Source organism: Streptococcaceae bacterium ESL0687, from assembly GCA_029392475.1.
GTDB lineage: Bacteria > Bacillota > Bacilli > Lactobacillales > Streptococcaceae > Floricoccus.
Genome location: CP113940.1, coordinates 748,176 through 805,846, shown reverse-complemented (window position 1 = coordinate 805,846; position 57,671 = coordinate 748,176). Strand labels below are relative to the sequence as shown.

Annotated in this window: 38 protein-coding genes, 1 riboswitch and 1 other annotated feature (1 of these 40 only partly in view); of the genes, 37 read left to right on the top strand and 1 reads right to left on the bottom strand. The window is 37.1% G+C overall.

Going from position 1 to position 57,671, the window contains the following annotated elements; translation table 11 throughout:
* The 7 genes from OZX60_03940 to OZX60_03910 form a co-directional block, all read left to right on the top strand.
* On the top strand, positions 1-138 hold the end of the coding sequence (locus tag OZX60_03940; GenBank protein WEV44599.1) for a PTS system mannose/fructose/sorbose family transporter subunit IID. The gene continues 696 nt to the left of window position 1, outside the view; 138 of the gene's 834 nt are visible here — the last part of the coding sequence; the start codon falls outside the window, past its left edge; the stop codon is at positions 136-138.
* Between the two features lie 21 nt (positions 139-159).
* Positions 160-453 carry a DUF202 domain-containing protein gene (locus OZX60_03935; protein ID WEV44598.1) on the top strand — a complete coding sequence of 98 codons (294 nt, stop codon included), beginning with the start codon at positions 160-162 and terminating at the stop codon, positions 451-453.
* Positions 454-533: 80 nt separating this feature from the next.
* Positions 534-719: a MerR family transcriptional regulator gene (locus OZX60_03930; GenBank protein WEV44597.1), complete on the top strand. Its 186-nt coding sequence runs from the start codon at positions 534-536 to the stop codon at positions 717-719.
* A 72-nt stretch (positions 720-791) separates the two neighbouring features.
* Entirely contained in the window at positions 792-1,274 is a 483-nt protein-coding gene (locus OZX60_03925; GenBank protein ID WEV44596.1) for a TipAS antibiotic-recognition domain-containing protein, read from the top strand.
* Positions 1,275-1,418: 144 nt separating this feature from the next.
* A complete protein-coding gene (gene uvrC, locus OZX60_03920) occupies positions 1,419-3,230 on the top strand; it encodes an excinuclease ABC subunit UvrC (GenBank protein ID WEV44595.1) in 1,812 nt (603 codons plus the stop codon).
* Positions 3,220-4,629, top strand: a complete 1,410-nt coding sequence (gene pepV, locus OZX60_03915; GenBank protein ID WEV44594.1) for a dipeptidase PepV — start codon at positions 3,220-3,222, stop codon at positions 4,627-4,629. Before uvrC ends, pepV begins: the two co-directional genes overlap by 11 nt.
* Before the next feature lie 359 nt (positions 4,630-4,988).
* Positions 4,989-29,657 (top strand): DUF1542 domain-containing protein, encoded by a 24,669-nt coding sequence (locus OZX60_03910; protein ID WEV44593.1) that lies wholly within the window; start codon positions 4,989-4,991, stop codon positions 29,655-29,657.
* An 85-nt stretch (positions 29,658-29,742) separates the two neighbouring features.
* Here OZX60_03910 and queA read toward each other — a convergent pair whose 3' ends face one another.
* Entirely contained in the window at positions 29,743-30,771 is a 1,029-nt protein-coding gene (gene queA, locus OZX60_03905; GenBank protein WEV44592.1) for a tRNA preQ1(34) S-adenosylmethionine ribosyltransferase-isomerase QueA, read from the bottom strand.
* Between the two features lie 145 nt (positions 30,772-30,916).
* Here queA and OZX60_03900 point away from each other — a divergent pair, with 145 nt between their 5' ends.
* The 30 genes from OZX60_03900 to OZX60_03755 all read left to right on the top strand — a co-directional run bounded on the left by OZX60_03900 (position 30,917) and on the right by OZX60_03755 (position 57,474).
* Complete coding sequence (locus tag OZX60_03900) at positions 30,917-31,618, top strand: glucosamine-6-phosphate deaminase (GenBank protein WEV45875.1); 702 nt, start codon at positions 30,917-30,919, stop codon at positions 31,616-31,618.
* 164 nt (positions 31,619-31,782) lie between these two features.
* Entirely contained in the window at positions 31,783-32,055 is a 273-nt protein-coding gene (gene rpsP, locus OZX60_03895) for a 30S ribosomal protein S16 (protein ID WEV44591.1), read from the top strand.
* A 17-nt stretch (positions 32,056-32,072) separates the two neighbouring features.
* Positions 32,073-32,312 (top strand): KH domain-containing protein, encoded by a 240-nt coding sequence (locus tag OZX60_03890; GenBank protein ID WEV44590.1) that lies wholly within the window; start codon positions 32,073-32,075, stop codon positions 32,310-32,312.
* Between the two features lie 143 nt (positions 32,313-32,455).
* The gene (gene rimM / locus OZX60_03885) at positions 32,456-32,968 is read left to right on the top strand and encodes a ribosome maturation factor RimM (GenBank protein ID WEV44589.1); all 513 of its coding nucleotides are present in this window, start codon (positions 32,456-32,458) and stop codon (positions 32,966-32,968) included.
* A 1-nt stretch (position 32,969) separates the two neighbouring features.
* A complete protein-coding gene (gene trmD / locus OZX60_03880; protein ID WEV44588.1) occupies positions 32,970-33,689 on the top strand; it encodes a tRNA (guanosine(37)-N1)-methyltransferase TrmD in 720 nt (239 codons plus the stop codon).
* A 95-nt stretch (positions 33,690-33,784) separates the two neighbouring features.
* Positions 33,785-34,165 (top strand): DUF1149 family protein, encoded by a 381-nt coding sequence (locus tag OZX60_03875; protein WEV44587.1) that lies wholly within the window; start codon positions 33,785-33,787, stop codon positions 34,163-34,165.
* 33 nt (positions 34,166-34,198) lie between these two features.
* On the top strand, positions 34,199-35,047 hold the full coding sequence (locus OZX60_03870) for a DegV family protein (GenBank protein WEV44586.1): 849 nt from the start codon (positions 34,199-34,201) through the stop codon (positions 35,045-35,047).
* Between the two features lie 9 nt (positions 35,048-35,056).
* Positions 35,057-35,821, top strand: coding sequence for a 4-hydroxy-tetrahydrodipicolinate reductase (gene dapB, locus OZX60_03865; protein ID WEV44585.1), 765 nt, complete (start codon positions 35,057-35,059; stop codon positions 35,819-35,821).
* Positions 35,818-37,041 (top strand): CCA tRNA nucleotidyltransferase, encoded by a 1,224-nt coding sequence (locus tag OZX60_03860; GenBank protein ID WEV44584.1) that lies wholly within the window; start codon positions 35,818-35,820, stop codon positions 37,039-37,041. The genes dapB and OZX60_03860 overlap by 4 nt, the downstream gene beginning before the upstream one ends.
* Complete coding sequence (locus tag OZX60_03855) at positions 37,034-38,908, top strand: ABC-F family ATP-binding cassette domain-containing protein (protein WEV44583.1); 1,875 nt, start codon at positions 37,034-37,036, stop codon at positions 38,906-38,908. The genes OZX60_03860 and OZX60_03855 overlap by 8 nt, the downstream gene beginning before the upstream one ends.
* A 53-nt stretch (positions 38,909-38,961) precedes the next feature.
* Positions 38,962-39,798 carry a thymidylate synthase gene (locus tag OZX60_03850; protein WEV44582.1) on the top strand — a complete coding sequence of 279 codons (837 nt, stop codon included), beginning with the start codon at positions 38,962-38,964 and terminating at the stop codon, positions 39,796-39,798.
* A gap of 421 nt (positions 39,799-40,219) precedes the next feature.
* Positions 40,220-40,723 carry a dihydrofolate reductase gene (locus tag OZX60_03845; GenBank protein WEV44581.1) on the top strand — a complete coding sequence of 168 codons (504 nt, stop codon included), beginning with the start codon at positions 40,220-40,222 and terminating at the stop codon, positions 40,721-40,723.
* Between the two features lie 28 nt (positions 40,724-40,751).
* Positions 40,752-41,987 carry an ATP-dependent Clp protease ATP-binding subunit ClpX gene (gene clpX, locus OZX60_03840; GenBank protein WEV44580.1) on the top strand — a complete coding sequence of 412 codons (1,236 nt, stop codon included), beginning with the start codon at positions 40,752-40,754 and terminating at the stop codon, positions 41,985-41,987.
* Between the two features lie 58 nt (positions 41,988-42,045).
* Complete coding sequence (yihA, locus tag OZX60_03835) at positions 42,046-42,636, top strand: ribosome biogenesis GTP-binding protein YihA/YsxC (GenBank protein ID WEV44579.1); 591 nt, start codon at positions 42,046-42,048, stop codon at positions 42,634-42,636.
* Between the two features lie 42 nt (positions 42,637-42,678).
* Positions 42,679-43,323, top strand: coding sequence for a hypothetical protein (locus OZX60_03830; GenBank protein WEV44578.1), 645 nt, complete (start codon positions 42,679-42,681; stop codon positions 43,321-43,323).
* Positions 43,324-43,394: 71 nt separating this feature from the next.
* On the top strand, positions 43,395-44,609 hold the full coding sequence (locus OZX60_03825) for an SH3 domain-containing protein (protein ID WEV44577.1): 1,215 nt from the start codon (positions 43,395-43,397) through the stop codon (positions 44,607-44,609).
* A gap of 133 nt (positions 44,610-44,742) precedes the next feature.
* Positions 44,743-45,663 carry a hypothetical protein gene (locus OZX60_03820; GenBank protein WEV44576.1) on the top strand — a complete coding sequence of 307 codons (921 nt, stop codon included), beginning with the start codon at positions 44,743-44,745 and terminating at the stop codon, positions 45,661-45,663.
* A gap of 55 nt (positions 45,664-45,718) precedes the next feature.
* Positions 45,719-45,848 (top strand) — a sequence feature (ribosomal protein L20 leader region).
* A 50-nt stretch (positions 45,849-45,898) separates the two neighbouring features.
* Positions 45,899-46,399, top strand: a complete 501-nt coding sequence (infC, locus tag OZX60_03815; protein WEV44575.1) for a translation initiation factor IF-3 — start codon at positions 45,899-45,901, stop codon at positions 46,397-46,399.
* Positions 46,400-46,417: 18 nt separating this feature from the next.
* Positions 46,418-46,618, top strand: coding sequence for a 50S ribosomal protein L35 (rpmI, locus tag OZX60_03810; protein ID WEV44574.1), 201 nt, complete (start codon positions 46,418-46,420; stop codon positions 46,616-46,618).
* Between the two features lie 54 nt (positions 46,619-46,672).
* On the top strand, positions 46,673-47,032 hold the full coding sequence (gene rplT, locus OZX60_03805) for a 50S ribosomal protein L20 (GenBank protein ID WEV44573.1): 360 nt from the start codon (positions 46,673-46,675) through the stop codon (positions 47,030-47,032).
* A 127-nt stretch (positions 47,033-47,159) separates the two neighbouring features.
* Positions 47,160-47,280: riboswitch (FMN riboswitch) on the top strand.
* Positions 47,281-47,340: 60 nt separating this feature from the next.
* Positions 47,341-47,913 carry an ECF transporter S component gene (locus OZX60_03800; GenBank protein WEV44572.1) on the top strand — a complete coding sequence of 191 codons (573 nt, stop codon included), beginning with the start codon at positions 47,341-47,343 and terminating at the stop codon, positions 47,911-47,913.
* Between the two features lie 245 nt (positions 47,914-48,158).
* Positions 48,159-49,229: an ABC transporter ATP-binding protein gene (locus OZX60_03795; protein ID WEV44571.1), complete on the top strand. Its 1,071-nt coding sequence runs from the start codon at positions 48,159-48,161 to the stop codon at positions 49,227-49,229.
* Positions 49,229-50,107 carry a sugar ABC transporter permease gene (locus tag OZX60_03790; protein ID WEV44570.1) on the top strand — a complete coding sequence of 293 codons (879 nt, stop codon included), beginning with the start codon at positions 49,229-49,231 and terminating at the stop codon, positions 50,105-50,107. The genes OZX60_03795 and OZX60_03790 overlap by 1 nt, the downstream gene beginning before the upstream one ends.
* Positions 50,108-50,926 (top strand): carbohydrate ABC transporter permease, encoded by an 819-nt coding sequence (locus tag OZX60_03785; protein WEV44569.1) that lies wholly within the window; start codon positions 50,108-50,110, stop codon positions 50,924-50,926.
* On the top strand, positions 50,910-52,211 hold the full coding sequence (locus OZX60_03780) for an MBL fold metallo-hydrolase (protein WEV44568.1): 1,302 nt from the start codon (positions 50,910-50,912) through the stop codon (positions 52,209-52,211). The genes OZX60_03785 and OZX60_03780 overlap by 17 nt, the downstream gene beginning before the upstream one ends.
* A gap of 10 nt (positions 52,212-52,221) precedes the next feature.
* Entirely contained in the window at positions 52,222-53,514 is a 1,293-nt protein-coding gene (locus OZX60_03775) for an ABC transporter substrate-binding protein (GenBank protein ID WEV44567.1), read from the top strand.
* 191 nt (positions 53,515-53,705) lie between these two features.
* Entirely contained in the window at positions 53,706-56,180 is a 2,475-nt protein-coding gene (locus OZX60_03770) for a heavy metal translocating P-type ATPase (GenBank protein ID WEV44566.1), read from the top strand.
* A gap of 29 nt (positions 56,181-56,209) precedes the next feature.
* Positions 56,210-56,404 carry a heavy metal-associated domain-containing protein gene (locus OZX60_03765; GenBank protein WEV44565.1) on the top strand — a complete coding sequence of 65 codons (195 nt, stop codon included), beginning with the start codon at positions 56,210-56,212 and terminating at the stop codon, positions 56,402-56,404.
* A 384-nt stretch (positions 56,405-56,788) separates the two neighbouring features.
* Positions 56,789-56,992, top strand: coding sequence for an XRE family transcriptional regulator (locus OZX60_03760; protein ID WEV44564.1), 204 nt, complete (start codon positions 56,789-56,791; stop codon positions 56,990-56,992).
* 305 nt (positions 56,993-57,297) lie between these two features.
* Positions 57,298-57,474 carry a hypothetical protein gene (locus tag OZX60_03755; GenBank protein WEV44563.1) on the top strand — a complete coding sequence of 59 codons (177 nt, stop codon included), beginning with the start codon at positions 57,298-57,300 and terminating at the stop codon, positions 57,472-57,474.
* Positions 57,475-57,671 lie beyond the last annotated feature (197 nt).

The window sequence follows — 57,671 nt, the reverse complement described above, 5'->3', positions numbered from 1 at the left end:
ACTGCCCTCTTCATTGTTGCATGCTGGTGGTTGATGGCTAAGAAAAACCTTTCACCAATCAAAGTCATGCTCCTTTTAGTGGTAGTTGCCTTTCTCGGTGTAATTGCAGGATTCTTCAATCCAGGCCTATCTTACTAAGATTAGATAGAGGTTTTAAAAGTGAACCAAGATGAATTAATTTCTGGTTACCAGAATGAAATAAATTATCAGAAACATATGATGAATAATCTAGGGAGATGGTTCTCCCTCCTCTTTGTTCTTGCAAGTATTGGACTTCTTCTGATTTATTTCTTTAGACAATCAAACATCTTTCTTTTCCTTATGGGTTGCATTCTAGCTATTATTGGCATCCTTGGCATGCTTCTCTTTGGCTACGGAATCTTTAAGGGTCGTAAAAATTTAAATCTTTTGATTGATGATTTTCAGGAAAAGATTACCACAAATAAAGGTTGATTAAGTTCAACCTTTATTGTTGACATTGACACTAGGTCAGGGTTTATACTTGCCATATAGAAAGCAAGAGGACAAATTTTATGAATATTAAAGAAATTTCTAAGATAACCCAGGTCAGCGAGCGTGGTTTGCGTTATTATGAAAAATTGGGCCTTTTAAATCCCAAGCGAAACGAAAAAAATGGCTACAGGGAATACGGCAAAAGTGACATTGACCAAATTTATCAAATAGCCCTTTACCGGGCCATGCACTTTTCCCTAGCTTAAATTAAGGGTTTAATTGGCGAAAAGAAAGTTTATGACCGCAGGGAAATTTTTTTAGAACAATATGAAGCACTTTTGAGAAAAAGGCAGGAGCTAGATCAGGTTCTTGCTAGCTTAAAAGAGAAGATAACAGGAGATACAATTATGAAAGAAGAAAATTTTGAACTAGTAAATAAATTAATCAGAGAAAATGAAGACCTTTATGGTCAAGAAATCAGAGCTACTTATGGGGATGAATTAGTAGATAGGGTGAATAATTATTTAAAAGAATCTTTGGACCTTACCCATGCAAGAGAAATTGAAGAAAAACTAGTCCGACAACTAGAAAATTTGATTCTTGCTTCTGAGTCGGACCAGCAAGCCCAACGAATAGAAGAGGAAGTTTTTAAGCTCCACAAGGAGTGGTTGACTCTTTTTTATCCCGCCTATGATAGCAAGTATCACCTGGCTATGGCTGATATGTATGAAAAGGATGAGCGTTTCCTTAAATATTATAATGATTTAGTGGAAGGTGGTAGTAAATATCTAATTAGTGCCATAAGAGCTCATGCCAAATAAAGGTTGATTAAGTTCAACCTTTTTATTATTTTATGAGAGAGCAATTTGTGGTAGAATAGACTGTATAACCTCAGGGTTATGGCTGTATTGGCTGATAGACGTATTAAAGAAATCAATGGTATTTAACCTCAGAGGTGGACTTTTATGAATTCAACTATAAAGGCAAAACTTGAATTATTACCTAATAGTCCGGGATGTTATATCCACAAGGACAAACATGGGCAGATAATTTATGTCGGTAAGGCAAAAAATTTAAGAAACCGTGTTCGTTCTTATTTTAGGGGAAGTCATGATACCAAAACTGAACGTCTGGTTTCTGAAATTGTAGATTTTGAGTTTATTGTAACTGAAAGTAATATTGAAGCCCTTCTTTTGGAAATCAATTTGATTCAGGAAAATAAACCTAAATACAATATAATGCTTAAGGATGACAAAAGTTATCCCTTTATCAAAATTACTAATGAAAAGTTCCCAAGACTTTTAATTACCAGGCAGGTTAAAAAGGACAATGCCAAATACTTTGGCCCCTATCCAGATGTCAAGGCAGCTAATGAAATAAAAGGACTGTTAGATAGGATTTTTCCTTTAAGAAAATGTAATACTTTACCCAATAAGGTATGTCTTTACTATCATATTAATCAGTGCCTTGCCCCCTGTGTTTTTGACATTGATCCTAATGCCTATAAGGATATGTCAGAGGAGATTAGCCAGTTCTTAAAAGGAGACGACGACAAAATAGTCGACGAGCTTCAAGAGAAGATGAATACCTTTGCTAGTCGGATGGAATTTGAGAAGGCTGCTGAATATAGGGATTTAATCAAATCAATTGGTGTTTTGAGAACCAAACAAAGGGTGATCAATCATGATCTCAAGGACCGGGATGTTTTTGGTTACGCTGTTTTAAATGGTTGGATGTGTGTCCAAGTATTTTTTATCAGGCAGGGTAAACTTATTGAGCGAAATGTAAATCTGTTTCCCTACTATAATGATCCTGACGAAGACTTTTTGACCTATATCGGTCAGTTTTATCAGGAGGAGGAGCATTTTGTACCCAAGGAAATTTTCATCCCGCATGATATTGACTTAGAAAGTGTTAAAGTTCTGACGCAAACTTCAGTAGTTCAACCTCAAAGGGGAGAAAAGAAGCGGCTGGTTAGTCTGGCCATTAAGAATGCTGAGGTAAGCCTCAAGCAAAAATTTGACCTTTTGGAAAGGCATGTTGAAAAAACGCAGGGTGCTATTGAAAATTTAGGAAATCTTTTGGAGATTCCGACACCTGTGCGAATTGAAGCCTTTGACAACTCAAATATTATGGGGACTAGTCCTGTTTCTGCTATGGTTGTTTTTGAAAACGGAAAGCCCAATAAAAAGGAGTACCGCAAGTATAAGATTAAGACGGTAACAGGTCCTGATGATTATGCCAGTATGAGGGAAGTTATTGAACGGCGTTATTCAAGGGTTATTAGAGAAAATCTTCCCTTGCCAGATCTTATTGTAATGGACGGGGGAGAAGGCCAGGTTAATGCGGCTAGAAGTATCCTCTATGATAAACTAGGGCTTGATATTCCAATTGCAGGCCTTGCTAAAAATGACCGCCACCAAACCCATGATATTTTATTTGGTGACCCTTTAGAGGTCATTCCCCTTAGCCGTAAAAGTGAGGAATTCTTTTTACTGCAAAGAATCCAGGACGAGGTCCACCGTTTTGCTATAACTTTTCACCGGGAGCTTCGTAGCAAGAATAGTTTTGCTTCAAAACTTGACGGTATAGCAGGTCTTGGACCCAAAAGGAAAAAACTTTTACTTAAAGAATTTAAAAGTATAAAAAACATACAAAGTGCTAGTGTTTATGAAATCCATGATATAGGAATTCCCATGAAAGTGGCTGAAGAAATATCTCATGTTTTAAATAATAAAAAAACTAATGACAAAAAGGAGACAAAAGATGACAATTAACTTCAATGAAGAAATTGCAAAACGTAAAGATGATATGCTTGAAGACTTATTTACACTTCTACGCATCAACTCTGAACGTGATGATTCAAAAGCAACTAAAGAGGCACCATTTGGACCTGGTCCAGTTGAGGCTCTAGATAAAATGCTTGAAATTGCTGAACGCGACGGTTTTGCTACTAAAAATGTGGACAACTACGCAGGTCACTTTGAATATGGTGACGGTGAAGAAGTTCTAGGAATCTTCGCTCACATGGACGTGGTTCCTGCTGGATTTGGTTGGGATTCAAACCCATACGAGCCAGAAATTCGCGATGGTAAAATCTATGCGCGTGGATCAAGTGATGATAAGGGTCCTACAGTAGCTTGTTACTATGCCCTTAAAACAATCAAAGAACTTGGTCTTCCTGTATCTAAAAAAGTTCGTTTCGTAATCGGAACTGACGAAGAATCAGGATGGGGCGACATGGATTACTACTTTGAACACGTTGGTGTGCCAAAACCTGACTTTGGATTCTCTCCAGATGCTGAGTTCCCAATCATCAATGGTGAAAAAGGAAACATCACTGAGTACCTACACTTCAACAACAGCCAAGGTGGAACATTCACACTTCATAGCTTCAAGGGTGGACTTCGTGAAAACATGGTTCCAGAAAGCGCAACTGCAGTCTTCTCAGGTGATACTTCCCTTGACAAACTAACAGCTGACTTCGACGCTTTTAAAGCAGCTAAGAAGGTAACTGGTGAAATCACTAATCTTGGCAACAATGAATACCAAATCACTGTTACAGGTAAATCAGCCCACGGTGCAAGCCCTCAAACTGGAGTAAATGGTGCAACTTACCTTGCTCACTTCCTAATGGATCTTGACTTTGGTGGAGCTGCAAAAGCTTATTTAGTTACAGCTGGTCAAATTCTTTTTGAAGATCACGCTGGTGAAAAACTTGGAGTTGCCCACACTGATGAGAAAATGGGTGCTCTTTCAATGAATGCTGGTGTCTTCAAGTTTGACGAAAACTCAGATGACAACACAATTGCTTTAAACTTCCGTTACCCTAAAGGAACTGATGAAGATACAATCAAGGCTGAACTTGAGAAGATTGAAGGAGTTGCAAGTGTAACTAAGGCTAGCCACGGACATCTACCTCACTATGTTCCTATGGATGATCCACTAGTTAAGACTCTTCTTGATGTCTACGAAAAACACACTGGTGAAAAAGGATACGAGCAAATCATCGGTGGTGGAACATTCGGTCGTCTTTTAGACCGCGGAGTTGCCTTCGGAGCACAATTCCCAGGCTATACTGACACAATGCACCAAGCCAACGAATTCATGCCAGTTGACTATGTTGAACGTGCCGCAGCTATTTATGCTGAAGCAATTTATGAATTAATTAAATAAGAATGAAGAAGAGAGCGTAAGCTCTCTTTTTTATTTTGTTTGGATATACGTAAAGATAATGATAGTTAAAATTAGAAATTATATTTTAAAGATCAGTGGTTTTTGTGGTATAACGAAAAAATTAATCAATAATTTATTAATTGGTATACCAATTATGTAGATATAATTAAATCACAAAAATTATATATTATAAAAAATAAATTATAATATTTTAGTTATACATTCTTTATGTATAACCAAATAGGGTAATAAAAATTAGAAAAAATACCTTTAAAAATTAGTGCTTTTTGTGATACAATGGAGAAATTAATTAATCATTTATTGATTGGTATATTAAACGAAAGGAAATAAATAAATCAATGAAAATAAATAAAATCGCAAGAAAAGAACGATATAAAGTGTACAAAGATGGGAAGAAGTGGGTTTTTATTGGACTCGCATCACTCGCACTAATGGATGCTGTCCAGGAAGCTAATGGTGAGACACCTTTATTTTTAGGACAAAGTATTAAAGCAAGTGCTGCTACTACCTCCAAAGAAGTAGTAACTATTTCAAAAGATGGAACCATTACGGGTGTAACCTTTGCAGACCAAGAGGAGGCCCTAGTCGGTAAATATGTGGATTTGGCTATGGTTAAAGATGTTGCCATAGATCCAAAGGATACAAAGCAAAGAATTGATTACTCCGTTGATAACGTTTATGTTCGTATTGACCAAGTGACAGGTCATTTGGTTCACGCTTATGTCGCTGGTCAAACTAAAGTCCATATTTATGCACGAGGTGTAAATAATTCAGTTTCACTTTTTATGGGTTCAGGAACAAATTATGAATTCACTAAAGCAACTAGTCCTTACCGCCGGATTCACGAATTCTATGTTGGTTCTACAAGTCTTACAGATATCGCTGCATGGACAGGTGAGGGTAAAGAAGTACCTTGGGGTACGACAGTGGCTGATATTAAAGCCGTAATTGAAAAAAAGAGTAGAACATTAGATAGAGATAACTCTTTTCTTTTGACTGATGCTATGTTAGAAAATGCACCGGAAGGTGCTGATACGATTTTAGTTTCTTATATATCAGATAGTTCTAAACCTAACTTTGGTACGGGAATTGACCAATTTTACGTTACCCCACCGATTCAGATTCGTTCAAGTGACCAGATTACCAGCGAGGTTAACGCTGCGATTCAACAAGCTAAGGAGTCAAAAGCAGCAAAGGAAACTCAAAAGAAAGCTATTGCTGATGCATCTCAGAGTGCTGCAGCATCAATCGATAGTAATAAGGCTTTTACTAGTGACCAAAAAAAAGCAGCAAAGGAAGCTATTGATAATATTGTTAAAGATACATTAAATACGATAGATAAACACTATCGTGCAACAGATGTTAATAATGCTGGAGCTAATGCTATTCAAGCTATTCAAGCGGCAGCTACGCCAGCTAAAACAATTGCTGAACAACAAAGCGAAGCTAAGCAGGCTTTAATAGATATGTTAAATAATACTAAAGCTCAAATTGATGCTGAACCAACATTAACAACAGCTGAAAAGACAGCTCAAAAGCAAGCTGCTGATAGTGCTGCAAGTCAAGCTATTGATAAAATCATAAATGATGACAATGCAGACGATATTCAAAATGATACTACAAATGCCTTATCAAGCATTAAAAATACATATGTTCCTTCTAATGTTTCATTAGACGATCAAAAAACAAATGCCTTATCAGCTTTTAAAGAAAAATATGAAATTGATGCCAAGAAGAATGCTATTGATAATGATGCATCTCTAACAACAGCTGAGAAAACAGCTCAAAAGCAAAAGATCACTGATGCTGTAGCGACAATAGAAAATCAATTACAAAATGCTGAGACAGCTGATGATATTGAAAGTATCGTTAACAATGACGATATAATTAATCAAATTAATAGTGCTCACCAAAAAGGTGCGAAAACACTTGAAGAACGCCGGACAGAGGCGAAGGAAAAGATAGATCAGGCAGTAGCAGCACTTAAAGAAAAAATTAAAAATGATGATTCCTTGACAAATGCTGAGCAGAACGAACAAAATAAAAAGATTGATGCAGCTGTAAAACAAGCAAAAGAAGCTATCGATAATGGAACAGCCCAGCAAATTGAAGACACGGTAACAGAGGTAAATAAAGAAATTGAAGGTCTATATATTCCTGGGGAACCACTTTCTGATCGTAAAAAGCATGCTATAGAAGCCATTAATGCTGCAGCGGCAAGTGAGAAAGATACTATTGAGAGCAGTACAACTGTGGCTGATGGTACTATTGATCAAGATGGTCAACCAACTGCTTCTAGTAAAACACTTCAAGAGGCAGCTATCGATAAGATTATCCAAGATTATCAGGAAAAAATTACCGATGCTACTGACCCGGATGATGTTAATGACTTTAGAGAAGAAGCCATTAATAAAATCCAAAGCCTAACAAAAACAAAGCAAGAAAATCGTGCAGCAGCAGCAAAGAAAACTCAAGCAGCTATCGATAAGATTACTCAAGATCCAACGATGACTAGCAGCGAGAAAGTATCGGTTATTGATAGATTTAAACAAGCTTATAATGACTATATTCAAGCTATTGATAAAGATACGGATACAGGTACACCAAGTAGTGATGATACGAAGAAATTTAACTCAGGTTTAGAGTATACTAATTCAAATCCGTCAATTGCTGATCAAAAAACAAATGCTCTGTCATCTTTTAAAGAAAATCATCAAATTGATGCCAAGAAGAAAGCTATTGATAACGATTCAGAGTTAACAACAGCTGAAAAAACAGATCAAAAGCAAAAGATTGATGATGCTATAATGGCATTAGAAAATCAATTAAAAGGTGCGAAAACAGCTGATGATATTCAAAATATCATTAATAATGCTGATATCATCAATCAAATTGATAATGCTCATCAAGCAAGTGCTAAACCACTTAGTCAACGTAAAATAGATGCGAATAAAGAGATTGATCAAATAGCAGCAACAGCTAAAGCTAAAATTGATAGTGATCTAACTTTAAGGGAGACTGAAAAGGCAGTACAGAAGAAAAATATTGATGCGGCTGTAGAACAAGCAAAAGAGGCTATTAATAGTGGGACAGCCCAGCAAGTAGAAGATACTGTGGCAGAGGCAAGTAAAGACATTGAAGGTCTTTATGTTCCTGGGAAAGCACTTTCTGAGCAAAAAGATGAAGCTAAATCAAAAATTGATACCAATGTAATTGCCGCTAAACTTAAAATTGATAGTGATTCAACATTATCAGATTCTGAAAAAGCAGTACAAAAGCAAGCTATTGATAAGGTAGCTAGTGAAGCTAAAGAAAGCATTGAAAATGCAGCTAATGCGGATTTAGTCGCATCTATTGAAGATACTACGAGTGATTTATTAAATAAATTAGTTGATGAGAAACAAAAGGCTCGCAAATACTTATCAGGTCAAACACAAGAAGCTATTAATACAATTAATGGTAAGGATAACTTGACTTCTTCACAGAAGGCAGACCGTATCAATCAAGTCAAAGAAGCTTCTAAAAAAGCAAGTGACAGTATTGATTCAGCAACAAGTGTAGATGCTATTAATGCAGTAACAAGTAATGGATCTGATTTTACTAATGCATTAACTGTAGCTAAAAATACTGATGGTATGCCATCAGTTGATGAGTTGAAAACAACAGCTACTGCAAGTATCAATAAAGCTGTTGCTGATACTGCAGCTAAAATCGATAATGATTCAACCTTATCAGACAGTGATAAACAGGCTCAAAAGCAAGTTCTTGATACTCAAGCTAAGAATATTTTAGATACCATTAATGGTTCTCCAACAGCAGATGATATTCAAACAGCTGTAGATAATGGAGTTAAGGTAATTGATGGTTTAGACAAAACTTCGGCTGATAAAGATTTAGCAGATAAGGTTCAAGCGGCTCATACTGCAATAAATAATAATAGTAACCTAAGTCAGGACGAAAAAAATGAGCGTAATCAAGCAATTGATAACGTAAGAAAAACGGTACAGGATGCAATAAACCAGGCAACCAGTGCTGATGTTATTAATGTAGTAATAGATAATGCCGATAATTCATTAAATAAGATTGTAGATGCTCCTATTAAGTCATTAGCTGATCGTAAGAAAGAAGCTAAGTTAAGTGTGGAAGATCAAGTTCAAAAAGCAATTGATAATATTAATAATAACAATGCTTTAAGTTCTAAAGAGAAGACCGACCGTATCAATAAGGTTAAGGAAGCATCTAAGAAAGCAAGTGACAGTATTGATTCAGCAACAAATGCGGATGATATTAATGGAGTAACAAGTAAGGAATCTGACTTTAATAAAGATTTAACTGCAGCAACAAATACTGATGATGTACCGTCAATTGATAAGCAAAAATCTGATGCTAAATTAGCCATTAATCAAGTTGTAGCAGATATCAAATCTAAAATTGATGCAGACAAAACATTAACAACAGCTGAAAAGACAGCTCAAAAGCAAGCTGCTGATAGTGCTGCAAGTCAAGCTATTGATAAAATCACAAATGATGACAATGCAGACGATATTCAAAATGATACTACAAATGCACTAACAACCATTAAAAATACATATGTTCCTTCTAATGTCTCATTAGACGATCAAAAAACAAATGCCTTATCAGCTTTTAAAGAAAAATATGAAATTGATGCCAAGAAGAATGCTATTGATAACGATCCAGCTTTAACAACAGCTGAGAAAACAGCTCAAAAGAAAAAGATCGTTGATGCTGTAGCGACAATAGAAAATCAATTAAAGAATTCTGAAACAGCAGAAGATATTGAAAGTATCGTTAAAAATGATGATATAATTAATCAAATTAATAATGCTCACCAAAAAGGTGCGAAAACAATTGAAGAACGCCGGACAGAGGCAAAGGAAAAGATAGATCAGGCAGTAGCAGCACTTAAAGAAAAAATTAAAAATGATGACTCCTTGACAGATGCTGAACAGGGTAAACAAAATAAAAAGATTGACGCAGCTGTAAAACAAGCAAAAGAAGTTATCGATAATGGAACAGCCCAGCAAATTGAAGATACTGTTTCAAATACAATTAAAAAGATTACAAATATCTATATTCCTGGGGAACCACTTTCTGATCGTAAAAAGCATGCTATGGAAGCCATTAATGCTGCAGCGGCAAGTGAGAAAGATACTATTGAGAGCAGTGCAACTGTAGCTGATGGTACTATTGATCAAGATGGTCAACCAACTGCTTCTAGTAAAACACTTCAAGAGGCAGCTATCGATAAGATTATTCAAGATTATCAGGAAAAAATTACCGATGCTACTGACCCGGATGATGTTAATGACTTTAGAGAAGAAGCCATTAATAAAATCCAAAGCCTAACAAAAACAAAGCAAGAAAATCGTGCAGCAGCAGCAAAGAAAACTCAAGCAGCTATCGATAAGATTACTCAAGATCCAACGATGACTAGCAGCGAGAAAGTATCGGTTATTGATAGATTTAAACAAGCTTATAATGACTATATTCAAGCTATTGATAAAGATACGGATACAGGTACACCAAGTAGTGATGATACGAAGAAATTTAACTCAGGTTTAGAGTATACTAATTCAAATCCGTCAATTGCTGATCAAAAAACAAATGCTCTGTCATCTTTTAAAGAAAATCATCAAATTGATGCCAAGAAGAAAGCTATTGATAACGATTCAGAGTTAACAACAGCTGAAAAAACAGCTCAAAAGCAAAAGATTGATGATGCTATAATGGCATTAGAAAATCAATTAAAAGGTGCGAAAACAGCTGATGATATTCAAAATATCATTAATAATGCTGATATTATCAATCAAATTGATAATGCTCATCAAGCAAGTGCTAAACCACTTAGTCAACGTAAAATAGATGCGAATAAAGAGATTGATCAAATAGCAGCAACAGCTAAAGCTAAAATTGATAGTGATCTAACTTTAAGGGAGACTGAAAAGGCAGTACAGAAGAAAAATATTGATGCGGCTGTAGAACAAGCAAAAGAGGCTATTAATAGTGGGACAGCCCAGCAAGTAGAAGATACTGTGGCAGAGGCAAGTAAAGACATTGAAGGTCTTTATGTTCCTGGGAAAGCACTTTCTGAGCAAAAAGATGAAGCTAAATCAAAAATTGATACCAATGTAATTGCCGCTAAACTTAAAATTGATAGTGATTCAACATTATCAGATTCTGAAAAAGCAGTACAAAAGCAAGCTATTGATAAGGTAGCTAGTGAAGCTAAAGAAAGCATTGAAAATGCAGCTAATGCGGATTTAGTCGCATCTATTGAAGATACTACGAGTGATTTATTAAATAAATTAGTTGATGAGAAACAAAAGGCTCGTAAGGCTTTATCAGATAAAGTTAGCGTAGCAATTAACGAAATCAATAGTAATAATTCTTTAAGTTCTTCAGAGAAGGTAGACCGTATCAATAAAGTTAACGAGGCTTCTAAGAAAGCCAGTGACAGTATTGATTCAGCAACAAGTGCTGACTCTATTAATGATGCTATATCTACTGCGAATAATGATTTAGCTGCTGCGACAGATACAACGAATGTACCATCGGTTGATGATCAAAAAACAACAGCTACTTCAAATATCACTCAAGCAGCTCAAGTAGCTCACGATGCTATCAATAGCAATGACAGCTTGAGTCAAGCAGAAAAAGATAAGCGTAATCAAGCAATTGATAAGGCTAAAGAATCTGCAATTGATGCTATCAATAAAGGAACAAGTGCTGACTCTATTAATGATGCTATATCTACTGCGAATAATGATTTAGCTGCTGCGATAGATACAACGAATGTACCATCGGTTGATGATCAAAAAACAACAGCTACTTCAAATATCACTCAAGCAGCTCAAGCAGCTCACGATGCTATCAATAGCAATGACAGCTTGAGTCAAGCAGAAAAAGACAAGCGTAATCAAGCAATTGATAAGGCCAAAGAATCTGCAATTGATGCTATCAATAAAGGAACAAATGCTGACTCTATTAACAATGCTGTATCTACTGCGAATAATGATTTAGCTGCTGCGACAGATACAACGAATGTACCATCAGTTGATGAGTTGAAAACAACAGCTACTTCAAATATCACTCAAGCAGCCCAAGCAGCTCACGATGCTATCAATAGCAATAACAGCTTGAGTCAAGCAGAAAAAGATAAGCGTAATCAAGCAATTGATAAGGCCAAAGAATCTGCAATTGATGCTATCAATACAGGAACAAATGCTGACTCTATTAATGATGCTATATCTACTGCGAATAATGACTTAGCTACTGCAACAAATACCGATGATGTGCCTTCAGTTGATAAACAAAAAGAAACAGCTAAATCTAACCTTGATCAAGCAGCTCATGCAGCTCACGATGCTATCAATAGCAATGACAGCTTGAGTCAAGCAGAAAAAGATAAGCGTAATCAAGCAATTGATAAGGCCAAAGAATCTGCAATTGATGCTATCAATAAAGGAACAAATGCTGACTCTATTAACAACGCTGTATCTACTGCGAATAATGATTTGGCTGCTGCGACAGATACAACGAATGTACCATCAGTTGATGATCAAAAAACAACAGCTACTTCAAATATCACTCAAGCAGCTCAAGCAGCTCACGATGCTATCAATAGCAATGACAGCTTGAGCCAAGCAGAAAAAGATAAGCGTAATCAAGCAATTGATAAGGCCAAAGAATCTGCAATTGATGCTATCAATAAAGGAACAAATGCTGACTCTATTAATGATGCTATATCTACTGCGAATAATGACTTAGCTACTACAACAAATACTGATAATGTACCATCGGTTGATGATCAAAAAACAACAGCTACTTCAAATATCACTCAAGCAGCCCAAACAGCTCACGATGCTATCAATAGCAATAACAGCTTGAGTCAAGCAGAAAAAGATAAGCGTAATCAAGCAATTGATAAGGCTAAAGAATCTGCAATTGATGCTATCAATAAAGGAACAAATGCTGACTCTATTAATGATGCTATATCTACTGCGAATAATGACTTAGCTACTGCAACAAATACCGATGATGTACCATCGGTTGATAAACAAAAAGAAACAGCTAAATCTAACCTTGATCAAGCAGCTCAAGCAGCTCACGATGCTATCAATAGCAATGACAGCTTGAGCCAAGCAGAAAAAGACAAGCGTAATCAAGCAATTGATAAGGCCAAAGAATCTGCAATTGATGCTATCAATAAAGGAACAAATGCTGACTCTATTAATGATGCTATATCTACTGCGAATAATGACTTAGCTACTGCAACAAATACCGATGATGTACCATCGGTTGATAAACAAAAAGAAACAGCTAAATCTAACCTTGATCAAGCAGCTCAAGCAGCTCACGATGCTATCAATAGCAATGACAGCTTGAGTCAAGCAGAAAAAGACAAGCGTAATCAAGCAATTGATAAGGCTAAAGAAGTTGCCCAAACATCAATTGATTCAGCTACAAGTGCTGACTCTATTAACAATGCTGTATCTACTGCTAATAATGACTTAGCTGCTGCAACAAATACTGATAATGTACCATCGGTTGATGATCAAAAAACAACAGCTACTTCAAATATCACTCAAGCAGCACAAGCAGCTCACGATGCTATCAATAGCAATGACAGCTTGAGCCAAGCAGAAAAAGACAAGCGTAATCAAGCAATTGATAAGGCCAAAGAATCTGCAATTGATGCTATCAATAAAGGAACAAATGCTGACTCTATTAATGATGCTATATCTACTGCGAATAATGATTTAGCTGCTGCGATAGATACAACGAATGTACCATCAGTTGGTGATCAAAAAACAACAGCTACTTCAAATATCACTCAAGCAGCCCAAGCAGCTCATAACGCTATTAATAGCAATAACAGCTTGAGCCAAGCAGAAAAAGATAAGCGTAATCAAGCAATTGATAAGGCTAAAGAAGTTGCTCAAACATCAATTGATTCAGCTACAAATGCTGACTCTATTAATAACGCTGTATCTACTGCGAATAATGACTTAGCTGCTGCAACAAATACCGATGATGTACCATCGGTTGATAAACAAAAAGAAACAGCTAAATCTAACCTTGATGAAGCAGCTCAAGCAGCTCACGATGCTATCAATAGCAATGACAGCTTGAGTCAAGCAGAAAAAGATAAGCGTAATCAATCAATTGATAAGGCTAAAGAAGTTGCTCAAACATCAATTGATTCAGCTACAAGTGCTGACTCTATTAACAACGCTGTATCTACTGCGAATAATGATTTAGCTTCTGCGACAGATACAACGAATGTACCATCGGTTGATAAACAAAAAGAAACAGCCAAATCAGATATTGATAAGACCGTAATTGTCGCTAAGGATAAAATTGATAATGATTCAACTTTATCAGATACAGAAAAAGAAGCACAAAAACAAGTTGTTGATAAAGTGGCTAATGAAGCAAAAGAAAATATTCAAAATTCAACTAATGCAGATCAAATTACATCTGCTAAAAATGATGCAATTAATAAAGTATTAGGCGAACTGGTTGATGCTAAAAAAGAAGCCCATCAGGCTTTATCGGATCAAACCCAAAAAGCAATTAACGAAATCAATAGTAATAATTCTTTAAGTTCTTCAGAGAAGGTAGACCGTATCAATAAAGTTAACGAGGCTTCTAAGAAAGCCAGTGACAGTATTGATTCAGCAACAAGTGCTGACTCTATTAATGATGCTGTATCTACTGCTAATAATGACTTAGCTGCTGCAACAAATACCGATGATGTGCCTTCAGTTGATAAACAAAAAGAAACAGCTAAATCTAACCTTGATCAAGCAGCTCAAGCAGCTCACGATGCTATCAATAGCAATGACAGCTTGAGTCAAGCAGAAAAAGACAAGCGTAATCAAGCAATTGATAAGGCCAAAGAATCTGCAATTGATGCTATCAATAAAGGAACAAATGCTGACTCTATTAATGATGCTATATCTACTGCTAATAATGACTTAGCTACTGCAACAAATACTGATAATGTACCATCAGTTGATGATCAAAAAACAACAGCTACTTCAAATATCACTCAAGCAGCTCAAGCAGCTCACGATGCTATCAATAGCAATAACAGCTTGAGTCAAGCAGAAAAAGACAAGCGTAATCAAGCAATTGATAAGGCTAAAGAATCTGCAATTGATGCTATCAATAAAGGAACGAGTGCTGACTCTATTAATGATGCTGTATCTACTGCTAATAATGACTTAGCTGCTGCAACAAATACCGATGATGTGCCTTCAGTTGATAAACAAAAAGAAACAGCTAAATCTAACCTTGATCAGGCAACCCAAGCAGCTCACGATGCTATCAATAGCAATGACAGCTTGAGTCAAGCAGAAAAAGACAAGCGTAATCAAGCAATTGATAAGGCCAAAGAAGTTGCTCAAGCATCAATTGATTCAGCTACAAGTGCTGACTCTATTAACAATACTGTATCTACTGCGAATAATGACTTAGCTGCTGCGACAAATACTGATAATGTACCATCGGTTGATGATCAAAAAGCAACAGCTACTTCAAATATTAATCAAGCAGCCCAAGCAGCTCACGATGCTATCAATAGCAATAACAGCTTGAGCCAAGCAGAAAAAGACAAGCGTAATCAAGCAATTGATAAGGCTAAAGAAGTTGCCCAAACATCAATTGATTCAGCAACAAGTGCTGACTCTATTAATGATGCTATATCTACTGCGAATAATGACTTAGCTACTGCAACAAATACTGATAATGTACCATCAGTTGATGATCAAAAAACAACAGCTACTTCAAATATCACTCAAGCAGCTCAAGCAGCTCACGATGCTATCAATAGCAATAACAGCTTGAGCCAAGCAGAAAAAGACAAGCGTAATCAAGCAATTGATAAGGCTAAAGAATCTGCAATTGATGCTATCAATAAAGGAACGAGTGCTGACTCTATTAATGATGCTGTATCTACTGCGAATAATGACTTAGCTACTGCAACAAATACTGATAATGTACCATCGGTTGATGATCAAAAAACAACAGCTACTTCAAATATCACTCAAGCAGCCCAAACAGCTCACGATGCTATTAATAGCAATAACAGCTTGAGTCAAGCAGAAAAAGATAAGCGTAATCAAGCAATTGATAAGGCTAAAGAAGTTGCCCAAACATCAATTGATTCAGCTACAAGTGCTGACTCTATTAACAATGCTGTATCTACTGCGAATAATGATTTGGCTGCTGCGACAGATACAACGAATGTACCATCAGTTGATGATCAAAAAACAACAGCTACTTCAAATATCACTCAAGTAGCACAAGCAGCTCACGATGCTATCAATAGCAATAACAGCTTGAGCCAAGCAGAAAAAGACAAGCGTAATCAAGCAATTGATAAGGCTAAAGAAGTTGCCCAAACATCAATTGATTCAGCAACAAGTGCTGACTCTATTAACAATGCTGTATCTACTGCGAATAATGACTTAGCTGCTGCAACAAATACTGATAATGTACCATCGGTTGATAAACAAAAAGAAACAGCTAAATCTAACCTTGATCAAGCAGCCCAAACAGCTCACGATGCTATCAATAGCAATAACAGCTTGAGCCAAGCAGAAAAAGACAAGCGTAATCAAGCAATTGATAAGGCTAAAGAAGTTGCTCAAACATCAATTGATTCAGCTACAAGTGCTGACTCTATTAATGATGCGATATCTACTGCGAATAATGACTTAGCTACTGCAACAAATACTGATAATGTACCATCAGTTGATGATCAAAAAACAACAGCTACTTCAAATATCACTCAAGCAGCACAAACAGCTCATAACGCTATCAATAGCAATAATAGCTTGAGCCAAGCAGAAAAAGACAAGCGTAATCAAGCAATTGATAAGGCTAAAGAAGTTGCTCAAACATCAATTGATTCAGCTACAAGTGTTGACTCTATTAATGACGCTGTATCTACTGCGAATAATGACTTAGCTACTGCAACAAATACTGATAATGTACCATCGGTTGATAAACAAAAAGAAACAGCTAAATCTAACCTTGATCAAGCAGCTCAAGCAGCTCACGATGCTATCAATAGCAATGACAGCTTGAGTCAAGCAGAAAAAGATAAGCGTAATCAAGCAATTGATAAGGCTAAAGAAGTTGCCCAAACATCAATTGATTCAGCAACAAGTGCTGACTCTATTAATGATGCTATATCTACTGCGAATAATGACTTAGCTGCTGCGACAGATACAACGAATGTACCATCGGTTGATGATCAAAAAACAACAGCTACTTCAAATATCACTCAAGCAGCTCAAGCAGCTCACGATGCTATCAATAGCAATAACAGCTTGAGTCAAGCAGAAAAAGATAAGCGTAATCAAGCAATTGATAAGGCTAAAGAATCTGCAATTGATGCTATCAATAAAGGAACAAGTGCTGACTCTATTAATGATGCGATATCTACTGCGAATAATGACTTAGCTGCTGCGACAGATACAACGAATGTACCATCGGTTGATGATCAAAAAACAACAGCTACTTCAAATATTACTCAAGCAGCCCAAGCAGCTCATAACGCTATCAATAGCAATAACAGCTTGAGTCAAGCAGAAAAAGACAAGCGTAATCAAGCAATTGATAAGGCTAAAGAATCTGCAATTGATGCTATCAATAAAGGAACGAGTGCTGACTCTATTAATGATGCTGTATCTACTGCGAATAATGACTTAGCTACTGCGACAGATACAACGAATGTACCATCAGTTGATAGGCAAAAAGAAACAGCCAAATCTAACCTTGATCAGGCAACCCAAGCAGCTCACGATGCTATTAATAGCAATGACAGCTTGAGTCAAGCAGAAAAAGATAAGCGTAATCAATCAATTGATAAGGCTAAAGAAGTTGCTCAAGCAGCAATTGATTCAGCTACAAATGCTGACTCTATTAACAATGCTGTATCTACTGCGAATAATGACTTAGCTGCTGCGACAGATACAACGAATGTACCATCGGTTGATGATCAAAAAGCAACAGCTACTTCAAATATTAATCAAGTAGCCCAAGCAGCTCACGATGCTATCAATAGCAATAACAGCTTGAGTCAAGCAGAAAAAGATAAGCGTAATCAAGCAATTGATAAGGCTAAAGAATCTGCAATTGATGCTATCAATAAAGGAACAAATGCTGACGCTATTAATGATGCTATATCTACTGCGAATAATGACTTAGCTGCTGCGACAGATACAACGAATGTACCATCAGTTGATGATCAAAAAACAACAGCTACTTCAAATATCACTCAAGCAGCTCAAGCAGCTCACGATGCTATCAATAGCAATAACAGCTTGAGTCAAGCAGAAAAAGATAAGCGTAATCAAGCAATTGATAAGGCCAAAGAAGTTGCCCAAACATCAATTGATTCAGCAACAAGTGCTGACTCTATTAATGATGCTATATCTACTGCGAATAATGACTTAGCTGCTGCGACAGATACAACGAATGTACCATCGGTTGATGATCAAAAAACAACAGCTACTTCAAATATCACTCAAGCAGCTCAAGCAGCTCACGATGCTATCAATAGCAATAACAGCTTGAGTCAAGCAGAAAAAGATAAGCGTAATCAAGCAATTGATAAGGCTAAAGAAGTTGCCCAAACATCAATTGATTCAGCAACAAGTGCTGACTCTATTAACAATGCTGTATCTACTGCGAATAATGATTTGGCTGCTGCGACAGATACAACGAATGTACCATCAGTTGATGATCAAAAAACAACAGCTACTTCAAATATCACTCAAGTAGCACAAGCAGCTCACGATGCTATCAATAGCAATAACAGCTTGAGTCAAGCAGAAAAAGACAAGCGTAATCAAGCAATTGATAAGGCTAAAGAAGTTGCCCAAACATCAATTGATTCAGCAACAAGTGCTGACTCTATTAACAATGCTGTATCTACTGCGAATAATGACTTAGCTACTGCAACAAATACTGATAATGTACCATCGGTTGATAAACAAAAAGAAACAGCTAAATCTAACCTTGATCAAGCAGCCCAAACAGCTCACGATGCTATCAATAGCAATAACAGCTTGAGCCAAGCAGAAAAAGACAAGCGTAATCAAGCAATTGATAAGGCTAAAGAAGTTGCTCAAACATCAATTGATTCAGCAACAAGTGCTGACTCTATTAATGATGCTATATCTACTGCGAATAATGACTTAGCTACTGCAACAAATACTGATAATGTACCATCAGTTGATGATCAAAAAACAACAGCTACTTCAAATATCACTCAAGCAGCACAAACAGCTCATAACGCTATCAATAGCAATAATAGCTTGAGCCAAGCAGAAAAAGACAAGCGTAATCAAGCAATTGATAAGGCTAAAGAAGTTGCTCAAACATCAATTGATTCAGCTACAAGTGTTGACTCTATTAATGACGCTGTATCTACTGCGAATAATGACTTAGCTACTGCAACAAATACTGATAATGTACCATCGGTTGATAAACAAAAAGAAACAGCTAAATCTAACCTTGATGAAGCAGCTCAAGCAGCTCACGATGCTATCAATAGCAATGACAGCTTGAGTCAAGCAGAAAAAGATAAGCGTAATCAATCAATTGATAAGGCTAAAGAAGTTGCTCAAACATCAATTGATTCAGCTACAAGTGCTGACTCTATTAACAACGCTGTATCTACTGCGAATAATGATTTAGCTTCTGCGACAGATACAACGAATGTACCATCGGTTGATAAACAAAAAGAAACAGCCAAATCAGATATTGATAAGACCGTAATTGTCGCTAAGGATAAAATTGATAATGATTCAACTTTATCAGATACAGAAAAAGAAGCACAAAAACAAGTTGTTGATAAAGTGGCTAATGAAGCAAAAGAAAATATTCAAAATTCAACTAATGCGCATCAAATTACATCTGCTAAAAATGATGCAATTAATAAAGTATTAGGCGAACTGGTTGATGCTAAAAAAGAAGCCCATCAGGCTTTATCGGATCAAACCCAAAAAGCAATTAACGAAATCAATAGTAATAATTCTTTAAGTTCTTCAGAGAAGGTAGACCGTATCAATAAAGTTAACGAGGCTTCTAAGAAAGCCAGTGACAGTATTGATTCAGCAACAAGTGCTGACTCTATTAATGATGCTGTATCTACTGCTAATAATGACTTAGCTGCTGCAACAAATACCGATGATGTGCCTTCAGTTGATGATCAAAAAACAACAGCTAAATCTAACCTTGATCAAGCAGCTCAAGCAGCTCACGATGCTATCAATAGCAATGACAGCTTGAGTCAAGCAGAAAAAGACAAGCGTAATCAAGCAATTGATAAGGCCAAAGAATCTGCAATTGATGCTATCAATAAAGGAACAAATGCTGACTCTATTAATGATGCTATATCTACTGCTAATAATGACTTAGCTACTGCAACAAATACTGATAATGTACCATCAGTTGATGATCAAAAAACAACAGCTACTTCAAATATCACTCAAGCAGCTCAAGCAGCTCACGATGCTATCAATAGCAATAACAGCTTGAGTCAAGCAGAAAAAGACAAGCGTAATCAAGCAATTGATAAGGCTAAAGAATCTGCAATTGATGCTATCAATAAAGGAACGAGTGCTGACTCTATTAATGATGCTGTATCTACTGCTAATAATGACTTAGCTGCTGCAACAAATACCGATGATGTGCCTTCAGTTGATAAACAAAAAGAAACAGCTAAATCTAACCTTGATCAGGCAACCCAAGCAGCTCACGATGCTATCAATAGCAATGACAGCTTGAGTCAAGCAGAAAAAGACAAGCGTAATCAAGCAATTGATAAGGCTAAAGAAGTTGCCCAAACATCAATTGATTCAGCTACAAGTGCTGACTCTATTAACAATACTGTATCTACTGCTAATAATGACTTAGCTGCTGCGACAGATACAACGAATGTACCATCGGTTGATGATCAAAAAGCAACAGCTACTTCAAATATTAATCAAGCAGCCCAAGCAGCTCACGATGCTATCAATAGTAATAATAGCTTGATCCAAGCAGAAAAAGACAAGCGTAATCAAGCAATTGATAAGGCCAAAGAATCTGCAATTGATGCTATCAATAAAGGAACAAATGCTGACTCTATTAACAACGCTGTATCTACTGCGAATAATGACTTAGCTACTGCAACAAATACTGATAATGTACCATCGGTTGATGATCAAAAAACAACAGCTACTTCAAATATCACTCAAGTAGCACAAGCAGCTCACGATGCTATCAATAGCAATAACAGCTTGAGCCAAGCAGAAAAAGACAAGCGTAATCAAGCAATTGATAAGGCTAAAGAAGTTGCCCAAACATCAATTGATTCAGCTACAAGTGCTGACTCTATTAACAATGCTGTATCTACTGTGAATAATGACTTAGCTACTGCAACAAATACTGATAATGTACCATCGGTTGATGATCAAAAAACAACAGCTACTTCAAATATCACTCAAGCAGCTCAAGCAGCTCACGATGCTATCAATAGCAATAACAGCTTGAGTCAAGCAGAAAAAGATAAGCGTAATCAAGCAATTGATAAGGCTAAAGAAGTTGCTCAAACATCAATTGATTCAGCTACAAGTGCTGACTCTATTAATGATGCTATATCTACTGCGAATAATGACTTAGCTGCTGCAACAAATACTGATAATGTACCATCGGTTGATGATCAAAAAACAACAGCTACTTCAAATATCACTCAAGCAGCCCAAACAGCTCACGATGCTATCAATAGCAATGACAGCTTGAGCCAAGCAGAAAAAGACAAGCGTAATCAAGCAATTGATAAGGCTAAAGAAGTTGCTCAAACATCAATTGATTCAGCTACAAGTGCTGACTCTATTAATGACGCTGTATCTACTGCGAATAATGACTTAGCTACTGCAACAAATACTGATAATGTACCATCGGTTGATAAACAAAAAGAAACAGCTAAATCTAACCTTGATCAAGCAGCCCAAACAGCTCACGATGCTATCAATAGCAATGACAGCTTGAGTCAAGCAGAAAAAGATAAGCGTAATCAAGCAATTGATAAGGCTAAAGAAGTTGCCCAAACATCAATTGATTCAGCAACAAGTGCTGACTCTATTAATGATGCTATATCTACTGCGAATAATGACTTAGCTGCTGCGACAGATACAACGAATGTACCATCGGTTGATGATCAAAAAACAACAGCTACTTCAAATATCACTCAAGCAGCTCAAGCAGCTCACGATGCTATCAATAGCAATAACAGCTTGAGTCAAGCAGAAAAAGATAAGCGTAATCAAGCAATTGATAAGGCTAAAGAATCTGCAATTGATGCTATCAATAAAGGAACAAGTGCTGACTCTATTAATGATGCGATATCTACTGCGAATAATGACTTAGCTGCTGCGACAGATACAACGAATGTACCATCGGTTGATGATCAAAAAACAACAGCTACTTCAAATATTACTCAAGCAGCCCAAGCAGCTCATAACGCTATCAATAGCAATAACAGCTTGAGTCAAGCAGAAAAAGACAAGCGTAATCAAGCAATTGATAAGGCTAAAGAAGTTGCTCAAGCAGCAATTGATTCAGCTACAAATGCTGACTCTATTAACAATGCTGTATCTACTGCGAATAATGACTTAGCTGCTGCGACAGATACAACGAATGTACCATCGGTTGATGATCAAAAAGCAACAGCTACTTCAAATATTAATCAAGTAGCCCAAGCAGCTCACGATGCTATCAATAGCAATAACAGCTTGAGTCAAGCAGAAAAAGATAAGCGTAATCAAGCAATTGATAAGGCTAAAGAATCTGCAATTGATGCTATCAATAAAGGAACAAATGCTGACGCTATTAATGATGCTATATCTACTGCGAATAATGACTTAGCTGCTGCGATAGATACAACGAATGTACCATCAGTTGATGATCAAAAAACAACAGCTACTTCAAATATCACTCAAGCAGCTCAAGCAGCTCACGATGCTATCAATAGCAATAACAGCTTGAGTCAAGCAGAAAAAGATAAGCGTAATCAAGCAATTGATAAGGCTAAAGAAGTTGCCCAAACAGCAATTGATTCAGCTACAAATGCTGACTCTATTAACAATGCTGTATCTACTGCGAATAATGACTTAGCTGCTGCAACAAATACCGATGATGTACCATCGGTTGATAAACAAAAAGAAACAGCTAAATCTAACCTTGCTCAAGCAGCCCAAGCAGCTCACGATGCTATCAATAGCAATGACAGCTTGAGTCAAGCAGAAAAAGATAAGCGTAATCAAGCAATTGATAAGGCTAAAGAAGTTGCCCAAACAGCAATTGATTCAGCTACAAATGCTGACTCTATTAACAATGCTGTATCTACTGCGAATAATGACTTAGCTACTGCAACAAATACTGATAATGTACCATCGGTTGATGATCAAAAAGAAACAGCTAAATCTAACCTTGCTCAAGCAGCCCAAGCAGCACACGATGCTATCAATAGCAATAACAGCTTGAGTCAAGCAGAAAAAGACAAGCGTAATCAAGCAATTGATAAGGCTAAAGAAGTTGCCCAAACATCAATTGATTCAGCTACAAGTGCTGACTCTATTAACAATGCTATATCTACTGCGAATAATGACTTAGCTACTGCAACAAATACCGATGATGTACCATCGGTTGATAAACAAAAAGAAACAGCTAAATCTAACCTTGATCAAGCAGCTCAAGCAGCTCACGATGCTATCAATAGCAATGACAGCTTGAGTCAAGCAGAAAAAGATAAGCGTAATCAAGCAATTGATAAGGCTAAAGAAGTTGCCCAAACATCAATTGATTCAGCTACAAGTGCTGACTCTATTAACAATGCTGTATCTACTGCGAATAATGACTTAGCTACTGCAACAAATACTGATAATGTACCATCAGTTGATGATCAAAAAACAACAGCTACTTCAAATATCACTCAAGCAGCACAAACAGCTCATAACGCTATCAATAGCAATAATAGCTTGAGTCAAGCAGAAAAAGATAAGCGTAATCAAGCAATTGATAAGGCTAAAGAAGTTGCTCAAACATCAATTGATTCAGCTACAAATGCTGACTCTATTAATAACGCTGTATCTACTGCGAATAATGACTTAGCTGCTGCAACAAATACCGATGATGTACCATCGGTTGATAAACAAAAAGAAACAGCTAAATCTAACCTTGATCAAGCAGCTCAAGCAGCTCACGATGCTATCAATAGCAATGACAGCTTGAGTCAAGCAGAAAAAGATAAGCGTAATCAATCAATTGATAAGGCTAAAGAAGTTGCCCAAACATCAATTGATTCAGCAACAAGTGCTGACTCTATTAACAACGCTGTATCTACTGCGAATAATGATTTAGCTTCTGCGACAGATACAACGAATGTACCATCGGTTGATAAACAAAAAGAAACAGCCAAATCAGATATTGATAAGACCGTAATTGTCGCTAAGGATAAAATTGATAATGATTCAACTTTATCAGATACAGAAAAAGAAGCACAAAAACAAGTTGTTGATAAAGTGGCTAATGAAGCAAAAGAAAATATTCAAAATTCAACTAATGCGCATCAAATTACATCTGCTAAAAATGATGCAATTAATAAAGTATTAGGCGAACTGGTTGATGCTAAAAAAGAAGCCCATCAGGCTTTATCGGATCAAACCCAAAAAGCAATTAACGAAATCAATAGTAATAATTCTTTAAGTTCTTCAGAGAAGGTAGACCGTATCAATAAAGTTAACGAGGCTTCTAAGAAAGCCAGTGACAGTATTGATTCAGCAACAAGTGCTGACTCTATTAATGATGCTGTATCTACTGCTAATAATGACTTAGCTGCTGCAACAAATACCGATGATGTGCCTTCAGTTGATAAACAAAAAGAAACAGCTAAATCTAACCTTGATCAAGCAGCTCAAGCAGCTCACGATGCTATCAATAGCAATAACAGCTTGAGTCAAGCAGAAAAAGATAAGCGTAATCAAGCAATTGATAAGGCTAAAGAAGTTGCCCAAACATCAATTGATTCAGCAACAAGTGCTGACTCTATTAATGATGCTATATCTACTGCTAATAATGACTTAGCTACTGCAACAAATACTGATAATGTACCATCAGTTGATGATCAAAAAACAACAGCTACTTCAAATATCACTCAAGCAGCTCAAGCAGCTCACGATGCTATCAATAGCAATAACAGCTTGAGTCAAGCAGAAAAAGACAAGCGTAATCAAGCAATTGATAAGGCCAAAGAATCTGCAATTGATGCTATCAATAAAGGAACAAATGCTGACTCTATTAATGATGCTGTATCTACTGCGAATAATGACTTAGCTTCTGCAACAGATACAACGAATGTACCATCAGTTGATGATCAAAAAACAACAGCTACTTCAAATATCACTCAAGCAGCTCAAGCAGCTCACGATGCTATCAATAGCAATAACAGCTTGAGCCAAGCAGAAAAAGACAAGCGTAATCAAGCAATTGATAAGGCCAAAGAATCTGCAATTGATGCTATCAATAAAGGAACAAATGCTGACTCTATTAACAACGCTGTATCTACTGCGAATAATGACTTAGCTACTGCAACAAATACCGATGATGTGCCTTCAGTTGATAAACAAAAAGAAACAGCTAAATCTAACCTTGATCAAGCAGCTCATGCAGCTCACGATGCTATCAATAGTAATAATAGCTTGAGCCAAGCAGAAAAAGACAAGCGTAATCAAGCAATTGATAAGGCCAAAGAATCTGCAATTGATGCTATCAATAAAGGAACAAATGCTGACTCTATTAATGATGCTATATCTACTGCGAATAATGACTTAGCTACTGCAACAAATACCGATGATGTACCATCGGTTGATAAACAAAAAGAAACAGCTAAATCTAACCTTGATCAAGCAGCTCAAGCAGCTCACGATGCTATCAATAGCAATAACAGCTTGAGTCAAGCAGAAAAAGACAAGCGTAATCAAGCAATTGATAAGGCCAAAGAATCTGCAATTGATGCTATCAATAAAGGAACAAATGCTGACTCTATTAATGATGCTATATCTACTGCTAATAATGACTTAGCTACTGCAACAAATACTGATAATGTACCATCAGTTGATGATCAAAAAACAACAGCTACTTCAAATATCACTCAAGCAGCTCAAGCAGCTCACGATGCTATCAATAGCAATAACAGCTTGAGCCAAGCAGAAAAAGACAAGCGTAATCAAGCAATTGATAAGGCTAAAGAAGTTGCTCAAACATCAATTGATTCAGCTACAAGTGCTGACTCTATTAATGACGCTGTATCTACTGCGAATAATGACTTAGCTACTGCAACAAATACTGATAATGTACCATCGGTTGATGATCAAAAAACAACAGCTACTTCAAATATCACTCAAGTAGCACAAGCAGCTCACGATGCTATCAATAGCAATAACAGCTTGAGTCAAGCAGAAAAGGATAAGCGTAATCAAGCAATTGATAAGGCCAAAGAAGTTGCTCAAGCAGCAATTGATTCAGCTACAAATGCTGACTCTATTAACAATGCTGTATCTACTGCGAATAATGACTTAGCTGCTGCAACAAATACCGATGATGTACCATCGGTTGATAAACAAAAAGAAACAGCTAAATCTAACCTTGCTCAAGCAGCACAAGCAGCTCACGATGCTATCAATAGCAATAACAGCTTGAGTCAAGCAGAAAAAGATAAGCGTAATCAAGCAATTGATAAGGCTAAAGAATCTGCAATTGATGCTATCAATAAAGGAACAAGTGCTGACTCTATTAATGATGCTATATCTACTGCGAATAATGACTTAGCTACTGCAACAAATACCGATGATGTGCCTTCAGTTGATAGGCAAAAAGAAACAGCTAAATCTAACCTTGCTCAGGCAACCCAAGCAGCTCACGATGCTATCAATAGCAATAACAGCTTGAGTCAAGCAGAAAAAGATAAGCGTAATCAAGCAATTGATAAGGCTAAAGAAGTTGCTCAAACATCAATTGATTCAGCTACAAGTGCTGACTCTATTAATGATGCTGTATCTACTGCGAATAATGACTTAGCTACTGCAACAAATACCGATGATGTGCCTTCAGTTGATAGGCAAAAAGAAACAGCTAAATCTAACCTTGATCAGGCAACCCAAGCAGCTCACGATGCTATCAATAGCAATAACAGCTTGAGCCAAGCAGAAAAAGACAAGCGTAATCAAGCAATTGATAAGGCTAAAGAAGTTGCCCAAACATCAATTGATTCAGCTACAAGTGCTGACTCTATTAACAATGCTGTATCTACTGCGAATAATGACTTAGCTTCTGCAACAGATACAACGAATGTACCATCAGTTGATGATCAAAAAACAACAGCTACTTCAAATATCACTCAAGCAGCCCAAGCAGCTCACGATGCTATCAATAGCAATGACAGCTTGAGCCAAGCAGAAAAAGACAAGCGTAATCAAGCAATTGATAAGGCCAAAGAATCTGCAATTGATGCTATCAATAAAGGAACAAATGCTGACGCTATTAATGATGCTATATCTACTGCGAATAATGACTTAGCTGCTGCGACAGATACAACGAATGTACCATCAGTTGATGATCAAAAAACAACAGCTAAATCTAACCTTGATCAGGCAGCCCAAGCAGCTCATAACGCTATCAATAGCAATAACAGCTTGAGTCAAGCAGAAAAGGATAAGCGTAATCAAGCAATTGATAAGGCCAAAGAAGTTGCTCAAGCAGCAATTGATTCAGCTACAAATGCTGACTCTATTAACAATGCTGTATCTACTGCGAATAATGACTTAGCTGCTGCAACAAATACCGATGATGTACCATCGGTTGATAAACAAAAAGAAACAGCTAAATCTAACCTTGATCAAGCAGCTCAAGCAGCTCACGATGCTATCAATAGCAATGACAGCTTGAGTCAAGCAGAAAAAGATAAGCGTAATCAAGCAATTGATAAGGCTAAAGAAGTTGCCCAAACAGCAATTGATTCAGCTACAAATGCTGACTCTATTAACAATGCTGTATCTACTGCGAATAATGACTTAGCTACTGCAACAAATACTGATAATGTACCATCGGTTGATAAACAAAAAGAAACAGCTAAATCTAACCTTGCTCAAGCAGCCCAAGCAGCACACGATGCTATCAATAGCAATAACAGCTTGAGCCAAGCAGAAAAAGACAAGCGTAATCAAGCAATTGATAAGGCCAAAGAAGTTGCCCAAACAGCAATTGATTCAGCTACAAATGCTGATGTTATTAACAACGCTGTATCTACTGCGAATAATGACTTAGCTACTGCAACAAATACTGATAATGTACCATCGGTTGATGATCAAAAAGAAACAGCTAAATCTAACCTTGCTCAAGCAGCCCAAGCAGCACACGATGCTATCAATAGCAATAACAGCTTGAGCCAAGCAGAAAAAGACAAGCGTAATCAATCAATTGATAAGGCTAAAGAAGTTGCTCAAACATCAATTGATTCAGCTACAAGTGCTGACTCTATTAACAACGCTGTATCTACTGCGAATAATGATTTAGCTTCTGCGACAGATACAACGAATGTACCATCGGTTGATAAACAAAAAGAAACAGCCAAATCTAACCTTGATCAGGCAACTCAAGCAGCTCACGATGCTATTAATAGCAATAACAGCCTGAGTCAAGCAGAAAAAGACAAGCGTAATCAAGCAATTGATAAGGCTAAAGAAGTTGCAATTGATGCTATCAATAAAGGAACAAATGCTGACTCTATTAACAACGCTGTATCTACTGCGAATAATGACTTAGCTACTGCAACAAATACTGATAATGTACCATCGGTTGATGATCAAAAAACAACAGCTACTTCAAATATCACTCAAGTAGCACAAGCAGCTCACGATGCTATCAATAGCAATAACAGCTTGAGCCAAGCAGAAAAAGACAAGCGTAATCAAGCAATTGATAAGGCTAAAGAAGTTGCCCAAACATCAATTGATTCAGCTACAAGTGCTGACTCTATTAACAATGCTGTATCTACTGTGAATAATGACTTAGCTACTGCAACAAATACTGATAATGTACCATCAGTTGATGATCAAAAAACAACAGCTACTTCAAATATCACTCAAGCAGCTCAAGCAGCTCACGATGCTATCAATAGCAATAACAGCTTGAGTCAAGCAGAAAAAGACAAGCGTAATCAAGCAATTGATAAGGCTAAAGAATCTGCAATTGATGCTATCAAGCATGCAAAAAGTGCAGATGTTATTGATGTGGTAATAAATAACGCAAACAATGCATTAAATAAGGCTACAGATATAACAAATGTTCCATCGATTGATGATCAAAAAGCAGTAGCTAATGCAAGTATTATCCAAGCGGCTCAAACAGCTCATAATGCTATTAATAGCAATGACAGCTTGAGTCAAGCAGAAAAAGACAAGCGTAATCAAGAAATTGATGATGCAAAAAATGCAGCTCATGATGCTATCAAGCATGCAAAAAATGCCGACGATATTAATGCAGTAATAAATAGTGCATCTAATTTCAATAAAAAATTAGTAAAAGCACAGGATCTATCAAATATTAAGACACTAGATAGTCAAAAAATTACAGCTATTACAACTATTAATCAAATAACTCAGACAATAAAAGCTGCTATTAATCAGAATTCGGATTTATCTGATTCTGAAAAGGTGGCACAACAGCAGATTGTTGATAAAGTGATTGATTCAGTTAAAGAAAATATTCAAAATGCAACTAATGCTGAACAAATACAAACAGCTATTAATGTTGCAGATACAGAAATGCAAAAAGGCTTTGATACAGAAGTTTATTTAGCAGGACTAACTGGATTGATATTTGGATTACTTGGATTTTTAGGATTTAGTAAGAAACGTCGTAAACAATAATTTTTAAATTAAAAACCCTCCTTTCGGAGGGTTTTTACATATACATGAAAAAAGACCGATTTATCGGTCTTTTCTTTATCCTTCTTTATTTAATAAACATGGCGTCGCCAAAGCTGAAGAAGCGATATTTTTCTTCCACTGCATGATTGTAGGCATCCATTACGAAATCACGGCCAGCAAAGGCTGAAATCAGCATAACTAAAGTTGATTTAGGTAGATGGAAGTTGGTTGAAAAGGCATCAACAACCTTGAATTCATAACCAGGTTTGATGAAAATATTGGTCCAACCAGAGTCAGCCTTGATTTGACCATCAAACTTGCTTCCAATAGTCTCAAGAGTCCTAATACTAGTTGTTCCTACAGCTACAATGCGACCACCTGCGGCCTTGACCTCATTAAGGGTTTTTGCGGCTTCTTCTGAAAGGGAGTAGAACTCTGAATGCATTTCATGGTCGTCGACTGAGTCAACATTGACTGGTCTAAAGGTTCCAAGACCCACGTGAAGGGTCACCTCGACTAGTTTAACTCCCTTGTCTTCAATTTTTTGAAGGAGTTCTGGCGTGAAGTGAAGACCTGCAGTAGGTGCTGCAGCACTTCCGTTTTCCTTGGCATAGACTGTCTGGTAACGGTCTTGGTCTTCTAGTTTTTCATGGATATAAGGAGGCAAGGGCATTTCGCCCAGGCTTTCAAGGATTTCTAAAAAGATACCATCATAGGAGAATTCAACGATTCTTCCGCCGTGTTCTAACTCATCAAGGACAGTAGCGACCAAGCGACCATCGCCAAATGAAATTTTTGTTCCTTTTTTAAGACGTTTGGCTGGTTTTGCTAGGGTCTCCCAAATATCACCTTCGATATTTTTAAGTAAAAGGAGTTCTGCGTGACCTCCAGTGTCAGGTTTCACACCAAAGAGCCTGGCAGGAAGAACCCTCGTATTATTCATAACTAGGGCATCTCCAGGATTTAACTCATCAACGATATCATAAAAGTGCTTATCCTCTTGGGTCTGTTTTTGACGGTCTAAAACTAATAAGCGAGATTCACTCCTATTTTCTAAAGGCACTTGTGCGATTAGTTCTTCAGGGAGATTAAAGTCAAAGTCATTTGTATTCATGTATATGAGCGGATTACAGATTCCGCATCCTCCGTTTCAATTTCTTCTAAGAGTTATTATAACAAATTTAAAAAAATAATTGACTAAAATTAAATTAAATTCTATAATTGGTATATACCAATAAATATTAGATGGGATTATGAAAATGAAAATTATCAAAGTTACAGATGCAGTAGAGGGTGGTTTAAAAGCTTACGAAATTCTTGCAGAAAAGATGGATGACGGGATTAAAACTTTGGGACTTGCGACAGGAAGTACACCGATTGAGTTTTACAAGCATTTAACAGCAAGTGATCTTGATTTTACGGACATGACCTCAATTAATCTTGATGAATATGTAGGTCTACCAAAAGATAATGACCAAAGTTATGACTATTTCATGAAGGAACATCTTTTTGATAAAAAACCTTTTAAAAAGAACTATCTACCGGATGGACTTGCAGCTGACCTTGATGCAGAGGCAGATCACTATAATCAAATCATTGACCAAAACCCAATTGACTTACAGATTCTTGGTATTGGGTCAAATGGTCATATTGGTTTTAATGAACCAGGAGCATCTTTTGAGGGAACAACTAGCCTGGTTGATTTAACAGATCAAACAATTGCAGATAATGCCCGCTTTTTTGTCCATGAAAATGAGGTTCCAAGACAGGCCTTATCAATGGGAATTGCAAGCATTATGCAGTCAAAGGCCATTATCCTTATGGCTTACGGCAAGAATAAGGCCAACGCTGTAACTGCGATGGTTCATGGTCCACTAACAGAAAATCTTCCGGCAAGTATTTTACAAAGTCATCCAGAGGTTTATGTAATTGTTGATGAAGGAGCAGCTTCAAAACTATAAATTTAAAAATCCAGTCCCTTGAAGGCTGGGTTTTTAAGCTGATGGAGTAAGATTAATGATCAAAAAAATATCTGTCAAGTTTTTTTCTTGACAGTCCTTGACAAGTATTCAAAATATGATATACTAGTCCTTGTAAAATAATTTAATTAGGAGAAATATATAAAATGGCAGTAAAAATCCGTTTAACTCGTATGGGTTCAAAGAAAAAACCTTATTACCGTATTAACGTAGCAGACTCTCGCTCACCACGTGATGGACGTTTCATCGAAACAGTTGGAACTTACAACCCACTTCTTTCAGAAAACAACGTGACTCTTAAAGAAGAACGTATTCTTGAATGGCTTGGTAACGGAGCTCAACCTTCTGATACAGTTCGTAACATCCTATCAAAAGCTGGAGTTATGAAAAAATTCCACGAGTCTAAACAAGCTAAATAGTAAAAAAGGGGAAGGGTATGGAATCTGACATTCAAAATCTTGTTTTGAGGATTGTTACACCTCTTCTATCTAAACCAGAAGAAATCAGGTTGGAACTAGTGGATGCAGACGAATTTCTTGAATATCATCTGCATATTGCTGAGGCTGACATGGGTCGAATTATCGGAAAGCAGGGTAGGATTATCCAAGCAATTCGGACGATTGTTTATTCAGTTCCCGTTGATGGGAAAAAAATTCGACTTCTGGTTAACCAGTAAGAAGGGCACCTGTAAATACAGGTGTTTTTCTTTTTAATCTTAATACTGCCCATTACTCATCACAATTAAATTATGTTAAACTAAAGAATAGAAGATTTAGATGGATTTTTAAGAATCTAATCGATAAAAGACTTGGAGAAAAAATGAATTATTATAAGGTTGGAACAATTGTAAACACGCAAGGTTTACAAGGAGAGGTAAGAATTTTAAGTGTTACAGACTTCCCAGAAGAGCGCTTTGCTAAGGGAAATGAGCTGGCACTTTTTGATGAAAAAGGAAACTTTATTAAAAACCTTACCGTTAAAACACACCGTAAGCAAAAAAACTTTGATATCGTAAAATTCGAAGGACTTTATCACATCAATGATGTTGAGAAATACAAGGGATTTGTCTTAAAAGTTTCTGAGGAAGATTTGTCTGATCTTGAAGACGGCGAATTTTACTACCATGAAATCATCGGCCTTGACGTCTACGAAGGTGATGAAAAACTTGGAACAGTTTCTGAAATCCTCTCACCTGGGGCAAATGACGTCTGGGTTATCAAACGCCCTAAGAAAAAAGACCTGTTAATCCCTTATATTCCACCAGTTGTTCTTGACGTTGACGTTAAAAACAACCGAGTGGAGGTTGAAATTCCAGAAGGACTAGACGACTAAGATGAAGATTGATATTTTAACCCTTTTCCCGGAGATGTTTTCAAGTCTTGACCACTCAATCGTGGGTCGGGCCCAAAAGTCAGGCAAGGTTGAGATTGACTTTCATAATTTCCGCGACAATGCGACAAATACCCAAAGGCACGTAGATGACTACCCCTACGGTGGCGGCCAGGGGATGCTTCTCATGCCCCAGCCAATCTTTGACACCATGGATAAGATTCCCCGTGAAAATGCTCGCGTGATTTTGCTCGATCCAGCAGGGAAAAAATTCGACCAAAAACTGGCTGAAGAATTATCCGAAGAGGAGCATTTGGTCTTTATCTGCGGCCACTATGAAGGCTATGATGAAAGAATCAAGACTCTGGTTACTGATGAAATTAGTCTTGGCGACTATGTCCTTACAGGAGGAGAAATGGCAACAAGCGTCATCATTGACGCAACAGTCCGTTTGATTCCAGATGTTCTAGGTAAGGCTGCTAGCCACGAGGATGATAGCTTTTCAAGTGGTCTTTTAGAGCATCCCCAGTATACCCGTCCAGAAGACTTCCGGGGGATGAAGGTGCCAGAAGTTCTAATGAGTGGTCACCATGAAAACATTCGCAAGTGGCGTCTTAAGGAAAGCCTTAAAAAAACTCTTGAAAGGCGACCTGATTTACTGGAGACCTATGAGCTTTCTAATGAAGAAAAGAAGATGCTCGCTGAAATAAAATCAGGATTATGATAGAATAGTACGGTAAATTCAAAAAGGTTAAACATTTAGGCTAGCTTAAGGCTTACTAGTAGTTTATAAGCTGATTAATATTAGGAGAAAATGAAATGGAAATAATTCGCGATAAGGAATTTGTACAAGGTTTTAACTATAATGCAAGAAATTTAGCCTATGAGGAAGAAAATGGAACACCTGAAACTCGGGTTCACATTCAAATTCAATTAATAGAAGATGTTCCAGATCAAAGTGAAGCTGATACTGTTTTAAATGCAAGTGTTGAATTTGTAATAGTACTTGAAAGTTTCATTGTTAGTGGATACATCATGCAAAACAATGTTTTGAAAAATAAAAAGGTTGTTGAGCAAAGTGAGTTGTCACAGGAAGATATGGAAGAAATTGCACAGCCTCTTTTAGATATGGTAAGACGCCTTACGATGGAAGTAAGTGAAGTTGCTTTGGATGAACCTGGAGTAAATTTACAATTCTAAATTAGTTGTGTTGTATAGAAAAACAGAGGATATATGAAGATTGCAGTAATCACAGATTCATCAGCATTTTTAGAAGATGAATATAAGAATAAGGAAAATCTTTTCACCTTAGATATTCCCATTGTTATTGATGGTGAAACATACTTTGAAGGGAAAAATTTATCTAATGAAGACTTTTATAAAAAAATGTCTGAAACAGCTGAATTACCTAAAACTTCTCAGCCTAGCATCGCTGAACTTGAAGAGCTTTTAGCTAATCTTGAAAAAGAAGGTTATACTCATGTAATCGGACTCTTCCTGTCTAAAGGTATTTCAGGTTTTTATCAAAATTCATTTTACCTTCAGAGTGAATTTCCGAATTTGACGGTTAAGTTTTTTGATACCCTAATTACTAGCGCTCCGCTAGGATATATGGTTGAGGTAGCCTTAAAATTAGCTGCCGAGGGTCAGTCTTTTGAAGAAATTAGTCAAAAAATTGAATACGTTATTGAAAAAACAAGGGCCTATATTCTTGTTGAGGACTTAAAGCATCTAGTTAAGGGCGGACGCTTGTCAAATGGAGCAGCCATTGTTGGAACCCTACTATCAATTAAGCCCATTCTCGAATTTAACCGTGAGGGAGAGATTGTTGTTTATGATAAGGTTCGTTCAAGCAAAAAAGCCCATAAAAAATTAGTTTCAATTGTCAAGGAAGCTAGCCAAGAAGAAGACTACAAGGTCTTTGTTATCCATTCGAATGCCCGTAAATTGGCTGAAAGTTTTGTCCAGTCTTTGGAAGAAGAAGGACTTGAAAATATTTCAATTGCAACGATTGGAGCTATAATAGGTACTCACTTAGGAGAAAATGCTATTGTTCTTGCTATTTCACCAGTTATAAAATAAGGAGTTTTTATGATTAAAGTAATTATCGCAGGTTACAAAGGAAAGATGGGTTCAACAGCTGTAAACATGGTAAAGGCTGATCCAGAACTTGAACTAGCCGCTTTTGTTGATCCCTTTGCTGAAGAAAAACAAGTAGACGGGATTCCTGTCTTTACCAAGAAGGAAGATTTGATTGGCTTTGATGCAGATGTTTGGGTTGATTTTACAACGCCAAAGGTTGTTTTTGACAATACAAAATTTGCCATTGAACAAGGTTTTTCACCAGTTGTTGGAACTACTGGATTTTCTGAAGAAGATATTAAATTTCTAAAGGATTTATCCCTTGAGAAAAAAGTTGGTGGCTTAATTGCGCCTAACTTTGCGGTTGGGGCCATTTTAATGATGGAATTTGCTGCCAAGGCTTCAAAATACTTCCCAGACCTTGAGATAATTGAACTTCATCATGATAAAAAAATGGATGCTCCTAGTGGAACAGCCATTAAGACAGCTGAATTGATTGAAGAAAATCGTAAATTTAAAAAGCAAGGGGCACAAGGAGAAGAAGAAAGTTTACCTGGTGCTAGAGGGGCTGAGTATTCAGGTTTTAGAATCCACAGCGTGCGTCTTCCAGGTCTCATTGCCCACCAGGAGGTAATTTTTGGTGCCCCAGGTGAAGGCTTAACAATTCGCCATGATTCTTATGACCGTGAATCATTTATGGGTGGCGTTAAACTAGGAATAAAAAAAGTAACAAAATTAGATCAGTTAGTATATGGGTTGGAACATTTATTATGAAATTAAAAAACATGCCTGTTGAATTTCAGCAGGCTTTACCTATAATCGATAAGTTAAAATCTTCAGGTTATGAAGCATATTTCGTGGGTGGAAGTGTCCGTGATGTCCTCTTAAGTAGGGATATCCATGATGTTGATATTGCGACCAGTGCCTATCCTGAAGAGGTTAAACAAATTTTTGAAAAGACTGTCGATATTGGTATCGAGCATGGGACAGTTCTTGTTCTGGCTGAAGAAGGCCAGTATGAGATTACAACCTTTAGGACAGAAGACGTTTATGTTGACTATAGGCGTCCGAGCGGCGTAACCTTTGTCCGTAATTTAGATGAGGATCTTCTAAGGCGAGATTTTACTATCAATGCCTTTGCCCTTGCTGAGGATGGGGTAATTATTGACCGTTTTTCTGGTCTTTCGGATCTTGAAAATAGATTAATTAGAGCTGTTGGTATTGCTGATGAGCGCTTTAATGAAGATGCCCTAAGAATTATGAGGGCCCTTCGTTTTACCGCAAGTCTTAACTTTGACATTGAAGAGAAAACTTTTTTTGCCATGCAGACTCATGCTCCCCTTCTTGAGAAAATATCGATTGAACGAAGTTTTATTGAGCTTGATAAGCTTTTAATGGCAGACTTCTGGCGTAAGGGGCTTTCAAATCTCCTTAGGTCAGGAGTAAATAACTACCTGCCAGGGATGGTTGGATCTGAAACAGATTTAGAGAAAGTTCTTGTAAAGATTAAAGATGATGCTTTCCTCTTTTCAGAATCTGAACAAGCCTGGGCTTATCTGCTTTTAAACCTACAAGTAGATGATTGTAAATGTTTCCTGAAGAAGTGGAATGTGTCAAATGATTTTATTAAAAGGGTTACGGACATCTGTAAGGCTTACAGAATTGGTAGCCTAAGAACTTGGGGTAGAAGAGATCTTTATCAACTAGGATACAGGTCACTTAAGTTGGCTGAGGAGCTCTTTTTGGCAGAAGGGTTGGAGGTTAATCCAATCCATCTTAACCAACTAGATGAACTTCTTCCCATCAAATCTAAAGCAGAACTTGATATTAATGGTCAAATTTTAATGAAGAATTTCAATCGTAAGCCTGGAGTTTGGATTGGCCAATTAATTAGTAAAATTGAGGAGTTGGTAGTGGACGGTGATTTGGAAAATGATCAATCCATTATTTTAGACTACCTCAGAGAAGAAATGAAAGAAGAAATATATGAGTGACTTTCGTGTTGAAGGACTAACCAAATCAGTTGGAGATAAGACGGTTTTTTCAGACCTATCTTTTATCATCCATGATTATGATAAAATTGGACTTATCGGAGTCAACGGAACTGGTAAGACTACGCTTTTAAATGTAATCTCAGGAGTTTCTGGTTTTGACGGGGATACTAATCCCTTTGTTCACCCTCATGACTACCGAATTACCTATTTGACCCAGGAGCCTGATTTCAAGGAAGATGATACAATCTTAGATGCCGTCCTTGACGAAACGCTTCCTCAAATGGCCATCATCAAGGCCTACGAGCAGGCTCTGGATAATCTGACTGAGGATCCAATGAATGAAGACCTTCAGATGCAGCTGTCTAAAAGGGAGGAAGCAGTCTCTTCAAATAATGCCTGGAGCATTGAACAAGAGGTCAAAACCGTCCTTTCAAAACTAGATATCACAGATACCTCTAAGAAAATTTCAAGCCTTTCTGGGGGACAAAAAAGAAGGGTACAATTGGCCCAAGTTCTAGTAAATCCAAGTGATTTATTATTACTAGACGAGCCGACCAACCACCTGGATGTGGAAACAATCGCCTGGCTACAAAATTACCTGACCAACCTTAAAAGGGCTGTCCTATTTATCACCCACGACCGTTATTTCTTGGATAATGTGGCCAGCCGTATCTTTGAATTAGACCGTGGTGGAGTCATTGAATACCAAGGTAATTATCAGGACTATCTGACCCAAAAGGCAGAACGAGAAGAAGCAGAAGCTAGTCAGCAGCATAAAAAGCGCCAGCTTTTCAAGCAGGAATTAACCTGGATTAGAAAGAGTCCTCAGGCCCGGGCAACCAAGCAGCAAGCTAGGATTGACCGTTTTGAAAGTCTAAAGGACAGTATGACCACTGATGATTCTGAAAATCTGGAAATCAATCTGGCTACAACCCGCTTGGGTAAAAAGGTCGTTAAGCTTGAAGAGGCTGCCTTTTCTTATCCGGATAAAAAGATTTTCTCTGACTTTGACCTTTTACTTCAGGCTGATAGTCGAATTGGGATTATTGGGGACAATGGATCAGGGAAATCAACTCTTTTAAATATTATTAACGGAGATCTAGAGCTTGATTCGGGTATTTTAGATATTGGAGAGACCGTAAAAATTGGCTACTTCTCGCAAAATATCAGAGGTCTTGATGAATCAAAACGAGTAATCAACTTCCTGGAAGAGGTAGCAGCAGCTTCAACTAATAAAACTGGAGAGATGACCTCAGTTGTTAACCTGCTTGAGCAGTTCCTCTTCCCTCGTTCAACCCACGGAACTCTTATCTCAAAACTCTCAGGTGGAGAGAAAAAACGCCTGTACCTTCTGAAGATTCTTTTAGAGCAGCCAAATGTTCTTCTTCTAGACGAGCCGACAAATGACCTGGATATTGCAACTCTGACTGTCCTAGAGGACTTTTTGGCCACCTTCCCAGGAGCTGTTATCACAGTAAGTCATGACCGCTATTTTCTAGACAAGGTGGCATCGCAACTGTTAATTTTTGACCAAGGAACGATTAACAAGTACCATGGTAACTATTCAACCTACCTCCTGAATAAGGAAGAAAAACCTCTTGAAAAAGCTGAAGAAACTTCTTCTGAAAAGACTGTTAAGGTCAAAGATAAGAAGGAACGTCTGTCTTATTTTGAGCAAAAAGAATGGGCAACCATTGAAGATGAGATTATGGCCCTAGAAGAGAGAATTTCTGAGATCGAAACTGAGATGAATGAAAATGGGAGTGACTTTGGTAAGCTTTCAGTCCTGCAAAAGGAATTAGACGAGGCCAATGACAGCCTGCTTGAAAAATATGACCGCTATGAATACCTAAGCAGTAAGGCCTAAAATAAATTTAAATAAGTATTTGAGAATCAATAATATTAATATAAGGAGAATCCATGACCAAGGCAGATAAGATTTTTAAGGAAAATATCAAAAACATCCTTGATAATGGGGTATGGAGTGAACAGGCTCGCCCCCGCTATAAAAACGGAGAGATTGCCAACAGTAAATATGTAACTGGGCAATTTGCCGAATATGACCTATCAAAGGGTGAGTTTCCCATCATAACCCTGCGTCCGATTCCTATAAAAACAGCCATTAAAGAAATTTTCTGGATCTATCAGGATCAATCAAATGATTTAGAACTCCTAAAAAACAAGTATAATGTTCATTACTGGGACGACTGGGCCCTATCTGATGGAACAATCGGAGTACGTTACGGGGAAACGGTCAAGAGACATGGAATCATCACAAAACTTTTGGATGGCCTTGAGAAAAATCCTTGGAACAGAAGAAGTATCATCAATCTCTGGCAATATGAGGACTTTGAGGCTAGTGATGGACTTCTCCCCTGTGCCTTTCAATCCATGTACGATGTTAGAAGGGTAGGAGATGAAATTTACTTGGATGCTACTTTGACCCAACGTTCAAATGATATGCTTGTGGCTCATCATATTAATGCCATGCAGTATGTGGCCCTTCAGATGATGATCGCCTGCCACTTTGGCTGGAAGGTTGGTAAATTCTTCTACTTTATCAATAACCTACATATTTACAACAATCAGTTTGACAATGCAGAAGAACTATTAAATCGTAAGGAAACTGCTTGCAGCCCACGTCTAATTCTTCATGCAGCTCCAGGAACCAACTTCTTTGATATTAAACCAGAAGATTTTGAATTAGTTGATTATGAGCCGGTTAAACCACAGTTAAAGTTTGATTTAGCCATTTAATTTAGCCCTATCTAAAGGAGAATTTCATGCTTGTAAATTTATATCAGAGATTTTTAAAGGAGATTTCCAAGGCGACAAAATCTAAAAAAATACCAAAATTTATAAGAGGTCTTCTTATTTGGTATATAAATTTACCTGAAATTTTTAGGCTACTCATGGCCATTATTGTTCTTTTACTGGTAATTTTTATAGCCCTGGTAGTCATTTATATAAGCGTCTTAACTAGTTTTTTATTGATTATAACCCTTGCAAGTTTTCCTAAAATTATTTTACTTGTAGCGGGTGTCATTATAGTAGGGGGCTTAATAATTTACCTTCAAGGAAGAAAAGAATAAAAAGATAGGTCTTGCTATTGTTTTATGGTCTTAATTAGTCATATAATATAGATAATTAATAAGAGAGTTATACCAAAGGAGATACCATGATTACAGGAATTTTAGCAGAGGACAAGACTGGTTTAATTGGAAAAAATGGAACCCTGCCTTGGCACCTGCCAGCAGAACTGGCTCATTTTAAGAAAACAACCCTTGATGATGTTATCTTAATGGGACGGACAACTTTTGAGGGAATGAATAAACGAACCCTACCAAGAAGAACTACGATTGTACTTACCAGTGATAAAAATTATGATGCAGGATCAAATGAAGTTCTTGTTATGAATAGCAGAGAACAGGTACTTGACTGGTATAAAAAACAGGACAAGACCCTTCATATAATTGGGGGAGCTCAGGTAATCCAAACATTTTCAGGTGATATTGATCGTTTTTACAGAACAATCATTGATGCAGAACTTGAAGGAGATACTTACTTCCCTGAAGATTTTGACTGGGGTCAGTTTAAACTTAAGAGCGAAGAACCTTACAGCAAGGATGAAAAAAATATTTATAATTTTGTAGTTCAAGTTTTAGATAGAAAAAATAATTAGTACAACCGTGTATTAGAAAGAGGTCTATATGACAACCGATAAAAACAGTATAAATTGCTCTTTTTGTGGAAAAAATCAGGATGAAGTTAAAAAGATTATAGCAGGAAGTGGTGTCTACATTTGTAATGAATGTGTTGATTTATCTAGGGAAATTCTTCAAGAAGAAATCCATGATGAGGCCATGGCTGATATTGATGTTAGCAAGAAACCTCGTGAAATTATGGAAGATTTGAATGAGTATGTAATCGGTCAGGAACGTGCTAAAAGAGCTCTTGCTGTTGCTGTTTACAATCACTTTAAAAGAATCAACTTCTCACAGAGCTCAATTGAAGATTCAGTTGAACTTCAAAAGTCGAATATCCTCTTAATTGGACCAACTGGTTCAGGAAAGACCTTCCTGGCTCAAACTCTTGCAAGAACTTTAAATGTTCCCTTTGCCATTGCTGATGCGACAAGCCTTACTGAAGCAGGTTATGTGGGAGAAGATGTCGAAAATATCCTTTTAAAACTCCTTCAGGCTAGTGACTTTAATGTTGAACGAGCAGAACACGGAATTATCTATGTTGATGAAATAGATAAGATTGCTAAAAAATCAGAGAATGTTTCAATCACTCGTGATGTATCGGGTGAAGGAGTGCAGCAGGCCCTACTTAAAATAATTGAGGGTACAGTTGCAAGTGTTCCCCCTCAAGGAGGACGCAAACACCCTAATCAGGAGATGATTCAGATTGATACTAAAAATATTCTCTTTATTGTAGGTGGAGCCTTTGACGGCATTGAAGACATTGTAAAGGCTCGTTTGGGTGAAAAAATTATTGGATTTGGTTCTAATAATAAAAAACTCGCTGATGATGCAAGTTACATGCAGGAGATTATCTCAGAAGACATTCAAAAATTTGGTCTAATTCCTGAATTTATTGGACGCCTTCCAGTTGTCGCAGCCCTTGATAAGTTAACGGAAGAAGATTTAATCCACATTTTGACCAAGCCTAAAAATGCCTTGGTTAGACAGTATAAAAAGCTTATGGAATATGATGGGATTGATCTTGAATTTGAAGATGCAGCCCTTGATGCCATAGCCAAAAAGGCAATTGAAAGAAAGACCGGAGCGCGTGGCCTTCGTTCAATTATTGAAGAAGTAATGATGGATCTCATGTATGAACTTCCAAGTATGGAAGGAGTTCGTGAGGTTATCATTACAAAAGATACAGTTGACGGTCAGGATGAGCCGATTTTAGTAAAAGAAGACGAAGTTTCTGAATAAACTGGGGCACTCGTGTGCCCCTTCCGTCTTTTTAGATAGTTAATAGAAAGAAAAAAATATGAATAAACATAATGCAGAAATTGTAATCAGTGCTGCTTCAAGCAAGCAGTACCCAGAGACAGATATGCCAGAAATTGCCCTTGCCGGCCGTTCTAACGTTGGAAAATCAAGCTTTATTAATACCCTACTTAACCGTAAAAATTTAGCCCGTACTTCTGGAAAACCAGGTAAAACACAGCTTTTAAACTTTTATAATATCGATGATACCATCCACTTTGTGGACGTTCCAGGTTACGGGTACGCTAAAGTTAGTAAGTCTGAACGTGCCAAATGGGGTAAAATGATTGAAGAATATCTAACAACCCGTGATAATTTAAGGGCGGTTGTAAGTCTGGTTGATTTGCGTCATGAACCATCTGCTGACGATGTACAAATGTACGAGTTCTTAAAATACTACGGCATTCCAGTTATTTTAGTTGCAACCAAGGCTGATAAAATCCCTCGTGGTAAATGGAATAAGCACGAAGCTGTTATTAAAAAAGCCCTTCAGTTTGATTCAACAGACGACTTCATTATTTTTTCATCAGTTGATAAGACTGGTTACAATGAAGCTTGGGCTGCAATTGAGTCTTTTGTAGACGAGAAATAGGCGATTTACCATATTTCTACAACAAGTAAAGGGGAGGAAAATTTGGACCTTATAAAGAAGATGAGTTACACGCATAAAAGTTTATTAATATCATTCATCTACTATGCAGTTAGTGGTCTTGGAATGGCCATGTCAATTAAGGCAGATATAGGTGTTACCTGTTTCAATGCCCTTCTCTTGTCCCTGTCTGATATTCTTTCCATAAAGGTTGGAACCATGTCTATGCTGGCTAACATTAGCTTTTTGGTTCTCTGCTTTCTTCTGGACCGAAATAAGAACATGTACCAGTACTTGCTCATGTTTGTAGCCCAGTTTTGTTTTGGTTCTGTGGTCAATTTTTTCCTTTATAATCTTCTAGGAAATCTTGTACTGACTAATTATTTCTTAAAACTGGGACTCTTTTTCTTAGGTCTTGTTGTTACCTGCTTTGGGGTGGGGCGTATTCTTTACTACAAGATCCTTCAATTTCCAATTGAGAACTTTTGTAATCTACTTGCAGCAAGAACCAACCACTCGATGAAATTTTACAGATATGGAATTGATGTTTTTGGGGTCAGTGGTTCTTTGATTTTATCATTTGCCTTTAATCTTCCTATTTACGTTAGGGAGGGGACAATCATTTCTCTTTTCCTATTTTCACATATTATGTCTTGGTCATATGGACTCAAAGGCATTTCCAAAAAATAAAAACCTCCTGCAGGAGGTTTTTTTGTTATCTTTTATTTTAATTTTCGTATAGGTTAGGGAATTGTTTCTTGATGAAAGGGACAATAAAAAAATTAAATGGAGGAAACTATTTGGTTCTATTAAAGAAAAAATTTAAGATCAAAAGTTCGATTGTTTTAGCAGGTTGTATCTTGACAGGGTTTTCTGGTCTAGAAGGAAAAACGGTTCAAGCAGCCCCTGTGGGTGATGATTATCCTGCCCACTGGAAGTCTTATCCTGTGGGTTCATTGGTTGCTGATGCTTACGGAATGTACGTGCGTCAGTGTACATCATTTATTGCCCACCGCCTAGATAAGGTTAATAACTTTAAACTTCCAAGAGGTTACGGGAATGCTAATACTTGGGGAAATACAGCCCGCAGTCAGGGATACAGGGTTGATAGTAATCCAGCTGTAGGGTCAGTTGCTTGGTGGTCATCCATGCATGTGGCCTGGGTGGCAGAAGTTAGTGGGAGTAGGGTTCTAATAGAAGAGTATAATTACGGCTATACAGGAAACTACCGAACGAGGTGGATTAATAAACAAGATGTTTCAGGGTTTATTCACTTTAAAGACCTAGGGACTTCAAGTAATTCTTCACCCTCAAGTGCTAATCCAGATGCTTCAACTAGTCTTCCTCCAAGTGGAGTTTACCGTTTTACAACAAGTTCTGCCGTTAGGGCAGAAGCAAGGATCACTAGTCCAGCACTTGCTACCTATAATCCTGGAGATACGGTCATTTATGACCAAATAATTAGGCAAGACGGCTACCTATGGTTGTCCTATATTGGAGGAAGTGGGAAAAGAAGGTATGTCGCAGTCGTTAGGCTGTCTAGTGTACCTGTAAATTCTCATCCAGCTAATGGGCTAAATTATGTATCCCATATAGCAAATATCGGATGGAAGGACTGGGTTAGAGAAGGCCAAACTTCTGGTACAGATGATTGTAACAATATGGAAGCCCTGGCTCTTAGCATTCAAAATTTGGGGCTGTCAGGTTCAATTGAGTATAGGGCCCATGTAGCTTATGTTGGTTGGCAGGATTTTGTAAGAGATGGTCAGATGGCTGGAACCACCGGGCAATCTAAAGCCATAGAAGCTATTGAAATTAGACTTACTGGAGATCTGGCTAAAAATTATGATATTATTTACCGAACCTACGTTAAGGACTTGGGTTGGCAGGACTGGGTGAAAAATGGATCCATGTCTGGGACGACAGGACAGACAAGACCCATTTATAATTTTCAAGCCCAGTTAATCAAAAAGTAGTTTCTGAAAATATTTTCATTTGAATTGACTTATAAGACCTTCTAGTGTAGTCTACTTAAGGGTTCTTTACCGGCTTATTAATTTTATTAGCTATTAGCCTGGTAAAGAAAATTCTAAAAGGAGATGGGATACTATGAAGTTTAAAATCTTATTCTCATTATTAATTGCCCTGTTTTTTCCTTTGGCAGATATTTTGAATAATAATTTGCCAGAAGAATATGCACTAGTCGATATTTTTTCTATTTTTATAGTGGTTTATTTTAGTTTCACTTTTTTGATTTGGCTTTTGACTTTCCTAGGTCGAACAGTTGGCCTAGAAGTTTATCAATATCTAAGAACTAAAATTTTTTTCAGTAAGGGTCGTGATTCTAAGAAGCCTTATATCTCCTTGAAATCGCAAATGGATCTTATCCATCAATTTTATGACCGGTATAATTATGTTCTTGACTGTCCGTACATTGTTGATCAAAAAGGTGCTCAAGGAGCGCTCATCTACCTTACTCGGAGGAAGTTATCCAGTCACTTGACTCAAAGAGAGCTGGTAAGACTTCCTGACCCACCAGGATGGAAAAGGATTAATAACAGCCGGGCCGGAAGGGTTTATCCTTATCACAGGACCCATTTATTACCCTTTATTTTTAGTCAAAGTGAAGGCTTTGAGATGCCCTTTTTACTAATTACAGGAAGTTCTTACCTTAATCACGGGGATCTTCTTAGTCTTGATACCATTACCAGCCATGACAGGAGAGATTATAATTCCATTTATAATAGGGCGGAAAGAATCAAGTTAAATAACAGGGAGCGGAAGATTTTGGTTAATCAGCCGACCTTAAGTCCTATTTTTGATGGAAGTTTAAAGTATTCTCTGGCTGATGTTGAGGCTTATACCAGTGAGTATATTGAAAAATCAAAAGGGCAGCATGTCTTTTGTTATATGGTGACCTGCAATTATGATGAGGATCCATTGATTCCAGCATCAGTAAATATTTTCTTTCAAAATGTTAGCCTGCAAAAGACCATTTTAAATATGGAGCTTGAAAATATTCACTTGTAATCAATTTAATTTGAAAAAATTGTTGACAAATAGCTATAATTTGATATACTTAAAAAGTTGAAAGCAGAAGCGTATGCTTCTCGCCTAAGTGTGGATAATGCTGGGCTGAGATCAGGATTATCTTTACCCATTAGGTAAAGAATAAAAGCGAGCTTTCAATCGAAGGCTCGCTTTTTCTTGCTTGAAACTAAATATTTAATTGGTAAGGAGAGATATCATAGCAAAAGATTTGTTTATGAACGGACAGATTCGTGCTCGCGAAGTTCGTTTAATTAGTGCAGATGGTGAACAACTTGGTATTGTTCAAACTTCAGACGCCTTGCGTCAAGCTGGAGATTTAGATTTGGACTTGGTATTAATTTCACCACAAGCTAAACCGCCTGTAGCGAAAATCATGGACTTCAGTAAGTTCAAATTTGAGCAAAAGAAAAAATTAAAAGAACAGAAGAAAAATCAAACAGTAGTTACTGTAAAAGAAGTTCGTTTAAGTCCTGTAATTGACAAAAATGACTTTGATACTAAATTACGTCAAGCTGAAAAATTCCTTGCAAAAGGAAATAAGGTTAAGGTTTCAATCCGCTTCAAGGGTCGTATGATTACCCACAAAGAAGTTGGACAGAAAGTTCTTGATGACTTTGCTGAAGCGACTAAAGAAATTGCAGTCGTTGAGCAACGTGCAAAAATGGATGGACGCTCAATGTTTATGCAATTAGCTCCATCAGCAGACAAAAAATAATTCGGAGGAATCATAAAAATGCCAAAACAAAAAACTCACCGCGGAAGCGCAAAACGTTTTAAACGTACTGGTAGTGGAGGACTTAAACGTTACAGTGCCTACACTTCTCACCGTTTCCACGGAAAAACTAAAAAACAACGTCGTCACCTTCGTAAACCATCAATGGTAAGTTCTGGTGACTTCAAACGTATCAAAGCAATGCTTACACAAATGCGTTAATCAGAATTCATTTGTAAGAAACTAATTAAAGAAATACTCGGAGGATATATATAAATGGCACGTGTTAAAGGTGGCGTTGTAAGCCGCAAACGTCGTAAACGTACTCTAAAACTTGCAAAAGGTTACTATGGATCAAAACACACACTGTTCCGTACTGCTAAAGAGCAAGTAATGAACTCATACAACTATGCATACCGCGATCGTCGTCAAAAGAAACGTGATTTCCGTAAACTTTGGATTGCACGTATCAACGCAGCGGCACGCATGAACGGTCTTAGCTACTCTAAGATGATGCACGGTCTTAAACTTGCAGAAATCGAAGTTAACCGTAAAATGCTAGCTGACCTAGCAGTTAACGATGCAGCAGCTTTCACAGCTCTTGCAGAAGCAGCTAAAAAAGCTCTTGCAGCATAAGAATCTTTTAGATTTGGAAAATCTGTCTCTTGGGGCAGGTTTTTTTGTGTCTTATTTGTAGCTTGAATAGTAAATATTTTGCTATTGTTCTCCTTTGTGTTAAAATACTACTTGTCTAAATGTTTAGACATGTCTTCAGGGCGGGGGTCGTTTCCCCACTGGTGGTAAAGTCCATGAACCGAAATTTTCGGCCGAACTGGTAAAATTCCAGTACCAACTGTTAAAGTCAGGATGAAGAGGAGACAAGGAAAAATTTAATATTGTTTTATTTTTTTGCAAGTCTTCTAAATAAAATTTAGGAGGAACCCATGAAAGATACCAAACGTCTGGCGTATATCGCCATCCTAAGTGCTGTTGCCACAGTTCTTATGATTTTCCCGCAGTTTCCAATTATACCGGGAGCTGATTTTTTGAAAATCGAATTTTCAGTTATTCCCATTATGATTGGCTACTTTATATTTGATTTAAAGACAGCCTATGTAATCCTTCTTATAAGATCTTTATTAAAGCTTCTTATAAATAACCAAGGTGTGAATACAATGGTTGGATTACCAATGAATATGTTGGCAGTAGGTCTTTTTGTGACTGTTTTTGCCCTTATCGCTGGAAAATCTTATGGCGGTCGTAAATTTGTTGTGGGAGGAGTCTGTGCAAGTATTGCTATGACTATTGCCATGGTTCTTATGAACTATTTTTACGCAATTCCTTTATATGCCAAATTTGCAGGTTTTGATATCAAACAAATTATCGGTGTAGGTAAATACCTACTTGCAATGGTTACGCCTTTTAACCTTGTTCAAGGTCTTGTATATACAGGGAGTCTAGCTCTTATTTTGGGTGTTGCTAAGCGACTTCCAGTAATGGAGAAAAGTCCCAGATAAAAACAAAAACTAGAATCTTTGTGGATTCTAGTTTTTATTTTTGTCACGTATTTACATATATTTTACTTTAAATTATAAATTTACTTAACATTAGTATTTTTTTTAAAGTTTTTTTGTGTTTTTTTAGGAAAAAGGACTGAATCTTGAAAAGGATAGTGATATAATTATCCTATAAACACTTATATTTTATTAGAAATGTGTACTTATTGTTAAGAATATGTACCAAAAAGAGCGGAGGAAGTTGTATGCTAGAAGTTATCGATATCAATAAGACATTCGATAATGGATTTGAAGCCCTAAAGTCGATTAATTTTAAGATTGAGACTGGGGATTTGGTTTGTCTATTAGGCCCAAGTGGTTGTGGTAAATCAACCATTCTTAATATTATAGCTGGTCTCTTAAGTCCAAGTAATGGGGATATTAAGTTTGATGACAGATCTGTTGTAGAAGTTGAACCTAAGGATAGGAATATTGGTTTTGTCTTCCAGAACTATGCCCTTTACCCCCACATGACCGTTCTTGAAAATATCATGTTCCCACTAACTGTTGGAGCTAAGAAAAAAGATAAGGCTGAAGCTCGTGCCATTGCTGAAGAGTACATGGCTCTTACCAATATTGAAGAGCTTGCAGATAAAAAGCCGGGTACTTTATCAGGTGGACAGCAGCAGCGGGTAGCAATCACTCGTGCTCTAGTTCAAAGACCAGAGGTTCTCTTGCTTGATGAACCCCTAAGTAACCTAGATGCAAGACTTCGCTTGAAAATCCGTGAGGAAATTCGCCGCTTGGTTAAAGAAGTAGGGATTACAACAATCTTTGTAACCCATGACCAGGAAGAAGCTCTTTCAATCAGTGATAAGATTATTCTTTTAGATCAAGGGATCGTCCAACAAAATGATGATCCGCAGAATCTTTACTTGGAGCCCAACAATCTTTTTGTAGCTAAATTCATTGGTAACCCAATAATTAATACCTTTGATGTTGAATTAAAGGACGGCTTCCTTAATTTTGATGGTTACTCAGTTCCTCTAGCAAATTTTGAAGATTCAAGATTCAAGGCTCAACTTACTGACGGAAAATATGTTTTAGGTATCCGTCCAGAGGATATTCTGCCAGTTGAAAATGGAATTTTCAATGCTGAAATAACTCAGGTTGAGTTAATCGGACGTGAGCGCATTCTTAATTTCTACCTGAATAATGATCGTCTTAAATCAATTGTAAGTATAGAACAAGCAATCGAAGTAGGACAAAATCTAGCTTTTGACTTTGCTTACAATAAGGCCTTTATTTTTAAAGAAGATGGTGAAAGGGTTTATTAATGTTTAAAAAATATAAGCCAGAAAATCAGCTCAAGGCGTGGTTGTTCTTACTACCATCTTTGGCTGTAATCTTTATTTTTAATATTTATTCGCTCTATAAGTCTTTCATGCTGAGTTTTCAAAAGGGAAATCTTTTAAATCATAGTTATGCAGGACTTGCAAACTACAAGAAGGTCATCCAGGATCCAGTTTTTCATAAGGCCTTAAAAAACACGGCCATTTATGCTTTTTCTGTGGTACCAATAGCCCTTATCCTCTCTATTATTATCGCTTGGATAATTTTTGAAAAGGTTAAGAATAAGAGTCTCTTTGAAACAATCTTCTTCATGCCTTATGTAACATCAACAATCGCAGTAGGAATTGTCTTCAGATACTTTTTCAATGAAAACTACGGGATTATCAATTACTTTCTTGGCTTTTTCGGTGTTAAACCAATCAACTGGCTTAACAGTACCGGAATGAGTATTCCAACCCTGATAATTTTCGGGATTTGGGGGAGTCTAGCCTTCAATATCATTATCCTTTTATCAGGCTTTAGAAATATTGATGAAGAGCATTATAAAATTGCTAAAATGTTTGGGGCAACTGACTGGGAGATTTTCAGAAGAATTACCTTCCCGCAACTTATTCCAACCATTGCCTTCTTAATTACAGTTAACTTAATTGGATCATTTAAGGTTTATACTCAGGTTTACGCCCTCTTTAATGGTCAAGCCGGTGTTGCCAATAGTGCCACAACCGCCGTTTACTACATCTATGATAAATTCCATGTGGTAGGACGTCCTGGTATTGCCATGGCTGCAACAGTTATCCTATTTGGAATTATCCTGCTTGTAACCTTTATCCAAAATAAACTATTAGAAAAGGTGAATAAATAGATGAAGAAAGTATCAACCATCCTATCTTATACCTTTATTATAGCTCTGGCTCTTATGACCTTGTTCCCCTTCATTTATATGATTCTAGCAGGTCTTATGACCTATAGTGAAGCAACAAGTATGCCACCTACCTTTATTCCAAAAACCTTCCAGTTTACCAACTATGCTCAGGTTTTTGAAAAGGCACCTTTCATTCGTTATTTCTTTAATACAGTCTTTGTATCTTTAGCCATAACAGTTGCCACTCTTGTAACCTCAGTTCTAGCATCATTTGCTTTAACAAGTCTTCAGTTCAAGGGTAAAAAAATTGTCTTATTTATCATGGTAGCCCTTCTAATGGTACCTTATGAATCAATTATTTTTACCAACTACAACACAATTGCTCGCCTGGGTCTACTGAATACCTACACAGCTTTAATCATTCCCTTCCTTACTAGTATATTCTACATCTACTACCTGAACGGATACTTAAAAGCCATTCCAATAACCTTTTATAAGGCAGCAAAAATTGACGGAGCAAGTGATCTTGAGTACATCTGGCGCATTTTAATTCCTATGATTAAGCCAGCTTTAGTAACAGTTGGAATCTTGACCTTCATTTCAAGTTGGAATTCCTTCCTATGGCCACTTCTTGTGACCAATGATAAGACCTACCGCTTACTAAATAATGGGTTATCAGCCTTTACAAGCGAAAGTGGAAATGATGTTCACCTTCAAATGGCGGCTGCCACCCTAACAGTCATTCCAATTTTGATTATCTACTTTATCTTTAGGAAAGAAATTATTAGAGGAGTAACAAAAAATGGAATTAAAGGATAAAAACAAAACAATCGTCCGCTTTCATAGCGGAATAATGACTATCGGTGGGACAGTAATCGAAGTTTCTTACAATCAATCAAGAATCTTCTTTGACTTTGGAACAGAGTTTCGTCCAGAGTTAGACTTACAAGATGAAAAACTTGATACCCTGCTTGAAAACAGATTAATCCCAGAGCTATCAAATGTCTATGATTCAAGACTGTCAGAAAATTTACCAGTGGTAGCAGATGATTTTGAAGACACAGCAGTCTTCATGTCCCATGTTCATTTGGATCACTCAAAAATGATTAACTATTTGGATCCAAATATTCCCCTTTATGCTTATGAGGAAACAGAAAAACTTTTGAACTCTTTAAACCGCAAGGGCAGCTTCTTAATTCCTTCACCTTTTGAGGAAAAGAATTTTGTAAGACCTGTTACCAAGGTTGTTAAGGGTGAAAAGGTACAAATTGGTCAAATCACTGTTGAAATGCTTCCAGTTGACCACGATGCGTACGGGGCAAGTGCCTTTCTTATTCGCACACCTGACAAATTTATCGTCTATACTGGAGACTTACGTCTTCATGGTCATGATGCCCAGGACACCATTGATTTTTGTGCTGAGGCCAAAGGCTGTGACCTGCTTATGATGGAAGGTGTAAGCATTAGCTTTGCGGATAATGCCCGTGAGCTTGATATTAAAACCTTTACTGAAGATGATTTAATTGAAACTTTAGTAGAACTAGAGCTTGAAAATCCAAATCGTCAGATTACCTTTAATGGGTATCCAGCCAATCTTAAGCGCTTTGAAAAAATCATTGAAAGATCACCTAGAACAGTAGTTCTTGAAGCCCAAATGGCAGCCTTACTTTTAGATATCTTTGGATTAAATGTACCTTATTATTATTCCTTTACTAAAAGTGAAGGTAAGAAACTTTCAATTTTAGATGAAAGTCTAGAAGTTGCTTATTATATGTTACTGGAAGATAAGGGTGACTACCTCTGGCAGGTAGTTGACCATCATGAAAACTTACAGGACGGATCCCTTTACATCCATAGTGATGCTGAACCCTTGGGGGATTTTGATCCAGCCTATGCTAAGTTTTTAGATCTTCTAGCTAGTAAAAAGATCGAATTCGTACGTTTGGCCTGCTCAGGGCATGCTAGACCACGCGATTTAGATAAAATTATTTCTATGATTCAACCTAAACTATTGGTTCCAATCCATACGCTGAAACCAGAAAATCTGGAAAATCCGTACGGTGAAAGAATATTACCCCAACGTGGGCAAAAAATTATCTTATAAGGAGAGTAGAATGAAACTCAAAAAATTGGCAACTCTTGCGCTTACAGCAGCAAGTATCACAAGCTTAGCAGCCTGTGGAGGGAAAAGTGATTCTAAGGCCAGCAAAAGTGATGCAAGTATCGTTACTGAAATCAAAGACGACACAACAATCACTTTCTGGCACGCAATGAATGGTGAACAGGAAAAAGCTCTTACAAAAATCACTGAAGATTTTGAAAAAGCTAATCCAAAGATCAAGGTTACTCTACAAAACCAACAATCTTACCCAGACCTTCAAGCAAAAATCAACTCAACCCTACAGTCGCCAAAAGATCTTCCAACAATTTCACAGGCCTACCCAGGTTGGTTATATGACGCTTCTGAAAACGAAAAACTAGTTGACCTAACTCCTTATATTGAAAATGAAACAATTGGTTGGGGTAAACAAGAAAAAATCAAAGATAGCCTACTTGATGGGGCAAAAATCAATGATGTCCAATACGGTATTCCTTTCAACAAGTCAACAGAAGCTCTTTTCTACAATGAAGACCTTCTAAATGAATACGGTGTAAAAGTTCCAACAACTATGGAAGAACTTAAAGAAGCATCTAAAACAATCTACGAAAAATCTGGTGGAAAAGTTGTTGGTGCTGGATTCGATTCACTATCTAACTACTACCTACTTGGTATGAAGAATGAAGGAATTGACGTAACTAAAGATACTAAATTCGACAGCAAAGAATCTCAAAAAGTTGTAGACTACTATGCAGACGGTGTTCAAGAAGGATACTTCCGTACACCAGGTTCTGATAAATACATGTCAGTTCCATTTGCTAGCCAAAAAGTTGCAATGTTCGTTGGAAGTATTGCTGGTGAAACTTATGTAGCAAAAGACGCAGCAAGTGCTGGATTCAAATACGGTGTAGCTGTACGTCCTGCTAAATACAACCTTCAACAAGGTACAGATGTTTACATGTTCTCAAGTGCTAGCGACGAGCAAAAAACAGCTGCCTTTGAATTCATGAAATACCTTTCATCTCCAGAAGTTCAACTTTACTGGGCACAAAAAACAGGTTACATGCCTATCCTTGACTCTGTAATCAAGAGCAAAGAATACCAAGAATCTGAAAACACTAAGGTTCCAGCTATCCTAGAAAAAGATACTGAACACCTAATCTCATTCCCAGTTACAACAAATGCTAACGCAGCCCTAAACACAGAAGTTCGTTCAATCATCGAAAACATTCTTACAAATCCTAAGGGAGACCGTGAAAAAATGTATAAAGATGGTGCAAAACAACTAGATGATGTTTGGAACCAATAAGATAAAATAAAACAAGGCCTTGGCCTTGTTTTTTTGTTGGATTTTAATTTAATATCAAAATTTTAATAAATTTTATTTTACATTCGAATCATTTGACTTACTGGGTTTATTGGTATATCATGCATATATGATAAAGTTTACATGTGTAAACTATTATGTTGAACTTTTCCAAGTAAGATGGAGGTGTTATTTTGACTAAGGAAGTTTTTAATTTAGAAGGTATGTCATGTGCCTCATGCGCCCAAACAATTGAAAAAGTCGTCGGTAAATTAAAGGGAGTTGACAGTGCAGGTGTTAATCTAATCACTGAACGATTGACAGTTGACTTTGATCCAGACCTTGTAAATGATGATGATATTATAAAGGCTGTTGATAAGGCAGGATATAAGGCTACCAGCCAAAAGCCTAAAACAGCAAGTTCTTCTATGAAAGCTATGGACATGTCTCAGGGACAGGAATCTATGAAAATGGACCACAAGGATATGGACATGGCTAACATGAAGATGGACCATAAATCAATGGATATGTCTCAAGGGTCTATGAATCATAAGGACATGAATATGTCCGGTACGAAAATGGATCATTCTAATATGTCTGGCATGAACATGGATGATATGGACATGGCAGGTATGGATATGGACGACATGGGAGACATGGGTCTTGGTAATAATAAGGACGAAAGAATGAAAAATCTTTGGAAGAGGTTTGTTTATTCAGCAGTCTTTACCGTCCCTCTCTTATATGTATCAATGGGTCATATGATTGGTTTACCTCTTCCAGACTTCATTGATCCTATGACTCATCCCAAGGGATTTGTGGCCATCCAATTTCTTTTAACCCTGCCGGTTATGTTCTTTGGTCGCCCTATGCTTGTAGGTGGGATGAAGTCTCTTTTCAGGGGTCATCCTAATATGGACTCCCTTGTTGTCTTCGGGACAAGTGCTGCCTTCTTGTATAGTTTCTATGGTAGTGTAGAAACCTTCATGGGTAGCAGTGAATTTACCATGAGTCTTTACTATGAATCTGCAGCTGTAGTTCTAACCCTGATTACCCTAGGTAAATACTTTGAGGCCGTATCAACGGGTAAAACCTCTGAAGCTATCAGTAAGCTCGTTAATTTGGCCCCTAAAAAAGCAACGGTTATTAGAAATAATCAAGAAGTTCAAATACCTGTAAGCCAAGTGCAAGTTGGGGATTTGGTTTTGGTTCATCCAGGAGAAAAAATTCCGGTCGATGGTGTGGTTACCAAGGGATCTTCTTATGTTGATGAATCAATGATAACTGGGGAAAGTACACCGGTTGAGAAGAAGGTAGGAAGCCAAGTAGTCGGGGCAAGTATTAACAAAAATGGAAGCTTCGATTTTAAGGTTGAAAAAGTTGGTCAGGACACAGCTCTTGCCCAAATCATTAAGTTAGTTGAAGATGCACAAGCTTCTAAGGCACCAATTGCTAAACTTGCGGACAAGGTGTCTGGGATTTTTGTTCCCATTGTAATGGTCCTAGCACTTGTTTCAGGACTTATGTGGTACTTCTTAGGTCATGAATCATGGATTTTTGCCCTAACCATTACAATTTCAGTTCTTGTAATTGCCTGTCCTTGTGCTCTAGGACTTGCGACACCAACGTCTATCATGGTAGGAACCGGTAAGGGAGCTGAAAATGGTATCTTAATTAAGAGTGGTCCAGCTCTTGAAGGTGCTGGTAAAATTACAGCTGTCATGCTTGATAAAACTGGAACAATTACCGAAGGTAAACCTCAAGTTACAGATCTCTTGGTTTACGGCGGAACAAGCCAAGATGACCTCTTGCGCCTTGCTGGATCTGCTGAAAAATCATCAGAGCATCCTTTGGCTCAAGCTATCACTGATAGAGCCAAGGCTCAAAAGGTCGAGTTTTCAGACCTTACAAATTTTGAATCAATCACAGGTCATGGAATCAAGGGTCAAATTGATGGCCAAGAAATATTCATTGGAAATCCTAATCTAATGACTGATAATAAGATTGCAGTTGATGCACAGGCCTTAAATGATGCAGAAGCCTTATCTAAGCAAGCTAAAACTCCAATTTTTATTGCCTATAATGGAAAATTAATTGGTATAATAGCTGTAGCTGATGCCCTTAAAAAGGATAGCAAGGAAGCTGTCGCAAGGCTTCATAAGATGGGAATTAAGGTTGCTATGGTAACTGGTGATAATGCCAAGACTGCCCAAGCAATAGCTAGTCAGGTTGGAATCGATCAGGTTATAAGTGGTGTTCTACCTGAAGGTAAGGTTAATGAGGTTAAAAAACTTCAAGCCCAAGGTTATACAGTTGCCATGGTTGGGGACGGAATTAATGACGCTCCAGCTCTTGCCCAAGCAGATATCGGTATGGCTATAGGTTCAGGGACTGACGTGGCCATTGAATCAGCTGACATTGTTTTGATGAGAAGTGACTTACTTGAAGTTCCAATCGCTATTGAGTTGAGTCGTGCTACCATTAAAAACATCAAGGAAAACCTAATTTGGGCCTTTGGCTACAATATTTTGGGAATTCCAGTAGCTATGGGGCTTCTTCACTTGTTTGGAGGTCCTCTCTTAAATCCAATGCTTGCAGGAGCTGCTATGAGCTTTAGCTCAGTTTCAGTCTTACTCAATGCCTTGCGTCTAAAAAGGTTCAAACCATAAGAAGGAAAGATATAGTAGGAGAAGGATAAATGATTAAAACATATGAAATCTCAGGTATGAAATGTGAAGGTTGTGCCAAGACAGTTAAGGAAAATTTCCTAAAAGTTGCAGGTGTAGAAGACCTTAAAATCAATCTGGATGATAAAACGGTCCAAGTAACAGGACAAGTATCCCCACAAGATTTAGCTCAAGCTCTTGTAGGAACAAACTATTCCCTTATCTAAAAGAAAACACCCTCAAGTTTGAGGGTGTTTTTTTATGTTTTTTTGAAAAAAAGTATTTATATGGATATGATAATACAGTATGATGAATATACATAGTTAGGAAAGGGACGATATGCGAAGTAGGCGAACAAAGCCTAAAGAAAAGCTTGCAACTTCCGATAAGATAGCAATCATTGCACTGATTATCAACACTATCTTAGGAATCGCAAACTTATTCAAAAAATAAGTGAGGGAAGCGAAAGCTTCTCCACTGTTTTAAGTAAAAAAATAGCATATTGTTATAAAAAAGTCAATGAATAGAAAAATTAAAATTGCAACTTGGGTTGGCGTAGTTATATTTACAATACTTAATTTATATATTTGGTTTTTCAGGAGGTGAGAGAAATGGAAAAAAATATAAATGCAAATTTGGAATTAGTAAGGTGGGTGTTAGAAACTCAAACAGCATATAAGATAAGTAAAGTTACTGGGATTAGAGATACAACCATTAGCCGTTGGAATACTGGGAAAACAGAATTAAGAAAGATGTCTTTTGATAATGCCATCAAATTAACTGATTACGCAAGAACATTGAAAGAAAATTTATGAAAAATTAATTTTAAATATGAAAGGATAAGGCAATAAAAAATACTTGAAAAATGCGAAATAGACATTAAAATCAATCTCATCATTCTTCAAGTAAAGTTAAAATATCCAAGAAAATAACTTGGTGGCTGGAGGCTCACCCCCTCCAACCTTTGATTTTATTGTGTCATGAAAAGATGAAAAAGCAAATAGGTAAAAAATGGACAGTCGAGATTAATAAAACTACCAGAAGGCAGAAGATAGAAGGCCTTATAGGATGGTCATTGCTCATTATTATCCTAATTATATTGTTGGAGGTACTTTAAATAATGGCAACATCACAGACCGAAGCCAATAAACGTTGGCAGGAAAAAAACAAGGAGCGAACTCGCTATTTAAATGAGCGCTCAAGGGCGCGTGGGTTTATCAGGAACAAAGCTACCAAAGAAGATTTATTGGAGCTTAAAAATATCATAGAAGAAAAACTTGCTGAAGAAAAAGATTAGTAAGACTCTTTAGAAGTAAATAAAAAACCATTCAAACATAAGATTACGATAAAGGTGCAACTTTTCATCATCTCGTTTGAATGGAAAATAAAATTTTAGTAGCAGGGGTTAATCCCCCTCTACATTTTATATAATTATACACTAGACTATAAAAAAATACAATGGTAAAAAAATTTAAAAAGAGAATCGGAAAAGTT

Bases quoted from the DNA above. Each gene is read 5' to 3' on its own strand.
- OZX60_03930 (WEV44597.1), top strand. From the start codon at position 534: ATGAATATTAAAGAAATTTCTAAGATAACCCAGGTCAGCGAGCGTGGT.
- uvrC (WEV44595.1), top strand. From the start codon at position 1,419: ATGAATTCAACTATAAAGGCAAAACTTGAATTATTACCTAATAGTCCG.
- pepV (WEV44594.1), top strand. From the start codon at position 3,220: ATGACAATTAACTTCAATGAAGAAATTGCAAAACGTAAAGATGATATG.
- OZX60_03910 (WEV44593.1), top strand. From the start codon at position 4,989: ATGAAAATAAATAAAATCGCAAGAAAAGAACGATATAAAGTGTACAAA.
- queA (WEV44592.1), bottom strand. From the start codon at position 30,771: ATGAATACAAATGACTTTGACTTTAATCTCCCTGAAGAACTAATCGCA.
- OZX60_03900 (WEV45875.1), top strand. From the start codon at position 30,917: ATGAAAATTATCAAAGTTACAGATGCAGTAGAGGGTGGTTTAAAAGCT.
- rpsP (WEV44591.1), top strand. From the start codon at position 31,783: ATGGCAGTAAAAATCCGTTTAACTCGTATGGGTTCAAAGAAAAAACCT.
- OZX60_03890 (WEV44590.1), top strand. From the start codon at position 32,073: ATGGAATCTGACATTCAAAATCTTGTTTTGAGGATTGTTACACCTCTT.
- rimM (WEV44589.1), top strand. From the start codon at position 32,456: ATGAATTATTATAAGGTTGGAACAATTGTAAACACGCAAGGTTTACAA.
- trmD (WEV44588.1), top strand. From the start codon at position 32,970: ATGAAGATTGATATTTTAACCCTTTTCCCGGAGATGTTTTCAAGTCTT.
- OZX60_03875 (WEV44587.1), top strand. From the start codon at position 33,785: ATGGAAATAATTCGCGATAAGGAATTTGTACAAGGTTTTAACTATAAT.
- OZX60_03870 (WEV44586.1), top strand. From the start codon at position 34,199: ATGAAGATTGCAGTAATCACAGATTCATCAGCATTTTTAGAAGATGAA.
- dapB (WEV44585.1), top strand. From the start codon at position 35,057: ATGATTAAAGTAATTATCGCAGGTTACAAAGGAAAGATGGGTTCAACA.
- OZX60_03860 (WEV44584.1), top strand. From the start codon at position 35,818: ATGAAATTAAAAAACATGCCTGTTGAATTTCAGCAGGCTTTACCTATA.
- OZX60_03855 (WEV44583.1), top strand. From the start codon at position 37,034: ATGAGTGACTTTCGTGTTGAAGGACTAACCAAATCAGTTGGAGATAAG.
- OZX60_03850 (WEV44582.1), top strand. From the start codon at position 38,962: ATGACCAAGGCAGATAAGATTTTTAAGGAAAATATCAAAAACATCCTT.
- OZX60_03845 (WEV44581.1), top strand. From the start codon at position 40,220: ATGATTACAGGAATTTTAGCAGAGGACAAGACTGGTTTAATTGGAAAA.
- clpX (WEV44580.1), top strand. From the start codon at position 40,752: ATGACAACCGATAAAAACAGTATAAATTGCTCTTTTTGTGGAAAAAAT.
- yihA (WEV44579.1), top strand. From the start codon at position 42,046: ATGAATAAACATAATGCAGAAATTGTAATCAGTGCTGCTTCAAGCAAG.
- OZX60_03825 (WEV44577.1), top strand. From the start codon at position 43,395: ATGAAAGGGACAATAAAAAAATTAAATGGAGGAAACTATTTGGTTCTA.
- OZX60_03820 (WEV44576.1), top strand. From the start codon at position 44,743: ATGAAGTTTAAAATCTTATTCTCATTATTAATTGCCCTGTTTTTTCCT.
- infC (WEV44575.1), top strand. From the start codon at position 45,899: ATGAACGGACAGATTCGTGCTCGCGAAGTTCGTTTAATTAGTGCAGAT.
- rpmI (WEV44574.1), top strand. From the start codon at position 46,418: ATGCCAAAACAAAAAACTCACCGCGGAAGCGCAAAACGTTTTAAACGT.
- rplT (WEV44573.1), top strand. From the start codon at position 46,673: ATGGCACGTGTTAAAGGTGGCGTTGTAAGCCGCAAACGTCGTAAACGT.
- OZX60_03800 (WEV44572.1), top strand. From the start codon at position 47,341: ATGAAAGATACCAAACGTCTGGCGTATATCGCCATCCTAAGTGCTGTT.
- OZX60_03795 (WEV44571.1), top strand. From the start codon at position 48,159: ATGCTAGAAGTTATCGATATCAATAAGACATTCGATAATGGATTTGAA.
- OZX60_03790 (WEV44570.1), top strand. From the start codon at position 49,229: ATGTTTAAAAAATATAAGCCAGAAAATCAGCTCAAGGCGTGGTTGTTC.
- OZX60_03785 (WEV44569.1), top strand. From the start codon at position 50,108: ATGAAGAAAGTATCAACCATCCTATCTTATACCTTTATTATAGCTCTG.
- OZX60_03780 (WEV44568.1), top strand. From the start codon at position 50,910: ATGGAATTAAAGGATAAAAACAAAACAATCGTCCGCTTTCATAGCGGA.
- OZX60_03775 (WEV44567.1), top strand. From the start codon at position 52,222: ATGAAACTCAAAAAATTGGCAACTCTTGCGCTTACAGCAGCAAGTATC.
- OZX60_03765 (WEV44565.1), top strand. From the start codon at position 56,210: ATGATTAAAACATATGAAATCTCAGGTATGAAATGTGAAGGTTGTGCC.
- OZX60_03760 (WEV44564.1), top strand. From the start codon at position 56,789: ATGGAAAAAAATATAAATGCAAATTTGGAATTAGTAAGGTGGGTGTTA.
- OZX60_03755 (WEV44563.1), top strand. From the start codon at position 57,298: ATGGCAACATCACAGACCGAAGCCAATAAACGTTGGCAGGAAAAAAAC.